This window comes from Pseudocitrobacter vendiensis (assembly GCF_943590815.1).
In the GTDB taxonomy this organism is placed as follows: domain Bacteria; phylum Pseudomonadota; class Gammaproteobacteria; order Enterobacterales; family Enterobacteriaceae; genus Pseudocitrobacter; species Pseudocitrobacter vendiensis.
In genome coordinates this window covers 1-48,612 of sequence record NZ_CALSBS010000031.1, presented here as the reverse complement: position 1 = coordinate 48,612, position 48,612 = coordinate 1, and the positions used below count along the sequence as shown (strand labels likewise).

Genomic DNA, 48,612 nt, shown 5'->3' with positions numbered 1-48,612 from the left:
GAAAAACACCATTAACATAACCAGTGATTATGATTTAATTATTACAAAAAGAATGTAATTAAATAAATTATTGCATAATTAACATCATGAAATATAATATTAAAAAGCTGCAATTAATATTTTTAAAGAAAAAGAACCATTATTAATGGAACGCGTTAGTTGAAATTAATGATTACTTTATAAAATTTACTGTATATTTATAGTGAGGTTTGTCGTTGCAACGGGCTAAGTATCCAGACGAAAAAAAGGCCCTTTCGGGCCTTTTCAGAAATATTACTTCACTACACGTAGCGCCGGGCGACCACCGCGCGGCGGCGGGGTATCGTCCGGATCGGTGTCGTCGTCGTGATCCGGCTTATCGCCATCGATGACCGACATCACCGTTTCGTTTTCAACGACTTCGAGATCGTCGTTGTAGCCTTCAGCATCTTCGTCGTAGGCTGTTTCCGGCTCAAACATGGTGCCTGCGCCGTTTTCACGCGCGTAGATAGCCAGTACGGCAGCCAGCGGTACGGAGACATTGCGCGGAACGCCGCCGAAACGGGCGTTAAAGCGAACTTCATCGTTCGCCAGCTCCAGGTTGCCCACCGCGCGCGGCGCGATGTTCAGAACGATCTGGCCGTCACGGGCATACTCCATTGGCACCTGAACGCCTGGCTGCATGACATCAACGACTAAATGCGGCGTAAGCTGGTTGTCCAGCAGCCACTCGTAAAATGCGCGAAGCAGATACGGGCGGCGCGGAGAAAGCTGTGACACATCCATTCAATTAACCCCGGCCAAGGCGCATTTCGCGCTCGGCTTCCGTTAAGGAGGCAAGGAAAGAATCACGTTCGAAGACGCGGGTCATATAGCCTTTCAGCTCTTTCGCACCCGCACCCACCATTTCGATGCCCATAACCGGCAGACGCCACAGCAGCGGCGCCAGGTAGCAGTCGACCAGGCTGAACTCATCGCTCAGGAAGTACGGCTTCTGGGTGAATACCGGCGCAATCGCCAGCAGCTCTTCGCGCAGCTGTTTACGTGCAGCATCAGCCTGAGACGCAGAACCCGTCATCACGACGTTCATCAGCGAGTACCAGTCTTTCTCGATACGTTGCATGTACAGACGGCTTTCACCACGTGCAACCGGATAAACCGGCATCAGCGGCGGATGCGGGAAACGCTCATCCAGGTATTCCATGATGATGCGGGATTCCCACAGAGTCAGTTCGCGATCTACCAGTGTCGGGACGCTTTGATTCGGGTTGAGGTCAATCAGATCCTGCGGTGGATTGTCCTTTTCCACGTGCTCTATCTCAAAGCTGACACCTTTTTCAGCCAGCACGATGCGGACCTGATGGCTATAAATGTCAGTAGGACCAGAAAACAGCGTCATTACCGAACGTTTGTTGGCAGCGACAGCCATGAAAACCTCCAGGTATATTCAGAATTTTTACTGCTACCAGCCACACGGTGGCTAGCCAGAAGTGTGTCCCCATCCTGCGTTGAGTGGCATTCCTGCTTGCAAACCAAACAAAAATTGAACAATCACCCGCATTTGGGCAGAAAATTGGAGAATAGTTTACCAGATTTTGCGCGGCTTGTGGTGAGTGGATTCTGGAAATCCGGAAAAAGAGCCGTGAGATTGGCGCTGGCGTTGAGATTATGGCAGGGGCACTTGGCTTGTTCGCCCTGCCAATACGCTCGTAACGTTACTGTTCAGACATAAAAAAACCCGCCGAAGCGGGTTTTTGCGCAAATTGTTGTCTGCCGAAGCAGAAACCAATTAACGTTTGGAGAACTGAGGACGACGACGTGCTTTACGCAGGCCGACTTTCTTACGTTCAACCTGACGAGCATCACGGGTAACGAAGCCAGCTTTACGCAGTTCGCCACGCAGGGACTCATCATACTCCATCAGAGCGCGGGTGATACCGTGACGGATCGCACCAGCCTGACCAGAGATACCACCACCTTTAACGGTGATGTACAGATCCAGTTTCTCAACCATGTCGACCAGTTCCAGCGGCTGACGAACTACCATGCGGGCAGTTTCACGACCGAAGTACTGTTCCAGAGAACGTTGGTTGATAACGATTTTGCCGTTGCCCGGTTTGATGAAAACGCGAGCTGCGGAACTTTTGCGGCGACCAGTGCCGTAGTATTGATTTTCAGCCATTGCCTATAATCCCGATTAGATGTCAAGAACTTGCGGTTGCTGTGCCGCGTGGTTGTGCTCGGTACCCGCGTAAACTTTCAGTTTACGGAACATAGCACGACCCAGCGGGCCTTTTGGCAGCATGCCTTTAACCGCGATTTCAATCACACGCTCAGGACGGCGGGCAATCATCTCTTCAAAGGTCGCTTCTTTGATACCACCGATGTGGCCGGTGTGGTGATAGTACATTTTGTCAGTACGCTTGTTGCCGGTTACAGCAACTTTGTCAGCGTTCAGAACGATGATGTAATCACCGGTATCTACGTGCGGAGTGTATTCCGCTTTGTGCTTACCGCGCAGGCGACGAGCCAGTTCAGTAGCCAGACGGCCCAGAGTTTTACCGGTCGCGTCAACAACATACCAGTCGCGTTGAACGGTTTCTGGTTTAGCTGTAAAAGTTTTCATTAAAAGCTTACCCAAATAAATAAGTTACACGTTGGTGAACACCCAAACGTTTTGTCAGTTGAGGTTCACACGACATTGTCCAGCAAACCTACCCCTTCGAATAGCCTATGCCGGCGCAGAGAAAGTTTTGGGAAAAAAACCTTCTTGTAACGTGGGGTCGCAAGATTATAGAGAAGTCGTGGTTAAAGGTCGACCCTTATTTGTGATTTTGATCGAGGGTTTTTGATAGGGGGGGTGCGGCCTGATGCCCTCACCCCGGCCCTCTCCCACAGGGAGAGGGAGAAAACCCCACTCACATAACCTCTGGCACAATCCGTACCCTCTCCCACGGGGAGAGGGGGAGGATTTATGGCATATGCGGCCGTTTCAAATACTCTTCGCTCTGCATCTCCTGCAAACGCGACAGGCAACGCTGGAACTCAAACTTCAACCGCTCGCCCTGATAAATGTCGTACAGCGGCACTTCCGCGCTCACCACCAGCTTCACATGACGCTCATAGAATTCATCCACCAGCGCAATAAAGCGACGAGCTTCACTCTCCATCAGCGGTGTCATAACAGGCACATCAAATAACATCACCGTGTGGAACAGGCGCGAGAGCGCGATGTAGTCGTGCTGGCTGCGCGCATCAACGCACAGTGTCGTAAAGGAAACCGCCAGCGTTTGATTCTCAACGCCCAGCGTTGGCAGAGGGCGATGGTTAATTTCAAGTTCCGGTGCGTGCTCACGCTTCGCCCCAGCCAGCGCCAGCCACAGTTTATCCATCGCAATGCGTGTTTCGTCGTTGAGCGGCGAGAGCCACAGATGCGCCTGCGTTAATGTACGTAAACGGTAATCGACGCCTGCATCAACATTCATGATGTCGCAGTGGGCTTTAATCGCGTCAATGGCCGGCAGGAAGCGCGCACGCTGTAAGCCATTGCGATAAAGCTCGTCCGGCGGAATGTTAGACGTAGCAACCAGCGTAATCCCACGCGAGAACAGCGCTTTCATCAAGCCGCCGAGCAGCATGGCGTCCGTGATATCCGAGACAAAAAACTCGTCAAAACACAGCACGTCGGTTTCCGCTTTAAAGCGTTCAGCAACGATTTCCAGCGGGTCGCTATGCCCCTGAAGCTGTGTTAGCTCTTCATGTACACGCAGCATAAAGCGGTGAAAGTGCAGGCGCTGTTTACGTTCGCCCGGCAGGCTGTGATAGAACATGTCCATCAGCCAGGTTTTCCCCCGGCCAACCCCACCCCACATATATAAGCCGCGAACCGGCGTGCTGGTGTCCGCCTCGCGTTTGCCAAGCAATTTTCCGAATTTTGCCATCAGGCCGCCGCCGCTTTGGGCCGGCTGTGCACGATTAGCGAGCAGTTCCTGGTAGATGGTATCGAGGCGGTTTACCGCCTCACGCTGAACATCATCAGGCTGATGGGTGCCCTCTTCGAGGGCCTGAAGATAACGCGATGTGGGGGACAGGCTTTGCATGATCTAATTGTTATTCCTTTGAAAACCGGTATGTCTTACTTCACGATTGGTGAAAAAAGTGCCGTTCTACACTACGCGATGATACGCCAGGATTCCACTTCTGCGGAATAAGCGGTTATAGTGGCAGTATCTGGTACAGGCATGGAGCGCCTGGTCACCAATACCCTACGGAACCACAAAACAATGGGAGATGTTCATGACCTGGGAATATGCGCTAATTGGGCTCGTTGTCGGCATTATTATCGGTGCTGTGGCCATGCGTTTCGGTAATCGCAAATTGCGTCAACAACAGGCCCTGCAGTACGAGCTGGAAAAAAATAAAGCCGAACTGGAAGAGTACCGTGAAGAGTTAGTCAGCCATTTTGCGCGCAGTGCGGAATTGCTGAACAACATGGCAGACGACTATCGTCAGCTCTATCAACACATGGCGAAAAGCTCAAGCAGCCTGCTGCCTGAAATGAGCGCAGAGTCTAATCCGTTCCGCAACCGTCTGGCTGAATCGGAAGCCGGTAACGACCAGGCGCCGGTACAGATGCCGCGTGACTACTCAGAAGGCGCATCCGGCCTGCTGCGTAGCGGTGCAAAACGCGACTAATCCTTTCTGCGAACAATTTATTTCACGGGCGCGCCTGTTGCGCCCGTCACTTCTCTCTGCCCCGACTATATTTAGTCAATATCCACATTGTTACCCCGAGAAAAATTCAATAACATCAGACTGTTTCGGGAAGCATGTCCTTACACCTCAGGTCAGGAGAGCCAGCATCAATGAATAAATCTACTTTGCTGTTGAGTGCGTTAGCGTTAAGTGTCGGCCTGTCCTTTGCCGTACCTCAGGTGGCCAGCGCGTCGATTCCCACTCAGGTTCCAGGCCAGGGCGCACTGCCAAGCCTCGCGCCGATGCTAGAAAAAGTCTTGCCCGCCGTGGTGAGCGTGCAGGTGGAAGGCACCGCCACGCCGAGTCAGCGCGTGCCGGAGGAGCTTAAAAAATTCTTTGGTGAAGAAGGCGGCAACGAACCGGCGCAACCGTTCGAAGGCCTGGGCTCTGGCGTCATAATTGATGCGGCGAAAGGCTACGTCTTAACCAACAACCACGTCATCAGCCAGGCGCAAAAAATCAGCATCCAGCTGAATGACGGCCGCGAGTTCGATGCCAAACTGATTGGCAGTGATGACCAAAGCGACATCGCCCTGCTGCAAATTCAGGGCGGCAGCAAACTCACGCAAATCGCCATTGCCGACTCCGATAAACTGCGCGTCGGTGATTTCGCCGTCGCCGTGGGTAACCCCTTCGGACTGGGGCAAACCGCCACCTCCGGGATCGTGTCGGCGTTAGGACGCAGCGGGCTGAACCTCGAAGGGCTGGAAAACTTTATTCAGACCGATGCCTCAATTAACCGTGGGAACTCCGGTGGCGCATTGCTGAACCTCAACGGCGAGCTGATCGGCATTAACACCGCGATTCTCGCCCCGGGCGGCGGTAGCGTGGGGATTGGCTTCGCCATCCCCAGCAATATGGCGCAAATCCTCGCGAAACAGCTGATTCAGTTCGGTGAAATCAAACGCGGGCTGCTCGGTATTCGCGGTATGGAAATGAGCGCCGATATCGCCAAAGCGTTTAACCTCAACGTGCAGCGCGGGGCGTTTGTCAGCGAAGTGTTGCCTAACTCCGGTTCAGCGAAAGCGGGCATAAAATCAGGCGACGTGATTGTTAGCCTGAACGGTAAAGCGCTGAGCAGCTTTGCCGAACTGCGTTCGCGCATTGCTACCACCGAACCCGGCTCAAAAGTGAAGCTGGGTCTGCTGCGCGATGGCAAACCGCTTGAGGTTGAAGTCACGCTGGATAAAAGCACCTCGGCGACCGCCAGCGCGGAAATGATTGCCCCACAGCTTCAGGGCGCGTCATTAAGCGACGGTCAGTTGAAAGATGGCACCAAAGGCATTGTCATCAGCGATGTAGAAAAAGGCAGCGCAGCGGCGCAGGTTGGCCTGCATAAAGATGATGTCATCATCGGCATTAACCGCCAGCGCACGCAGTCCATCGCGGATATGCGCAAAGTGCTGGAAACTAAACCGTCGGTGATTGCCCTGAACGTAATGCGCGGTGAAGAAAGTATTTACCTCCTGATGCGCTAACCGTTATGCGCTGGACATCGCGCAGCATGTGATGTCCAGCGTAGTCGTGGTATGCTGCGAACGTTTATTCATCAACGATACCTGATCATGCTTGCAAAGCTTTTACGTTCTGTCGCAATTGGTTTTATTGTCGGTGGCATTTTGCTGGCCGCGATGCCCTCTTTACGCAAGTGGACAACCGCGACCACCACGCTCACCAGCTCGGATGAATCCCCCGCCAGCTATAACCAGGCTGTGCGTCGTGCCGCGCCAGCGGTCGTTAACGTCTATAACCGTGGCCTGAACAGCACCGGGCAGAATCAACTGGAGATCCGCACGCTCGGCTCCGGGGTGATCATGGACGAACGCGGGTATATCGTGACCAACAAACATGTCATTAACGATGCCGATCAAATCATCGTCGCGTTGCAGGATGGCCGCGTCTTCGAAGCGCTGCTGGTCGGCTCCGATACGCTTACCGACCTTGCGGTGCTAAAAATTAACGCCACCGGCGGCCTGCCGGTTATCCCCATCAACCCGAAGCGCGTGCCGCACATTGGCGATGTGGTGCTGGCGATTGGTAACCCTTACAACCTGGGGCAGACCATTACGCAGGGCATTATCAGTGCTACCGGCCGTATCGGCCTGAACCCGACCGGGCGACAGAATTTCCTGCAAACGGATGCCTCCATCAACCACGGTAACTCTGGCGGCGCGCTGATTAACTCACTGGGCGAGCTAATGGGTATCAACACCCTCTCTTTCGATAAGAGTAACGACGGCGAAACGCCGGAAGGCTTAAGCTTCGCCATCCCGTTCCAGCTGGCGACTAAAATCATGGATAAACTGATCCGCGATGGTCGGGTGATCCGTGGTTATATCGGGATCGGCGGGCGCGAGATCGCCCCGCTGCATGCACAGGGCGGCGGCATGGATCAGATCCAGGGGATCGTGGTAAACGAAGTCACCACAGGCGGCCCAGCCGCGCTGGCGGGTATTCAGGTCAACGACGTTATTACTTCGGTGAATGGTAAACCGGCGCTTTCCGCGCTGGAGACCATGGACCAGGTGGCCGAAATTCGCCCGGGGTCGGATATCCCGGTTGAGGTCATGCGCGACGATAAGAAACTCACGCTGAAAGTGACGGTTCAGGAGTATCCTGCGTCGAACTAACAGACACAAAAAAGGGCCTGACGGCCCTTTTTTTCATGCATTACATCACTTATTCACAAACTCTTCGCCAAGCGTAATATCTTTTCTCAGCGTATCCAGCATACCTTCCAGCGCCTGTTGCTCAAACGCGCTCAGTTTGCCGATGGACTGACGCTCTTCCACACCGTTTTTGCCCAGCAGCAGCGGCTGAGAGAAGAAACGCGCGTACTGGCCGTCGCCTTCCACATAGGCACATTCAACGATGCCTTTCTCACCCTGCAGGGCGCGAACCAGAGAAAGACCTAAACGTGCAGCCGCCTGCCCCATCGACAGGGTTGCAGAGCCGCCACCAGCCTTGGCTTCAACCACTTCCGTACCCGCATTCTGGATACGTTTGGTGAGATCGGCCACTTCCTGATCGCTAAAGGAAACACCAGGGATCTGCGATAACAGCGGCAGAATGGTCACGCCAGAGTGGCCGCCAATAACCGGCACTTCCACTTCTGTCGCCTTTTTACCTTTCAGTTCCGCCACAAATGTATTTGAGCGGATGATATCCAGCGTAGTAACGCCGAACAGTTTGTTCTTATCGTATACGCCCGCTTTTTTCAGCACTTCTGCCGCGATGGCAACCGTGGTATTCACCGGATTTGTGATTATGCCGATGCAGGCTTTCGGGGCAGTTTTCGCCACCTGCTGCACCAGGTTCTTCACGATCCCGGCATTAACGTTAAACAGATCGGAGCGATCCATACCCGGTTTGCGCGCGACGCCCGCGGAAATTAACACCACATCCGCCCCTTCCAGCGCCGGAGAAGCATCTTCACCGGAGAAGCCTGTAATCTTCACATCGGTCGGGATATGACTGAGATCGACCGCCACGCCTGGCGTGACAGGGGCGATATCATAGAGAGTGAGTTCTGAGCCTGAAGGTAGTTGGGTCTTAAGTAGTAGGGCAAGCGCCTGACCGATACCGCCGGCGGCACCAAGGACTGCAACTTTCATCCGAAACTCCTTATTATGGTTAATGTCATTCAGGGTGACCTGTCATGTACCGCAAAACCGACGCAGGGCACTGCCTGTTATACTCCGTTGCGGCGACCTTAATTCACGGTGTAAATAATTACAATCTAATTACTTACAGAATGAGGGGTATTTAGCAGCCTTGCTACAAAATTGCTCATTCGTTTACCGGGAAAGGTCTTATTCACGTAACCAAATCCACATCAACTATCACTTAAACTATAACCAGTGATCTGGTTAAAACAACATCATTTTCATAACATTTAATTTACTTTTAACCTTATTTGCAGGCCGTGATATAGGCATGTTTATTAATAGTAAATTTTGCTAAGATCCGCCCCTTCTCGCGATTATTATCCGCCTTTTTTGCAGATTATTTGCATAAAAATGCATTTATATGCATAATCATGTTAATTTCATCACCATATACGGGTGACTTATGCGAAGTTCGACCAAACAAGAAGAATTAGTGAAAGCGTTTAAAGCGCTATTAAAGGAAGAAAAGTTTAGCTCTCAGGGTGAGATCGTCCAGGCGCTGCAGGAGGAAGGATTCGAAAATATTAATCAATCCAAAGTCTCCCGCATGCTAACCAAGTTTGGCGCGGTTCGTACCCGCAATGCCAAGATGGAGATGGTCTACTGCCTTCCGGCTGAACTCGGCGTACCGACGACCTCCAGCCCGCTGAAAAATCTGGTGCTGGATATCGACTACAACGATGCGGTTGTCGTTATCCACACAAGCCCTGGCGCCGCGCAGCTGATTGCCCGCCTGCTTGACTCGCTGGGTAAAGCGGAAGGTATTCTCGGCAGCATCGCCGGTGACGACACCATCTTTACCACTCCGGCCCGTGGCTTTACGGTGAAAGATCTCTACGAAGCCATTCTGGTTTTGTTCGAGCAAGAGCTGTAATCCCCTTCCTCTGGTCGCTGGCCAGAGGATCATCCCTTTCTGCCGCTTCGTTTCCCCGACATTCTCCCGCACACCATTTTGCAATACGTGCTTTAAATCGCCTAAACACATAGTTTCAGTGAATGCATCCGCACAAAATCGCACGAAAAATCAAATCAGTATATCCATATGATTTTCTTAGGATTAACCTCACGATATAGCACTAATACACCATTTTTTATTTCAATTGGTCATAAAAAACAGATTTTTTAAAACAGATTTACGCTTGAAACCATTAGTCTGGTATTAATTTTAAGTGTGATTAGTGTATACTTAATTTCGTGATGAGGGTCACAAAACAAAGACCTTCCAAATAATTCGACGAGGTGTAGATCATGAAAATCAAAACAACTGTTGCGGCTCTGAGCATCCTTTCCGTTATCTCTTTTGGCGCTTTCGCCGCTGACTCTATTAACAGCGATCAAGCGCAAAATCGTCAGGCTATCGGCACCGTATCCGTCGGTGCAGTCGGTTCTTCTCCGATGGATATGCATGAGATGCTGAACAAGAAAGCGGAAGAACAGGGCGCTTCTTCTTATCGCATCATCGAAGCGCGTACCGGCGCCCACTGGCACGCAACAGCTGAACTGTACAAATAAGTTTGGCTTATAGAGTGAGTAAGATTTAGGTAAACAATATTTTCTACAGCGGTCCAGGAAGCCATGTTTTCTCCTCTCACCGCTGTCGCACATGGTGGAGTAAAAATTATGAAAAACGCAATGATCATCGCTTCTCTGGGTCTGGCTTCTGTTCTCTCTTTTGGTGCCAGCGCGGCTGAGCAAATCAGTTCAGAACAAGCACAGAGCCTGCAATCTATGGGTACCGTTTCCGTATCACAGGTCGGCAGCTCGCCGATGGATATGAATAGCGCATTATCAGCAAAAGCAGCAAAAGAAGGCGCAAGCGGCTACCGCATTATTGAAGCGCGTTCCGGTAATACCTGGCACGCGACCGCAGAATTGTACAAATAAACCCTCGTCGTCTTGTCCGACGACTTGCCCCCGCCGTTACGCGGGGGCTTTTTTATGTCCGCGAAAGGTTAAAGCGCAGCATCCCTTCCAGCTCTTCCTCTGCCTCATCAAATAACAGTATCAGCGCACCGTAACGCCGCTTCTGCTTCTCATCCAGATGCAGGAACTCTATCTCCAGCGGCAGCGGAAGCTGGCTGCCGGTCACCGCATCCCACAATGAATCGAGATCGTGAACCTGCCCACTCTTGAGTGCGAAAAGGCGCGTGAACTCGCGGTAAAAATCACCCTGGTTTTCTATTTCATCAAAATCAAAAGAATAGAGTTCCATCACCCGCCCTCAATTTTCCCGCCGCTGTCATCCGCCTCTAAGTATAGCGATAAAAAAACCGACGCTGAGGGCGTCGGCTTTATAGGGGGATAAATGTGTGAAGGTCTGGACGATTGATGTATTGCCTGATGGCGCTTCGCTTATCAGGCCTACAGACGTAATATCCGACACGTGCTAGCTGTTCGTCAGTGCGCTCTGATACTTATGCAGCATCGCCACCAGCCGACCAACCGGTTCGGTAACCTGCGGCGAAGCATCCCAGATACGTAATTTGTCCTGATAGATATCTAACTCTTCCAGTAGACGCAGGAAGTAGCGACGACGTTTATCATCGTTGCCCGCAGAGATCACGCTGTCCGCCGTGCGTCTGAGCTGGCGGTGAAACTCAGAGAGATCCTGATTCACCGGCACTGGCGCATCGCGCAGACGCTGGTGCGCAATAATCAGCGACAGGGCCAGACGGAATTTGGCGATATCGTCAGGGAATTTATTCAACAACAGGAAGAGTTGCTGATAGAGCGCCGGCAGATGGTTCTCTTTACGTCGCGCGGAGTTGGTAGTCATCGCCGAAACCGCCGCCGATACAAACTGGTTCAGCAGTACGCGGCCCGTCCGTTCACGCGAGTTATCGCGAATCAGCATGATAACCATCAGCGCCAGGAAGCAGCCCACCAGTTGGCCCAGGGCGCTATCAAGAAACTGGCTAAATTCAAACTTCATCGGGTTATCGAGCACGATAATGTTGATGGTACTCGCCAGCGCACCCAGCGATCCCAGCCGCCGTTTCTGCACCTCGATACCAATAAAGAACGCCAGCACCGCCAGGCTAATACAGAGTAAAAGCATGCTTTGCTGCGTTGAGGGAATGATCACCAGGAAGAAGAGCGTCCCCAGCGGCAGCGCCAGCAGCGTGCCGTAAAGGAAGTCGACGGCAACCATCCGGGGGTTTGGCAGACGCATAGCCAGCGAGGTGACCACCGCAATCATTACCATCGCCCCACTGCCGGATGTCCAGCCGGTCCACAGCCAGAAGAGCGTGCCCAGCACGCAGGATACCGTCGTACGCCAGAAGTTAACCATCGCATGGTGGCGTTCGGCTGACTCGGCCTTCACCACTACTTCGTCCTGAAGAATTTCCTCTTCGCGGGCGCTGATTTTGGTATTACCAATCACGCCGCGTTTTAACAACAGGTAGCGCGTCGCCGTGCCCACCCAGCCGTAAATCGTTACCGGCGTGCCGTGTTCGCCCGTCCAGGCCATCACCCGACGCATGCGTTTAAGCTGACGATGCACGTCCTGTACGGTCTCTACCGGCTCGGCGAAGAGTTCGCGATAGTCATCGGTGACCGTTTCCGGGCGCGTGTTCTGAATGATGTAGGTTTCGCACGCCTGGGTGATCATGGTCAGGGAGACCGTGTTCAACGCCTTTAAGCGCCGATTAGCGCGCGACCAGCGGGAGGACTCCATACTCAGGTTGCTTCGCATTCCACCCAGGGCTGCGGTGCGGCGCACAAGTCCACTCCACGCGCGGTCAACTTCTTCACTGTCGCCATGCTTGATGCACAGCTGCATCAGGCGATATTGATCGATAAGCAGGTTATCCAGTTCAAGGTCGATCTCTTTTTTGATCGATCGCGGGGAGAAAAGCAGATCGGCCATGATCGCGCAGACGATACCAATAACGATCTCGCTACAGCGTTCGACCGCAAATTGCGGCGTCAGGAGCGGTTCGGCCTGAATAGTGATAACGATAATCAGCGCCGTGTAACCCGCCAGCCCCCACGCATAGGAGTTTTCGACGCGGACCAGCGAGGAGAGCCAGGTACAAAAACCGGCCCAGATACAGCACACCAGAACCATTAGCAACGGCGCGCGGATCATCATAATAATGATGGTTAACGCCGCGATACAGCCGATAAAGGTCCCGATGATACGTAGCATCCCGCGGTAGCGGATAGCGCCGGAATAGGGTTCACCACCGGCGGCAAATGCAGGGCCTGCCGCGACGATTGCTGCCGTCAAAACCGCCCAGCGCGGCGTTTCCAGCTCAAAGTGGAAACCGACAAACAGCGCCAGCACAATCGCGCAAGCCAGTTTAATGGCAAAGCGGATGTGCTGATTGGCAATGCTAAAAATGCCCATAACGATTAACCGAACTCACGCAGACGTAGCGCCAGTTTCTGGAAGAAGGTCATGTTCTGCGCGTCCCGGTCTTTTTCACCGGTAATCACCACCGTCGCGGTTGTCCCGGCAGGCCAGATATTATCCTGCTGTTCATCAAGATGAATACGAACCGGCACACGCTGCGCCAGACGTACCCATTCCAGGTTGGAATCAATGGTTGCCATACCTTTCGCATCATTGCTGCTGCTGGCGTTGGTTACGCCCGCCGCGATGCTATCTACGGTGCCTTTGATAACACGGTTGCTGCCAAGCGGGGTGACTTCCGCACGATAGCCTTTTCGCACACCTTCCAGTTTGGTCTCTTCCAGGTAGGCCAGTACGTAGAACGAATTCTTTTTCACCAGCGCCACCGCCGTGGAGCCACGGGTAATAAACTCACCGTTAAAGACGTTGAGGTTGGTTACCCAACCGGCGGCAGGCGCGCGGATAACGGTGCGGTCAAGGTCAAGACGTGCGAGGTCGCGGGTTGCCTGTGCCTTGGCTAACTGATGCTCGACGGTTTGCAGGACGTTATTGGCCTGGTCGATTTCCTCACGCGACATCGCCTGAATGCCTAACTGGTTACGACGTCCGGCTTCCCGACGCTTCTCGCTGGCGAGCGCTTTGTAATACGCCACATCGGCTTCAGCTTCTTCCAGTGCTTTCTGGTATCGTGGCTGGTCAATGGTAAACAATACCTGGTCTTTACTAACCAGTTGGTTATCCTTGATATTTACCTGAGTAATCAGCCCGGAGACATCGGGCGCGATGGCGACCACGTCTGCACTGAAACGCGCATCACGTGTCCACGGCGACTCGGTGTAGTACACCCATGCGCGGAAAATGGCGATAAAAGCCAGAATAACAAGTATCAGTGTGATGGCTGTACGGGAGATTTTTCTTATTAGCGTTTTCACATCTACCTCAAACGAACAAACGTGATATCAGATAAAAAAGACAGCAATACAATGCCGTATTGAACAGCGCAGGATGCCAGACAAAGTCATAGATACCGGTTGGAATAAGCAGTCGCCTCACCCCCCAGAAGATGGCGAGCGACAATAGCAACTCAAAGAAGATCGGCGGGAATGACAGGCCGAAAATCACAATGACAGGAAACAGACTCATGTTGACCTTGGTTTAGACTAGCGTGCAGGTGAGAGTGCGCTTTAATTATTCAGCTAACAGTATATTAACGTAACTGTTATGCCGTTATCTATATATTGTGATCTAAATCACTTTTAAGCCAGAGTGAATAATGGAACGACTAAAACGAATGTCGGTGTTTGCCAAAGTGGTCGAGCAAGGCTCGTTCACCGCCGCCGCGAAACAGCTTCAGATGAGCGTCTCTTCCATCAGTCAGACTGTATCAAAGCTGGAAGATGAGTTACAAGTTAAGCTGTTAAACCGCAGCACGCGTAGTATAGGTCTCACAGAAGCCGGCAAAATCTATTACCAGGGCTGCCGCCGTATGCTGTTTGAGGCTCAGGATGTCCACGAACAGCTCTACGCGTTTAACAACACACCTATCGGTACGCTGCGAATTGGCTGTTCTTCAACTATGGCACAAAATGTCCTCGCGCGGATCACCGCGGAGATGTTGAAGGAGTACACCGGCCTGACGGTAAATCTGGTCACGGGTATTCCGGCCCCGGATCTGATTGCCGATGGTCTGGATGTGGTCATTCGCGTTGGCGCATTGCAGGATTCCAGCCTCTTCTCGCGCCGGTTAGGCTCGATGCCGATGGTTATCTGCGCGGCTAAAAGTTATCTACAACATGCAGGCATTCCAGAGAAGCCCGCCGACCTCGCCAACCATTCATGGCTGGAATACAGCGTGCGTCCGGATAACGAATTTGAGCTGATCGCCCCCGAAGGCCTGACCACACGCCTCATTCCTGAAGGGCGATTTGTGACTAACGATCCGATGACGCTTAGCCGCTGGCTCTCTGCGGGTGCGGGGATCGCGTACGTGCCGCTCATGTGGGTGATCGAAGAGATTAACCGTGGCGAGGTGGAAATTTTGCTGCCGCGCTACCAGTCCGATCCGCGTCCGGTTTACGCACTTTATACCGAGAAAGATAAGCTGCCACTGAAAGTGCAGGTGTGTATTAATTACCTGACCGATTATTTTGTCGAGGTGGCCAGGCTGTATCAGAGGATGCGGGGTAAAGATGAGACGGGAGAACGGTGAGGCATTTCGCCTGATGGCGCTACGCTTATCAGGCCTACTCGATCGGTAGGCCGGATAAGGCAAAGCCGCCATCCGGCAACAACGCGCACAACACCGTAGGCCGGATAAGGCGAAGCCGCCATCCGGCAACAACGCGCACAACACCGTAGGCCGGATAAGGCGAAGCCGCCATCCGGCAACAACGCGCACAACACCGTAGGCCGGATAAGGCGAAGCCGCCATCCGGCAAGGCAAAATTACGCGGTGCCACCCACGGTCAGGTTATCAACCTTCAGCGTCGGCTGACCCACGCCAACCGGCAGGCTCTGGCCTTCTTTACCGCAAACGCCCACACCGTTATCCAGTTTCAGGTCATTACCGACCATGGAAATCTGCTGCATGGTTTCAATACCGGAACCAATCAGCGTTGCGCCTTTCACCGGTTTCGTGACTTTACCGTTTTCAATCAGATACGCTTCTGACGTCGAGAAGACGAATTTCCCGGAGGTGATATCCACCTGGCCGCCGCCAAAGTTCGGCGCGTAAATGCCGTACTCAACGGATTCGATAATCTCCTGCGGCGTCGATTTCCCGGCCAGCATGTAAGTGTTGGTCATACGCGGCATCGGCAGATGCGCATAGGATTCACGACGGCCGTTCCCGGTCGGTGCAACGCCCATCAGACGCGCGTTGAGTTTGTCCTGCATGTAGCCTTTCAGAATGCCATTTTCGATCAGCACGTTGTACTGACCCGGCGTACCTTCATCATCAATAGCCACAGAGCCACGGCGATCCTGCATGGTGCCGTCATCGACGACCGTACACAGTTCAGAGGCCACCAGCTCGCCCATCTGACCGCTGAAAACAGAAGTGCCGCGACGGTTGAAGTCGCCTTCCAGACCGTGACCTACCGCTTCATGCAGCAGCACACCCGGCCAGCCTGCGCCCAGCACCACCGGCAGCGTTCCCGCAGGCGCCGCGACGGCTGAAAGATTTACCAGCGCCATACGCACGGCTTCTTTTGCCCATGCATCCGCGCGCACTTCACCATCGAGGTCTGCCAGGAAATAGTCGTAGCCAAATCGACCGCCGCCGCCACTCGCGCCGCGTTCACGTTTGCCGTTATCGTCAACCTGAACACTGACAGACAAGCGCACCAGCGGGCGAACATCCGCCGCCAGCGTACCGTCCGTTGCGGCGACCAGGATCAGTTCATACACGCCCGTCAGGCTGGCAGACACTTCCTGTACGCGCTTATCAGCCGCACGCGCGACTTTATCGACGCGACGCAAAATATCGAGTTTCTCTTCACGGGTCATGCTTTGCAGCGGATCGAGCGAGGTATAGAGCGGAGAGTGGTCTACCGCGCCCAGCGTGTGCACCTTGCCATCACCCGCGTCACGAACGATGGTCCGCGCCGCCTGTGCGCTCTGCTCAAGTGCCAGCAGGCTAATCTGATCTGCGTAGGCAAACCCGGTTTTTTCACCGCTCACCGCACGCACGCCAACACCCTGGTCGATATTGTAAGAACCATCTTTAATGATGCTGTCTTCTAAAACCCAGGATTCGTGATAGCTCGACTGAAAATAGAGATCGCCATAATCGAGACGGCGCTCGGCGAGTTGACCAAGAATGTCAAACAGGCGCTGATGATTCAGGCCGTTCGCTGCCAGCAATTGTTCACTTACCAGGTTTAGACTCATTATTCGCTACTCGTTAGTTACCGCTAAAATGCTCGTGTTAAAAGAGTGAGGCAATTGTGCGATTGCGTCAAATCATTGCTTCGTATCGCTGCGCGCCTGGCGCAGAACTTCATTGATTTGCGGCGAATCGATTGGCCCGGTGATGCGATAACGCAGAATTGAGACTTTGCTCCACAGCGGCCCCAGCACTTTACTGGCCGCGAAGACGGCTGCACCGACAATCGGGTTAATGGCAAACGCCGCTGCCACACCGACAGTTGCAGAAATCTCAGGCGCAACAATGGCTTCCATCGCCAGTTGACGGCGGACTAAATCGACCGAACCTTTCATGGCGATATCCGCTTCGAGGCCATCGACCAGGGTGTCATCCGTGTTCAGCACGCCGTCTTTAATCCAGGCGGTGCTGCGGATAGAGTCAAAATAGAAGCCTTCCGTAAAGGTATCGCTAAAATCAAAGCGCAGTTTACGCAGCAGCGCATCGACGCTCAGCAGGCGCAGCAGCTGACCCGCATGGCCAGTGCTCAAATCGGTAAACTGGCCTTTGCCAATACGCGTTTTCAAAATACCGTTCAGCGACGGGACATCCGGTTGCCACGGACTGGCGCGCCAGTGTAAGTCGTAATCCAGGTTAATTGAGGAGTCGCGGATTGGCGTGGCGATACCAAAGAACGCCACCGCATCATCAATTTTCTTGCCGCGCAATTTTCCTTTCAGAGACGTCCGCTGACTATTCAGCCCATTAACCCATTCGCCGTCGCTGGTCAGCCGCGCGAAGCCGGTATCCACCAGGCCGTTACTGAGCGTCAGCGTGTCGCCTTTAATGGCAAAATCGCCGTCGATACGGCCATATTTCTGCCCCCACAGCCAGCATTCCGCACAACGAAGCTGAAGATCCGGCCAGCCACTGAAATCGATGCGATTACGGGTGAGCGGGCCTGTCGACGCCGCCGTGGCCTGCGTCAGCGGCGTCGCGGATGGGTTGTAATACAGATAGCGAATTGCCGCCTGCCACGGTGCATTATCGTGCATGGTCAGCGTGGCATTCACTTCGCGGCCCTGCGCATCAACTTTGGTGCCCTGCGCCGACGACTGCGAAACGATGCTCAGGTTATTCCACTGCTGCCCGCCTAAGGTCAGCGACGGCGTGCGCAGCGTGACCTGTTTCGGGAAAACGGCGGCGGAGCTTGCATCACTGGCCGCGCCCTGCTGGAACAGCGCCAGCCACTGTGCGCCATCCATGGGTGGGAGATTTAGCTCAACGCCCTGCTGCTGGGGCAACGGCGGATTAGTGCGGCTGTCGCTTGCCCAGATTGCGCGATCCAGCGTCAGTTTCTGGTTGAGCAACCAACGACTATTGAGATGATTATTACTTCCCACTTTGCCGGTTAAATCGAAGCTTTTCAGGTTGCCATCAACGTCAATTTTCACCGGAAGCGGCTCACCGGCGGCTTTATCGACCGGTGCAGGTAAGTGACTACTCACATTTTTCAGGTCAGCGGTGACGCCTACCTTGTACGTGGGGCTACCGCCATACGGCAGTTCGATAGCGACTTTCCCCTGCCACGGCACGGTGCCGCTGATTTCGTCGTTGACAGCTTTCGGCAGTACGCCCGTGCGTGAAGGTTGCCAGTTGGCGTCCATGTTGACACCAACCTGATACGATTTCTCGCCTTCACGGGTGTTGAAATCAACCTTCAGCGGCTGATTAAACCAGGTTGCGGTCATCGGCTGGCTCTGCAAATCGCCGTTAGAGAAGCTAAATTTGCCGCTCAGGTTCTGCAGCGTACTGTCGAGCGGTTTGATAAACAGGCTGTTGTTATTGAGCGATACATCGCCAGTTGCATGAACCAGCTCACCATTAAGCGGAATATCAAGCTGTAAGCGAGCACTCACATTCCCATCAAGCTGGAGTTCATCCAGCGTCGCACCTAAAGATTCTTTTAGCGGTGTTTCATTGAAATACGGCCCAACCGCCTTACCCGGCCCGTTGATGTCGGCATCAATCAGCAGCTTCTCTTTGGCGTAGTCCGGGATCATGGCGTTAAGGTTGGTCGCCGTGACGCCGCCCAATGCCACTTTGTCGGCCTTCATCCACAAGCCATCGTTGAGGAAGTCGAGATGAATGTCGAGGTCGGTCAGCGCGGGCCAGTCAGGCTGGAAGGCAAAGGTGGCATTGCGCAGCGGCACCGACACTTCAAACTGCCCTTCGTTGTGCTTGTACGGGAAGAGATGCGGATTGCCGCCATACACCAGCGTCGCGTTATCAGCCTGGCCGCCTTTAATCGCGCCGCTCAGGTAATCGACCAGCTCTTTGCCCATCAGATTTTCCGGGAAATAGCGCCAGGCCTGGCCGCCATCGTCGGTGCTGATGCCCGCCAGAATGCCCAGCCAGGGCTGGTCATCTTTCGGCTGCAGGTAACGGAAACCGCCTGCGGCGCGGACGGCTTTGGCTTCTACATCGATATGACGACCATCCAGCATGAAGCCTTTGTCGTTATTCAGCCAGTTAAGCGTGGCGGTGCCTTTGGCAATCTCCAGCGGCGCGCGGAACACCGTTTCATACGGCATCGTCGCCTGCTGCATATTCACTTTCAACGCGCCGTTTTCGACGCTGCCGGACAGATCGCCAGAGACATTCTCTGCGCCGGGCAACAGCTTCCACTGCTTCCAGGCCAGATCTTTCCACGCGGCCTGGAAACGGGTTTGTTCGGTCGCCTGGAGAGGGATATCGAGCCCTAGCGAATCAATCATGCCGTTTGGCTGTGTGGTGCGCCAGATTTCGCCAAGCTTGGGAGAGAGTTTGTCGGCAATCGGCAACAGGCCGTTAAGCCCGGCAAGAGAAAGATGGCTGGCGCGTATGCGCAGTTCATCGCTGCGCACGCTGTTTTTGCCGCCCACTTCCTGCTCGGGGATCCACGCCAGCGCCAGCGCGCCGCGCGGCCATGGCGTATCATCGATAGTGATTCGCGTATCAGGAATACGGAATTCCCAGCCATTTTTCTCACGCGAGAGATGCGCCGTCAGGTTATCCACGGCGAGCTGGTGATCGTCTTTATCGCCTTTCCAGCTCGCACCGCCTTTTTTCAACCAGACGTCACCGCTGGCAATTTCGCCTTTATCAAGCGAAGCCCAGGCTTCAAGGCTGAAGCGCGCACTGGTCAACGCGATGTTGTCCTGCATCCATTTGCCCAGCCAGGGTTTAACATCGATATCCTCCGCCTGTAACCACAGCCTGCCTTTGTTCAGCAGGCCGTTTTCATCACGCAGATCCATACGCACTTTCATCACCCCGTGCTGCCCGGTGAGACTGGTCAGGCTCAGTTCACCTTCCGCGCGGTGCCGGTTTTTACCGTTCAGCCAGGTGAGTTGCGGGATCGCCAGTTCAGCCCGCTGACCGGAGAGGGTCAGGAAGCTCAGGTGGCTATCGCGCAGGGTGAACTGGTCAAACTGGCGCAGGAAGAGGTCAGCAATACGATCGCCTTCCATGCTGTCGCTACTGTCATTGCTTTGCAGCGGCGAATTGGTGTGAATGTTGAGCTGCCAGAACGTGAGATCGCGGAACTGCCAGCGCATATGCAGCAGGCTCTGCCAGACATCCAGCGCCAGCGAGACGCGTTTAATCGACATCTCACCGCCGTCGTTATCCAGCCCGGCTTTAATATCACGCACTTCAAGGGTGGGGCCGAAGTTTTCCCAGCTGGCCTGAATTTTCGAGGCTTCTACCGGTTGCCCCGCCGCCGAGGAGATTTTCGCCAGGATTTGCGGGCGCCACTCGTCCAGATGCGGCAGCACGAGGCGCAGGCCGCTCACCAGCAGCGCAGCAATGACAATCAATGTTGCCACGGTGAGCAGTAATATCCCCGGCAATCGCCTCACGCTTCTCTCCTTGTGCCTGGCAGGCTGTTTTACATCATAACCACATCAAACTGCTCTGGATTGTAGAGCGGTTCGATTTGTACTTTTACCTGCTTGCCGACGAAAATTTCGACTTCCGCCAGTGCGTGTGATTCATCACCTTTCAGGGTTTCCGCCACCGACGGTGATGCATACACCAGGAAGCGATCGGAATCATACGCATGATGCACGCGCACAATTTCACGCATGATTTCATAACATACGGTCTCAACGGTTTTCACCGTTCCGCGTCCGTGGCACGTCGGGCACTGATTGCAAAGCACATGCTCCACGCTTTCACGGGTGCGCTTACGGGTCATCTCCACCAGCCCAAGCTGAGAGAAGCCATTAATGCTGGTTTTCACGCGATCTTTGCTCAGCGCCTGCTCCAGCGAGTGCAGCACGCGACGGCGGTGATCGTCATTATTCATATCGATAAAGTCGATGATGATAATGCCGCCCAGATTACGCAGGCGCAGCTGGCGCGCGATAGCCTGGGTCGCTTCGATATTGGTATTGAAGATAGTGTCGTCGAGATTACGGTGGCCGACAAACGCCCCGGTGTTAATATCCACCGTGGTCATCGCTTCGGTCTGATCGATAATCAGATAGCCGCCCGATTTCAGTTCTACTTTACGTTCCAGCGCGCGCTGAATTTCATTTTCGACATCAAAGAGATCGAAGATAGGCTGATGGCCGGTGTAGTGCTCCAGCTTGCTGGTCATCTCCGGGATATATTCGGCGGTAAATTCCAGCAGTGCTTCATAGGTCAGTCGCGAATCAACGCGAATACGGTCAAGCTGAGCATCGGCAAAATCACGCAGCACACGCTGCGCCAGCGCCAGTTCGCCGTACATCTGATAACGCGTTTGATGGCGTTTTTTACGCTCCATCACCTTGGTCCACACGCGTTTGAGGTACGCGGCGTCAGAGGCTAAATCCTCTTCACACACGCCTTCCGCCGCCGTGCGAATGATAAAACCACCCTGCTCGTCGCAGTATTCCGCCACCACCTTTTTCAGGCGTTCACGTTCGGCTTCGCTTTCAATACGTTGGGAGACACCGACGTGGGACGCGCCAGGCATAAAGACCAGATAACGGGAAGGGAGCGTGATATCGGTTGTCAGACGCGCGCCTTTGGTGCCGAGCGGATCCTTCACCACCTGGACCATGAGGTCCTGCCCCTGACGCACCAGCTCGGAGATGTCGCGCACGGTGAACTGTTTTTGTTCCTCGCCCGCCACGCACTCGGTGTGCGGCATGATATCGGAAGCGTGAAGGAATGCGGCCTTATCCAGACCAATATCTACAAATGCCGCCTGCATCCCTGGCAATACCCGACTGACACGACCCTTGTAGATATTGCCTACTATTCCGCGTCGCGCTTCACGCTCAATATGAATTTCCTGCAAAATGCCGCCATCGATATACGCCACACGCGTTTCGGATGGCGTCACATTTACTAATAATTCAGCCGTCATGTTTATCCCTTTCCTCACGTAGTGAGTTAAAGTTACTGAGCAACTCATACGTTTCCACCAGCGGTAAGCCGACTACGGCGTGATAGCTGCCATTTATCTTCCTGACAAAACAGCCACCCAACCCTTGAATACCGTATGCACCTGCTTTATCTAAAGGTTCACCGCAGGCAACGTAGCCTGCGATATCGTGTTCGGAAAGTACTCTGAACGTCACATCGGTGACCACCAGCGTGTCGAGCGTGTTCTGGCGGTCTGCCAGCGCGACGGCGGTCATCACCTGATGCGTTTCCCCTGAAAGCTTGCCCAGCATCTCTGCCGCATGGGCGGCATCACGTGGTTTCTCCAGCACTTCGCCATTGAGGATAACTATAGTATCCGCGCCCAGAACCGGGAGGTCTTGATTGACCATCGCCACCCCGGCCTGCGCTTTTTCGCGCGCCAGCCGCGTCACGTATTGCTGCGCACTTTCCTGCGGACGGCGCTGCTCTTCAATGCCTGGAACGATTTTTTCAAACGCCACACCTAATTGGGTAAGCAGTTCCTGGCGACGCGGGGATCCTGAAGCGAGATAAATTTTCATAACGACCTTATTGCACGGCGAATTGCTGACGAACTTTGCGCATCAGGAGGAAGATCCACGGCCAGAGTACGCCATTAACTACACTACTCCAGAACACTTCTGGACGGAAAGAGACGTTGATCACTAAAAACTCTGACCAGAAAACAATAATATCCGTGGCAAGCGACAACAGTATGACGACCAGCGCCTGTTGCCAGAGCGCCAGATTACGAAACAGCTGATACTTGAGCACCACCAGATACGCCACGATGCTCAACGACAGCGCGCGCACGCCGAGCGTTGAACCGCTAATGAGATCCAGAATTGCGCCCATCACAAAGCCTGTACCGACATTCACCCGATGCGGCAGCGCCAGTGACCAGTAAAGCAGAATGAGCAGAACCCAGTTGGGCCGGAAAACAATAATGTTGTCCGGCCAGGGCATCACTTGCAGCAGCAGTGCGATAAGAAACGAGAGCCAGATTACCCAGCGTCCCTGGCTACGGTAACTCGCCACTATGGCCCTCCCTGAGGGGAGAGCTCAGTCGGCTGGGTTTCCGTGGGCGAGGTTGCAATCCCTGTAGCAGGCGCAGGAACTGGCGTAGGCGGCCCCATGGAATCCGGGGATGGCAATACCTGCGGCATCATCTGCATCAGACGCTCGTTAGCTACGCGATGCACATCTTCCGGTGTCATCGGGTTCGCACCGTTACGATCGGCGCCCCACAACAGCAGCAGATAACGCAGACGCTGTAGGCCGGCAGTTGGACGCGCCTGGATCACGGTGTACGCACGCTGCGTATCGAGCTTCACAGAGGAGACCACCGCAACCGGGTACCCTTCCGGGAAACGACCGCCGAGACCAGACGTCACCAGCACGTCGCCGACGCGGATATCGGTGTTGGCAGGCAGGTGTTCGAGCTGGAGATCGTCGGTGCAGCCGTTACCGGCGGCAATCACGCGGATGTCGTTACGCAGCACCTGAATCGGCAGCGCATGCGTGGCATCGCAAATTAACAGCACACGGCTGGTCAGTTTGGCGACAGCCACCACCTGGCCGACCACGCCTTTGTCACTGATGACCGGCTGGCCTTCATAGACGCCATTGACGCTGCCTTTATCGATAACCACCTGATCGCTGTAAGGATCGTTAACGGTAGAAATCACCTGCGTCACCATTTTCTGCTCATCCTGACGCAGCGGCGAACCCAGCAGTTCACGTAAACGGGCGTTTTCTTGTTTGTACTGACCCAGCATCAGCAGGTCGCTGTTTTTCAGCAGCAGTTCCTGGCGAAGTGCCCGGTTTTCAAGTTCGAGTTGGTCACGCGAGGCCAGCGTTTGTGACACGCTGTCGAGCAATTCACGAGGACCATTAGAGACAAAATAGAAAGGACTGACGGCGGTATCCATGTACGTTCGGATCTGGCTGAACATACCAAGGCGGCTGTCGGCGATGATAACGCCAAGCGCGATCAGAACCGCCAGGATAAGGCGAATCTGTAGCGACGGGCCACGGCTAAAAATGGGCTTCATAGGCTATGCGTATTCTCGTGTCAGTAAAATCAAGGGTAGCCCGAAAGCTACCCCGGACTCAGGCTGACTACTCTTCGCTAAACAAGTCGCCGCCGTGCATATCGATCATTTCCAGCGCTTTGCCGCCACCGCGCGCCACACAGGTCAGCGGATCTTCAGCAACAACGACAGGAATGCCCGTTTCTTCCATTAACAGGCGGTCAAGGTTACGCAGCAGCGCACCACCACCGGTCAGAACCATACCGCGCTCGGAGATGTCGGACGCCAGTTCCGGCGGACACTGTTCCAGAGCAACCATGACGGCGCTTACGATACCGGTCAGCGGCTCTTGCAGCGCTTCGAGGATTTCGTTGGAGTTCAGGGTGAAACCGCGCGGTACGCCTTCTGCCAGGTTACGGCCACGTACTTCGATTTCACGCACTTCGTCGCCCGGGTAAGCGGAGCCGATTTCATGCTTGATGCGCTCTGCGGTGGCTTCACCGATCAGAGAGCCGTAGTTACGACGGACGTAGTTAATAATAGCTTCATCGAAACGGTCGCCGCCGATACGTACGGAAGAGGAGTAAACCACACCGTTCAGGGAGATAACCGCCACTTCAGTGGTACCACCACCGATATCAACCACCATAGAACCTGTCGCTTCGGAAACCGGCAGACCCGCACCAATTGCGGCAGCCATCGGTTCTTCAATCAGGAACACTTCACGGGCACCAGCGCCCTGCGCGGATTCACGAATCGCACGACGCTCAACCTGCGTTGCGCCAACCGGCACACACACCAGTACACGTGGGCTTGGACGCATGAAGCTGTTGCTGTGCACTTGTTTAATAAAGTGCTGCAACATTTTTTCGGTAACGAAGAAGTCAGCGATAACGCCGTCTTTCATCGGGCGGATGGCTGCGATGTTGCCAGGCGTACGACCCAGCATCTGTTTGGCGTCATGACCGACGGCAGCGACGCTTTTCGGAGAACCAGCACGATCCTGACGAATGGCCACCACGGAAGGCTCATTCAATACGATGCCTTGTCCTTTTACGTAAATCAGGGTATTCGCAGTACCCAGGTCAATGGACAGGTCATTGGAAAACATGCCACGAAATTTTTTCAACATACTAAGGGATAATCCTGAAAGCTGGGGCGGAAAACAAAATCCGCTTACTTTACCAACCACACGCAGCAGCGACAAGGCGCAAAAATCATCTGCAACGGTGAAAATTAGTGCAGTTCGTTTCCTCTGTTACAAATCCAACCTGGCTCCATCAGCGTCGGGAGTCATTAACCGTATCCCAATCTGGACTTGCAACCTGTTTCAAAGGTCGTCGACTTGCATGATGCGACATATACCCGGCGAGCAGACACGCACACCCCCGAATAAACCGCGCGCATTATTCTACGTGATAAACACGCTAAACAGCAGGTCAAACAGAGTATCTTTGCGAATATTTTTTCACATTCGTGTCAAGTGGTTGTGAGGCGGCAAAAAAATCACCTTGCCCGCCGGAAACGCCACACTCTGTCAGTACCTGCCATTCACTACGGCTCCGGATGCCCGGCGCAAAAACCTGCATGGTTGTGCCTTTCGTGGCTTCAACCAGACTTTGCACCAGCAACTTGTTTTGACTCCGCTTCTCAATATTTCGCACCAGGCTTGGGTCAAGCTTAATGAGTTCAACCTCAAGTTGCTTAATCCAACTGGTGCTCACCAGGGTTAAACCCGCCTGAATAACGGCGATCCTGGCCCCCAATGCGTTAATTAAACGCACGACGGGCTGCAAGCGGCTGATATGTTGACAAACATCCGCCTCTGCAAGTTCAAAAATAATCCGTTTACGTTGCGATTTTTCGCATTGCATTAACGTATCACGCAGCCAGCGCTGAAAACGCGGGCGAATGAGCGACTCGACCGACACCTGCAACGCCAGGTTTTCCTCTGGCCAGAAATTCAGGAACGGCAGCACGCGGTTTATCTGCAAACGGTCATACTCTTCCATCAGGCCGAACTCCAGCACCATCGGCAGATACTCAGCGGCAATCACCTCTTCAGTACCGTCATAGATGCGACAAATGAGTTCCCGGTGATGCACACGACCATTAAGCGTGACCGCCGGTTTCTGATACAGACGCGGGCCGCCGCGTCGTAACATTTGTTCGATGAGCGTACGCCAGCGTACATTCCCGCGCCCTTTCTCCGGCAGCGAATCATCGTAAATCGCCCAGCTATTACTGCCCTGCAACACCGCGTTGCGTACGGCGGCTTCCGCGTGCTCCATCACCTGTTGGCTGGTTTGTCCGCTACGCCAGGCACAAATGCCAATGTGCATCATGTCATCACGGTCGAGAATTTTGGTTATCGGCAGCGCATCCACCGCCTTGAGCAGTTGACCGGCGATACTGTCGGCTTCCTTCAGGGTGCGATGCGGCAACAGTACAGTAAAGTCGCTGCGGTGGTATCGCGCCAGTAATGCGCCGGGGTAACGCATCATAAAGGTGGAAAGCAGGTTGATGAGCATAAAGAGGTGCTCTTCTGCCGCTTCATTGCCCCAACTGTCGCGCAGTAAATCGAGGTCCGGCAGACGAATCATCATCACAATGCCGTGCGCACCGACGTTTTCCTGATCGTCCAGCAGCGTCGCCAGTTGATTATCAAAGAAAAGACGATTGCTGAGGCCGGTTTTATTATCCTGCGCGGCATAGGCGCGAATCAGCGTATCCATTCGACTGCGCTGTTCACCAGCAAACTGAATTTCTGACAACAGGAGGTCCATCGCACTACTCGTGCGGGCAGGCCATTCGTGAACGTTACCTTTCACTTTCGCGCCGCGCTCACCGTTCAGGATGCGAATGGCCCGCGATTCCAGCAACTCTTGTCCCGCCAGTTGGCGACGCAGCCAACGCACAGCGATGAACACCATCAATACCATAAAGGCAATGGTTAGCGTCAGCGGCAGTGTGGTCATCAGCGAACGGAAGTAGTTCGCCATCGGATCCTGATACTCCAGCTTAATTTGCATGCCGGGATGCTTAACAGAATCAATCACCACTTCGCGATAGCGATAATAGCTGCCGACCGGGCGGTAGCTGCTTTTGCGCGCGTGATGGTAGATGTTTTTTCCATCCTGGAGGAAATCGACACGCACCACATCCACGGGCGCCAGCATTTCATCAAGCTGCGGGCCCAGTTGCTCGAAGGGCGTGGTCAGCAGGCGATTATCCAGCACCGTGGCCACCGCCTCAACGCGGCTCTTCACTTTATATTGAATGCCGTTATAAAAACTCAGCGACGAGCCAATCAACGTCACCAGGATTGTCAACCCGGTCAGCAGCGTAAAAAAAGCGGAAAATTTCGTCGTTAATCGCATCCCTGATTTAACTCCGTTGGTTAATCGTCACCCGACAAATCGCCCGGCCCCGGCTGCCCGCTCCTTCAAAAGTGAGCACTAACATATCAAATGAACCCGGCATACTACCAAATCAGGGGTTTCTGGCAATTTATTGCGCCAAATCGACATAGAATTGTGTGTAGCGAGTATAGTTCTGAAGGAAATTTTACCCAACATCGAGCCATTGAGGACGGATTATGCAGGCATTAATCTTAGAACAGCAGGACGGGAAAACCCTTGCATCGGTACAGCGCATCGACGACAGCCTGTTGCCGCAAGGGGATGTCACCGTAGATATTCAGTGGTCCAGCCTGAACTATAAAGACGCGCTGGCGATCACCGGAAAAGGCAAAATTATCCGTAATTTCCCAATGGTTCCCGGTATTGATTTTGCAGGGACGGTACACGCCAGCGACGACGCGCGTTTTCAACCAGGACAGCCCGTGCTGCTGACCGGCTGGGGCGTGGGCGAAAACCACTGGGGCGGTTTGTCCGAGCGCGCACGCGTGAAGGGCGACTGGCTGGTGCCGATGCCAAAGGGGCTCGATGGCCGTAAAGCGATGATTATCGGCACAGCCGGTTTCACCGCCATGCTGTGCGTGATGGCACTGGAAGATGCGGGTGTGCGCCCACAAGACGGCGAAATTGTGGTAACTGGCGCCAGCGGCGGCGTAGGCAGCACCGCGGTTGCTTTGCTGCATAAACTGGGTTATCAGGTGGCTGCCGTTTCTGGTCGTGAAAGTACGCACGATTATCTGCGCCAGTTAGGGGCTAACCGTATTCTCGCCCGAGACGAGTTTGCAGAAACGCGTCCACTGGAAAAACAGGTCTGGGCGGGTGCTGTCGATACCGTTGGCGATAAAGTGCTGGCGAAGGTGCTGGCGCAAATGAACTACGGCGGTTGCGTGGCGGCCTGCGGCCTGGCGGGCGGCTTCGCCCTGCCGACCACCGTGATGCCGTTTATTCTGCGCAACGTCCGTTTGCAAGGCGTCGATTCAGTGATGACCCCAATTGCGCGCCGCACCGCCGCGTGGGAGCGTCTGGTGAAAGATCTGCCAGAATCGTTTTACGCCCAGAGTGCGACGGAAATCCCCCTTGATAAAGCACCGCAGTTTGCTGATGCGATTATCAACAATCAGGCACAGGGCCGTACCCTGGTAAAAATCGCCTAATCTTCAAATTTTCGTGACATATTCGCGCAAATAACGCCTCTCCGTCATGCTTAGTACAAATGACGGAGAGGTGAGATAACGTGAAAAAATTAACCGAAGCCGACGTGACTGCAGAGTCCGTCTTTATGATGCAGCGCCGCCAGGTGCTGAAGATGTTAGGAATCAGTACGGCTGCCATTGCGCTGCCTGCCCAGGCGGGCCTCAGCGACTGGTTTAAAGGTAACGATCGCCCGCCAGCGCCTTCCGGTAAACCGCTCGATTTCAGTAAACCCGCCGAATGGCAAAATAAACTCACCTTAACGCCGGAAGATAAAGTCACCGGTTACAACAACTTCTATGAATTCGGCCTCGATAAAGCCGACCCGGCTGCCAATGCCGGGAGTTTGCCGACCGATCCCTGGAAACTGACGATTGATGGCGAAGTGACGAAGCCGCTAACGCTTGATCACGATGACCTCACCCGTCGCTTTCCACTGGAAGAGCGCATTTACCGGATGCGCTGCGTAGAGGCCTGGTCGATGGTCGTGCCGTGGGTGGGCTTTCCTTTACATAAACTGTTATCGCTGGTTGAGCCCACCAGCAATGCAAAATATGTCGCCTTCCAGACTCTGTACGCCCCTGACGTGATGCCCGGACAAAAGGACCGATTTATTGGCGGCGGGCTGAAATATCCCTACGTTGAAGGGCTGCGTCTGGATGAAGCGATGCACCCGCTCACCATGCTGACCGTCGGCGTGTATGGCAAAGCGCTGCCGCCGCAAAATGGCGCTCCGATTCGTCTCACTGTGCCGTGGAAATATGGCTTTAAGGGCATCAAGTCGATTGTGTCTATAAAGCTCACCCGCGAACGTCCACCAACCACATGGAACCTCGCCGCAGCCAATGAATATGGCTTTTATGCCAACGTGAATCCTCACGTCGACCATCCGCGCTGGTCACAGGCGAGTGAACGCTTTATTGGTTCCGGTGGGATTCTGGATGTTAAACGTCAGCCGACGCTGCTGTTTAATGGCTATGCCGACCAGGTGGCCTCACTCTATCGTGGGCTGGATTTGCGGGAGAACTTTTAATGCGTTTAACCGTTACACACATTCGCTGGCTGAAACTTTGCCTGCATCTTGCGGCATTTTTGCCGTTTGTCTGGCTCTTTTGGGCCGCCTCTTCCGGGCAACTCAGCGCCGATCCGGCAAAAGATATCCAGCACTTCACCGGTAGGATGGCTCTGAAATTACTGTTGGCGACCTTGTTGATTTCCCCGCTGGCGCGCTACGCTAAACAGCCATTATTGATACGCACCCGCCGCCTGTTGGGGTTATGGTGTTTTGCATGGGCGACGTTGCACTTATGTAGCTATGCGCTGCTGGAACTCGGTATCAACAATTTGGCGCTACTGGGTCAGGAACTGGTTACGCGCCCTTATTTACTGCTGGGCTTCGCCAGTTGGCTGATTTTACTGGCGCTGGCGATAACATCGACCCAGTACATGCAGCGAAAACTGGGCCGCCGCTGGCAGTTATTGCACAACTTCGTCTATCTGGTGGCGATCCTCGCGCCGATTCATTATCTGTGGTCGGTAAAAATTTTATCGCCGCAGCCGCTGCTTTATGCCCTGTGCGCAGTCGCGCTTTTAGCATGGCGTTATAAGAAGTTCCGCCAGTGGTGGCGCTAGCTGTGAGATATGTGCGGTTTACCGCAAATTACTGAACTCCATCCTGACTTTACACGAATGCGGTTGATAATCTTCCCTGATAAGACCAGTATTTAGCTGCCAAATGCTACGAAATAGTTATAATGTGCGACTTCAGTTTTCCTGACAGGGGTTTTAAGCCCCTGAAAAGGTGACAATCGCGCATCGAAGGTATATTTTGTTTTTTACCGGAGAATTGCAGGAGATAGCAGCACAATGGCAGACAAGTTTCGCATTTTGCTTTTAAACGGCCCGAACCTTAACATGCTCGGCACCCGTGAACCCGAGAAGTACGGAACGCTGACGCTTGCGCAAATCGTTAACGGTTTACAGCGTGAAGCGGAAGCATTGAACGTTGAACTGGATCACCTGCAATCCAACGCGGAGTACGCACTCATCGACCGAATTCATCAGGCTAAAGACATTGTCGACTATATCCTGATTAATCCGGCCGCGTTTACGCACACAAGCGTTGCCCTTCGAGATGCACTGTTGGCGGTAAGTATCCCGTTTATCGAGATTCACCTCAGCAATGTGCATGCGCGCGAACCGTTTCGCCATCATTCGTATCTGTCTGATGTCTCCGCTGGCGTTATATGCGGATTAGGCGCAGATGGTTATTCATACGCGTTACAGACGGCGGTAAAACGCCTGTCACAATCACACTAAACAAAGAGTACGGAACCCACTCATGGATATTCGTAAGATTAAAAAACTGATCGAGCTGGTCGAAGAGTCTGGCATTTCTGAACTGGAAATTTCTGAAGGCGAAGAGTCAGTACGCATCAGCCGCGCAACCGCGCCAGCCAGCTTCCCGGTCATGCAGCAGGCTTATGCCGCACCGGTCGCTCAGGCTCAGCCAGCGCCTGTTGCCGCTCCGGCAGCAGCATCAGAAGCCGCTCCGGCGAAAGCTGAAATCAGTGGTCACATCGTACGTTCCCCGATGGTTGGTACTTTCTACCGTACACCAGGCCCGGAAGCGAAAGCTTTCGTGGAAGTGGGTCAGAAAGTTAACGTGGGCGACACCCTGTGCATCGTAGAAGCGATGAAAATGATGAACCAGATCGAAGCTGATAAAGCGGGCGTAGTGAAAGCCGTTCTGGTCGAAAGCGGGCAACCGGTTGAATTTGACGAGCCGCTGGTCATCATCGAGTAACGAGGCGAAGATGCTGGATAAAATTGTCATCGCTAACCGTGGCGAGATCGCACTGCGTATTCTTCGTGCCTGTAAAGAACTGGGCATCAAGACCGTCGCTGTGCACTCCACCGCGGACCGCGATTTAAAACACGTATTGCTGGCGGATGAGACGGTCTGTATTGGCCCGGCTCCGTCCGTAAAAAGCTACCTGAACATCCCGGCGATCATCAGCGCAGCTGAGATTACTGGCGCTGTAGCTATTCACCCTGGATATGGTTTCCTCTCCGAGAACGCCAACTTTGCTGAGCAGGTTGAACGTTCTGGCTTTATCTTCATCGGCCCGAAAGCCGACACTATCCGCCTGATGGGCGATAAAGTGTCTGCAATCACCGCGATGAAAAAAGCAGGCGTACCGACCGTACCAGGCTCTGATGGCCCGCTGGGCGAAGATATGGATGTTAACCGTGCCCATGCGAAACGCATTGGTTATCCGGTTATTATCAAAGCCTCCGGCGGCGGCGGCGGTCGTGGTATGCGCGTTGTGCGCAACGACGCTGACCTGGCGCAGTCTATTGCCATGACGAAAGCTGAAGCCAAATCAGCGTTCAACAATGACATGGTATATATGGAAAAATACCTGGAAAATCCACGTCACGTGGAGATCCAGGTACTGGCTGATGGTCAGGGTAATGCCATCTATCTGGCTGAACGTGACTGCTCCATGCAGCGTCGTCACCAGAAAGTGGTTGAAGAAGCACCAGCACCGGGCATCACGCCGGAACTGCGTCGCTACATCGGCGAACGTTGCGCCAAAGCGTGTGTGGATATCGGCTATCGCGGAGCGGGTACTTTCGAGTTCCTGTTCGAAAACGGCGAGTTCTATTTCATTGAAATGAACACCCGTATTCAGGTTGAACACCCGGTTACCGAAATGATCACTGGCGTTGACCTGATCAAAGAGCAGCTGCGCATCGCCGCAGGTCAACCGCTCTCTATCAAGCAGGACGAAGTGCAGGTTCGCGGCCATGCGGTGGAATGCCGTATCAACGCCGAAGATCCGGACACCTTCCTGCCGAGCCCGGGTAAAATCACGCGCTTCCACGCGCCGGGCGGTTTTGGCGTTCGTTGGGAATCTCATATCTACGCGGGCTACACAGTACCGCCGTACTATGACTCAATGATCGGCAAACTGATTTGCTACGGTGAAACCCGCGACGTTGCCATTTCCCGTATGAAAAACGCATTGCAGGAACTGATCATCGACGGTATCAAAACCAACGTTGATTTGCAGATCCGCATCATGAATGACGAGAACTTCCAGCACGGTGGCACTAACATCCACTACCTGGAGAAAAAACTCGGTCTTCAGGAAAAATAAGCCTGCATTGATTGAAAAAGGCCGGATATTCCGGCCTTTTGTTTTTTCCCCTCCCGCTCACCCTCATGTACAATCCCCGCTTTCTTCATCCACAAGGGACAAAAAATGGACACACGTTTTGTTCAGGCCCATAAAGAGGCGCGCTGGGCGCTGTGGCTGACCCTTCTTTATCTTGCTGCGTGGTTAGTGGCTGCTTACTTACCTGATTCGGCGATCGGTGTGACAGGCCTGCCGCACTGGTTTGAGATGGCCTGCCTGCTGGTCCCGCTGATTTTTATTGTGCTGTGCTGGGCAATGGTGAAACTGATTTACCGCGATATTCCGCTGGAGGAAGACGATGCAGCTTGAGGTAATTCTTCCGCTTGTCGCTTATCTGGTGGTGGTGTTTGGCCTGTCGGTTTATGCGATGCGCAAACGGACTACAGGTACATTCCTCAACGAGTACTTCCTTGGTAGCCGCTCGATGGGCGGAATTGTGCTGGCGATGACACTCACGGCTACCTATATCAGCGCCAGTTCGTTCATCGGCGGGCCTGGGGCCGCATATAAGTATGGTCTCGGCTGGGTGCTGCTGGCGATGATTCAGCTACCTGCTGTCTGGCTGTCGCTGGGGATTCTGGGCAAGAAATTCGCCATTCTGGCGCGACGTTATAATGCCGTCACGCTGAACGATATGCTGTTTGCGCGTTATCAGAGCCGCCTGCTGGTGTGGCTGGCAAGCCTGAGCCTGCTTATCGCATTCGTCGGCGCAATGACTGTACAGTTTATCGGCGGTGCGCGTCTGCTGGAAACGGCAGCGGGAATTCCTTACGAAACCGGCCTGCTGATTTTCGGTATCAGTATTGCGCTCTACACCGCGTTTGGCGGCTTCCGCGCCAGCGTACTCAACGATACGATGCAGGGGCTGGTGATGCTGGTTGGCACCATCGTGCTGTTGGTCGGTATCGTTCACGCGGCAGGCGGCTTGACCCATGCGGTTGAGACGCTGCAAACCATTGACCCGAAACTGGTCAGCCCGGAAGGCGCGGAAGATATCCTGTCGCCAACCTTTATGACTTCATTCTGGGTGCTGGTGTGCTTCGGGGTGATTGGCCTGCCGCACACGGCGGTGCGCTGCATCTCCTACAAAGACAGTAAAGCCGTGCACCGCGGGATCATCATCGGCACCATCGTTGTCGCCATCCTGATGTTCGGTATGCACCTGGCCGGCGCGTTGGGGCGTGCGGTGATCCCGGACTTAACCGTGCCGGATCTGGTTATCCCCACGCTGATGGTTAAAGTGCTGCCGCCGTTCGCCGCCGGGATCTTCCTTGCCGCACCGATGGCCGCCATAATGTCGACAATCAACGCCCAGTTACTGCAAAGTTCCGCTACGATCATTAAAGATCTCTACCTGAACCTGCGCCCGGAGCAGTTGCAAAACGAGCGACGCCTGAAGCGGATGTCGGCGGCGATTACCCTGATTCTGGGCGCACTGCTGCTGCTGGCGGCATGGCGTCCGCCAGAGATGATCATCTGGCTGAATCTGCTGGCCTTTGGCGGCCTGGAAGCCGTGTTCCTGTGGCCACTGGTGCTGGGGCTTTACTGGGAACGCGCCAACGCCGCAGGCGCGCTGAGCGCGATGATCGCAGGCGGCGTGCTGTATGCCGTACTCGCGACGTTTAATATTCAGTACCTGGGCTTCCATCCGATTGTGCCTTCGTTAATGCTGAGTTTGCTGGCGTTTCTGGTCGGGAATCGTTTCGGTTCATCCGCACCACAAACTGTCGTACTGTCTACTGATAAATAAAGAGTTTTTGCCATGCCATGGATCCAACTGAAACTGAACACCAGCGGCGCGAACGCTGAGGACTTAAGCGATGCGCTGATGGAAACGGGCGCCGTCTCCATCACCTTCCAGGATACCCACGATACACCAGTGTTTGAGCCACTCCCGGGTGAAACCCGCCTGTGGGGCGATACGGACGTTATCGGCCTGTTCGACGCAGAAACCGACATGAAAGAGGTGGTTGCCGCCCTGGAACTTCATCCGCTACTGGGCGCCGGTTTTGCGCATAAAATCGAACAACTGGAAGATAAAGACTGGGAACGTGAGTGGATGGATAACTTCCACCCGATGCGTTTCGGCGAGCGTCTGTGGATTTGCCCAAGCTGGCGCGATGTGCCGGATGCCAACGCGGTGAACGTGATGCTTGACCCAGGTCTGGCGTTTGGTACCGGGACGCACCCGACAACCTCTCTGTGCTTGCAGTGGCTCGACGGGCTCGATCTGGCGGGCAAAACCGTTATCGATTTCGGCTGCGGCTCCGGCATTCTGGCTATCGCGGCGTTGAAGCTCGGCGCGGCAAAAGCCATCGGTATTGATATCGACCCGCAGGCGATTCAGGCCAGCCGCGATAACGCTGAACGTAACGGCGTCTCTGAGCGTCTGGAACTTTATCTGCCGCAGGACCAGCCAGACGCCATGAAAGCGGATGTGGTGGTCGCTAACATCCTTGCGGGCCCGTTACGTGAGCTGGCCCCGTTAATCAGCGTGCTGCCCGTTACAGGTGGTTTGCTGGGCCTTTCCGGTATTCTGGCGAGCCAGGCAGAAAGCGTATGCGAAGCTTATGCTGACCTCTTCGACCTCGACGCAGTGGTCGAGAAAGAAGAGTGGTGTCGGATCACCGGCCGCAAGAAGTAAGCCTTCAGGCGGCCTGTCCGGGCCGCCTGTTCCCCCTTGTTTCTGCTGGCAATGGCCATAAATGGGATCCAGATCGCACTATAGCCCCCTATTTTTGCTCATAAAAACAGCGTTTTGTGCCGTGATTACCCGATGAGAAGTAAGAAAAAACGAGAAGTTTTACCTTTTTATCGTTGCGCACAAAACATCCATCTCGAATTAATCTCATGATTCTTAAAGACATTTATTTTTTGACTATCCTTTGAGCTGCGATTCATTGATCTACAACATCTGATTGCTCAAAGTTTGGCCTTTCATCTCGTCCAAAAAATGCGTAATATACGCCGCCTTGCAGTCACAGTATGGTCATTTCTTAACTCATGCGCATCGGACACTATCAGCTCAGAAATCGCCTGATCGCAGCACCTATGGCTGGCATCACTGACAGACCATTCAGGACGCTGTGCTATGAGATGGGAGCAGGTTTAACCGTTTCCGAGATGATGTCATCTAACCCGCAGGTTTGGGAGAGTGATAAGTCTCGCTTACGGATGGTGCACGTTGATGAACCAGGCATCCGAACCGTGCAAATCGCCGGTAGCGATCCTGAAGAGATGGCATGGGCCGCACGCATTAATGTGGAAAGCGGCGCCCAAATTATTGATATCAATATGGGCTGTCCAGCAAAGAAAGTGAATCGCAAGCTCGCGGGCTCAGCCCTACTGCAGTATCCGGACCAGGTGCAGTCTATCCTGACCGCGGTCGTGAAGGCAGTGGACGTACCCGTAACACTCAAAATTCGCACTGGCTGGGCTCCTGAGCACCGTAACTGTGAAGAAATTGCCCAACTGGCTGAAGATTGTGGCATTCAGGCCCTGACGATTCACGGACGCACACGCGCCTGTTTGTTTAATGGTGAAGCTGAGTACGACAGTATTCGGGCAGTTAAGCAGAAAGTTTCCATTCCGGTTATCGCGAATGGCGACATTACTGACCCGCTTAAAGCCAGAGCTGTACTGGACTATACGGGGGCTGATGCCCTGATGATAGGCCGCGCAGCTCAGGGAAGACCCTGGATCTTTCGGGAAATCCAGCATTATCTGGACACTGGGGAGCTGCTGCCCCCTCTGCCTCTGGTAGAGGTTAAGCGCTTACTTTGCGCGCATGTTCGGGAGTTGCACGACTTTTATGGTCAGGCAAAAGGGTACCGAATTGCACGTAAACACGTCTCCTGGTATCTCCAGGAGCACGCTCCAGATGACCAGTTTCGGCGCACATTCAACGCCATTGAGGATGCCAGCGAACAGCTGGAGGCGTTGGAGGCATACTTCGAAAATTTTGCGTAATAGAAATAAAGAGCTGACAGAACTATGTTCGAACAACGCGTAAATTCTGACGTACTGACCGTTTCTACCGTTAACTCTCAGGATCAGGTAACTCAAAAGCCCCTGCGTGACTCGGTTAAACAGGCACTGAAGAACTATTTTGCTCAACTGAATGGTCAGGATGTTAATGATCTGTATGAGCTGGTACTGGCTGAAGTAGAACAGCCCCTGTTGGACATGGTGATGCAATACACCCGCGGTAACCAAACCCGTGCTGCTCTCATGATGGGGATCAACCGCGGTACGCTGCGTAAAAAACTGAAAAAATACGGCATGAACTAAGTTTCGTTTATGACGGATAAAAAGGCGCTACTCGGCATGGGGACGCGCCTTTTTTATTGTCTGTAAAACCCTTCTTCCTCGGCTTTCCTGAACCTCATTTTCGTGTATATTGCTGCCATTCACGTTACCAATACCAGGGTTGGCTCATGATTCGCAAATACGGTTGGCTTGTCGTTTTCGCGCTGTTTATGTTCTTCTTCGATGCGGTAGTGATGCAGTGGATAGAGCTGCTGGCAACGGAAACGGACAAGTGCAGAAACATGAACTCGGTCAATCCGTTAAAGCTGGTGAACTGCAGCGAACTGGAGTAAATCTGGCTGTGCGTAACATGCAGGATAATCGCTTACGCGGATATTATCCTGCAATGCCCTCCGCCATAATGCATTCATCAAAATTATAATTACTTGCCAACATTCGTAGCGTATTATCCACCAGCGCGGGAGCTTGCGTGAATAAATCGTAATGCGACTGATTCATCAACCAGTTTTTAACAATCCCACTAAAGCAACCATGCAGAATAATTAATATCACGTCTAAATCCAGACTGGGTGAGAGCTGCCCTTGCGCGATGGCCTGAATCAATAAGCTGCGCATCTGCGGATGGCTGAATCCAATCTTTTCACGAATATATTGCTCCGAAAGCATTTCTTCGTGAAATTCACATTTATGATACAAAATTTGCATTAATGCCCGCTGACGGGGATTAGTTGCAATATATTGCAATCCCAGTATCAGTTTTTCACGCATCAACCTTAATGGGTTATTCTGCCACTCTGCGGTAAGGTCAAAGGTGATCAGTTCTCCCAGTGCCGGCTGTTGTAGCCAGATTTCATTGAACAACTGTACTTTGTTCTCAAAGTGCCAGTAGATAGCGCCACGTGTGACCTGGGCGGCATCGGCGATATCGTTCAGCGTGGTATTGGTCACGCCACGCGCAGCAAACTGCGCGATCGCCGTTTCGAGCAGAAGCTGACGAGTTTTAAGCGCCTCTGCTTTTGTTTTTTTCGCCATGGCGTAACCCTGCATAGAAGAAAAGATGAATATGGCAATAATGACACTATTTTATCTTTAATTCATCCTGAAGCATTAAAAACCGTCGAGATAACAAATATAATCACAGCAAATAAATAATATAATTATATTCACCATAAATATATAATTTCAGCCATCGGCATTACGTTATATTTAGAAACACGACGCCAATAAAAGATACACTTATCTTATCTCTACTTTATGTTTGCGTGCCTTTCGAAGGGTGAATAAATAACTATTACTTACATAGCCACCTTATTATTTGTAGGATAGCAAACTATTTATTTTCTCGATCTCTGTTTTCTCTATTACCCCGCAACGGTAAATAGCGAGCTTCAGTTTATAAGGAACTGCAATGACGAAATACGCCAGGTTTTCACTCCTGCCCACCTTCATCATCCTTTCGGCTACGTTACTTGCCGGTTGTAACGATCAGGGTGATACGCAAGCCCATCCGCAGCAACCGCAGGTTACCGTGCACATTGTGAAAACGGCGCCGTTGGCGGTGACCACTGAACTGCCGGGCCGTACATCTGCCTTCCGCATCGCCCAGGTCCGCCCACAGGTCAGCGGTATCATCCTGCAACGGCACTTCACGGAAGGCAGCGACGTTGAAGCGGGGCAATCGCTGTACCAGATTGACCCGGCAACCTATCAGGCCGATTACGACAGTGCGAAGGCCGAACTGGGGAAAAGTGAAGCTGCCGCGCAGATTGCCCACCTGACGGTGAAACGCTATGTGCCGCTGGTGGGGACCAAATACATCAGCCAGCAAGAATATGACCAGGCCATTGCCGACGCGCGTCAGGCGGATGCGGTAGTCGTTGCCGCCAAAGCGTCGGTTGAGAGCGCGCGTATCAATCTGGCTTATACCAAAGTCACGTCACCCATCAGCGGACGTATTGGTAAATCCAATGTGACGGAAGGCGCACTGGTGACAAACGGGCAATCCACCGAACTGGCAACCGTACAACAGTTAGACCCTATCTATGTCGACGTAACACAGTCCAGCAGCGACTTTATGCGCCTGAAACAGTCCGTCGAGCAGGGTAATCTGCAAAAAGAGAATACTGCCAGCAACGTGGAACTGCTGATGGAGAATGGCCAGCCTTATCCCCTAAAAGGCACCCTGCAGTTCTCTGACGTCACCGTCGATGAAAGCACCGATTCTATTACTCTGCGCGCCGTCTTCCCGAATCCGCAGCATACATTGCTGCCCGGAATGTTTGTGCGCGCCCGCATCGATGAAGGTGTGCAGCCAGATGCCATGCTGGTGCCGCAACAGGGCGTCACACGCACGCCACGCGGTGATGCCACCGTGATGGTGGTCAACAATGACAGCACCGTCGAGACCCGTAACGTAACCGCCACTCAGGCCATTGGCGACCAATGGTTGATTAGCGACGGGCTGAAGACGGGCGACAAGGTGATTGTCAGCGGTTTACAGAAAGTGCATCCCGGCGCGAAGGTTACCGCCGTTAGCGATGAATCAACCCCGCCTGCGGCGCAGTAAGGTATCCCTACGAAATGGCTAACTTTTTTATTAAGCGTCCAATTTTCGCCTGGGTATTGGCTATCATTCTGATGATGGCTGGCGTGCTGGCGATTTTACAACTGCCGGTTGCGCAGTATCCCACTATCGCGCCACCAGCAGTCTCTGTTTCCGCTAACTACCCGGGCGCAGATGCGCAGACGGTACAGGATACGGTGACGCAGGTTATCGAGCAGAACATGAACGGTATCGATAACCTGATGTACATGTCGTCCACCAGCGACTCCGCCGGGAGCGTGACGATAACCCTCACCTTCCAGTCAGGTACCGATCCGGATATCGCACAGGTGCAGGTGCAGAATAAACTTCAGCTCGCCACGCCGCTGCTGCCGCAGGAAGTGCAGCAGCAAGGTATCAGCGTCGAAAAATCGAGCAGCAGCTTCCTCATGGTGGCCGGTTTTGTCTCCGATAACCCCGCCACCACGCAGGATGATATTTCTGACTATGTGGCCTCTAATATTAAAGACTCCATTAGTCGCCTTAACGGCGTGGGCGATGTACAGCTGTTCGGCGCACAATACGCCATGCGTATCTGGCTGGATGCCAACCTTCTGAATAAATATCGCCTTACCCCGGTTGATGTCATCAACCAGCTAAAGGTGCAGAACGACCAAATTGCCGCCGGTCAGCTTGGCGGCACGCCAGCGCTTACGGGGCAACAACTTAACGCCTCCATCATTGCGCAAACGCGTCTGAAAGATCCGGTTGAGTTCGGGAACGTTACACTGCGCGTGAATACTGACGGCTCCGTGGTGCACCTGAAAGATGTCGCACGCATTGAGCTGGGTGGTGAGAACTACAACGTGGTGGCACGGATTAACGGCAATCCGGCTTCGGGCCTGGGTATCAAGCTGGCGACGGGCGCCAACGCCCTTGATACCGCAAAAGCCATTAAAGAGAAGCTGGCAGAACTGCAACCTTTCTTCCCGCAAGGGATGAAAGTGGTTTATCCATACGACACAACACCGTTTGTGAAAATTTCCATCAATGAGGTAGTGAAAACCCTTTTCGAAGCGATCGTGTTGGTCTTCCTTGTAATGTATCTGTTTTTACAGAATTTACGCGCGACGCTTATCCCGACGATCGCGGTCCCGGTCGTACTTCTGGGAACGTTCGCCATTCTGTCCGCCTTCGGTTACTCCATTAATACCCTGACGATGTTTGGGATGGTGCTCGCCATAGGCCTGCTGGTCGATGATGCCATCGTGGTGGTGGAGAACGTCGAGCGCGTAATGGCTGAAGAACATCTGCCGCCAAGGGAAGCGACAGAAAAATCGATGTCGCAAATTCAGGGTGCGCTGGTCGGGATTGCGATGGTGCTGTCGGCAGTGTTTATTCCGATGGCCTTCTTTGGCGGATCTACCGGGGCGATTTATCGACAATTCTCTATCACCATCGTGTCGGCGATGGCGCTATCGGTATTGGTTGCGTTAATCCTCACGCCGGCACTGTGCGCTACCCTTTTAAAACCGATGTCGCCAGAGCAGCATGCTCCTAAAGGTGGTTTCTTTGGCTGGTTTAACAATCTGTTCGAACAAAGCGTAGGGCATTACACCGACAGCGTGAGCCGGATTCTGGGTTCAACCGGGCGTTATCTGCTGATCTTTGTTCTGATTGTTGCCGGGATGGTGATCCTGGCATTGCGTCTTCCGTCCTCGTTCCTTCCTGACGAGGATCAAGGCGTATTTATGACCATCGTTCAGCTTCCCGCGGGGGCGACGCAGGAACGCACGCAAAAAGTGCTCGACCAGGTGACGCATTATTACCTGAATAATGAAAAAGCGGATGTCGAAAGCGTGTTTACCGTTAACGGATTCAGCTTTAGCGGTCAGGCGCAAAACGCAGGGATGGCGTTTGTCAGCCTGAAACCGTGGGAGCAGCGTGAAGGAAAAGAGTCGAAGGTTACCGCCATTTTGAGCCGCGCCAATGCGGCATTTGAAAAGATTACCGATGGCTCTGTACGGGGCTTTAACATGCCGCCCATTCTGGAGCTGGGTACGGCCACCGGTTTTGACTTCGAACTCATCGACCAGGGCGGGCTGGGCCATCAGGCGTTAACCGCGGCACGTAACGAACTGCTGGGCAAAGCCATGCAGCATCCTGATGTTCTGGAAGGCGTCCGACCCAACGGGCTGGAAGATACGGTACAGTTTAAGCTCGATGTCGATCAGGAAAAGGCGCAGGCACTGGGTGTATCGCTCTCTGATATCAACGAGACTATTTCGGCCTCGCTGGGCGGCGCTTACGTTAACGACTTTATCGACCGTGGTCGCGTGAAAAAGGTTTACGTGCAGGCGGATGCGAAGTTCCGCATGCTACCGGAAGATATTAATAATCTTTACGTGCGCAGTGCGAGTGGCGAAATGGTGCCGTTCTCCACCTTCAGCTCAGCACGCTGGACTCACGGCTCACCGCGTCTGGAACGCTATAACAGGCTACCTTCAATGGAAATTCAGGGCGAATCCGCTCCGGGTAAAAGTACCGGTGAAGCGATGGCGCTGATGGAGCATTTGGCGTCGACGCTGCCAGTGGGCATTGGTTACGACTGGACCGGGATGTCCTATCAGGAGCGACTGTCAGGCAACCAGGCACCTGCCCTGATCGGCATCTCTTTCGTTATCGTCTTCCTCTGCCTGGCCGCGCTCTACGAGAGCTGGTCGATTCCATTCTCCGTGATGCTGGTTGTACCGCTGGGGATCGTTGGCGTGTTGTTAGCTGCTACGCTCTTTGGCCAGAAAAATGACGTCTACTTTATGGTTGGCCTACTCACCACCATTGGTCTATCGGCCAAGAACGCCATTCTGATCGTGGAGTTTGCCAAAGATTTGATGGAGAAAGAGGGCAAAGGCATCATCGAAGCAACGTTGATGTCAGTACGAATGCGTCTGCGTCCCATCCTGATGACATCGCTGGCGTTTATCCTCGGCGTATTACCGCTGGCAATCAGCAACGGCGCCGGGAGCGGCGCGCAGAATGCGGTGGGTATTGGCGTGATGGGCGGGATGGTTTCCGCGACATTGTTAGCCATCTTCTTCGTCCCCGTCTTCTTTGTGGTGATTCGTCGTCGCTTCAAAGGTAAAGGCGAGTAAGACTGAAACATAAAGGCGTCTTCGGACGCCTTTTTTTATGGAGTCTGAAGGCTATAATAATTAATAAGATAGTGATTCGTTCTTTCTTAAAACCAATCTATAAAATTCTTCTCTCTTCATTATTTTTACAATTCACATGAATTGACATTATTCCGCACGATGGTCTTTATATCGCCAGTGATAAAATAGCCTTGAGCTCGTTAATAAGGAATTCAACTTATTAAGCGAAGGCGTGATTATTGAGGTAACACCATGAAAAGATTAATTTCTGTCGCACTGCTTACCGCGCTGCTGGCAGGTTGTGCTCACGATTCTCCCTGCGTACCGGTCTATGATGACCAGGGCCGCCTGGTTCATACCAATACCTGCATGAAAGGCACCACTCAGGATAACTGGGAGACTGCCGGTGCCGTCGCGGTGGGGACTGCCGCCGTGGCGGGTCTGACGATGGGGATCATCGCCCTGTCCAAATAATGCTTTCCGCGCGCGGCCCTGACCGCGCGCTTGCCTTTCTGTGGTGCAATTTTTTAAACGCCATACGCTGTATAAATAAATACATATAGAAGTTAATCACATCCTGTTGTCTTAAATATTGCTGCGTTGCAATTATTCGTGTTGCTTTTCACATATTCAATTCATCCTACAGTTTGCTTATATTCACGGCCAAAACTGTTAGCGAACTGTTGCCGTTAAAAAGAGAATATTTTGCGCCAAAATGTGGCTTACGTTGTAATTTCGCACTGTTTCGGGGCGCTGATTTTATTTTTTCCTGTCTACACTCAGACATATTGCGCTGTCACTCGCTCGCGCAAACCTGGCACTACGTTTGCTTAGTAAAAAAGTAGAGCCATCACGACAGACAGGTTCAGGCGTTTCCCAAACGTCACTTATAACGATAATTTCTCGCCACACAGGATGCATTATGAAAAAGATAATGATAGCCAGCCTCGCCGCTGCCGGCGCGCTGTTTGCAGTTGTGAATCAGGCACATGCAGGTACCACATTTGATGCAGTTAAGAAAAAGGGGTTCGTCCAGTGTGGGATAAGTGACGGCTTGCCCGGTTTCTCTTACGCCGATGCTGATGGCAAATTTAGCGGTATCGACGTAGATGTCTGTCGCGGCGTCGCCGCTGCCGTCTTTGGTGATGCCAGCAAAGTAAAATATACCCCTCTCACTGCCAAAGAGCGCTTCACTGCACTGCAATCGGGTGAAGTCGATCTACTCTCCCGTAATACCACCTGGACCTCCTCGCGCGATGCTGGCATGGGGATGTCGTTCACCGGCGTCACCTATTACGACGGTATTGGCTTCCTGACCCATAACAAGGCCGACCTGAAAAGTGCGAAGGAGCTGGATGGCGCGACGGTTTGTATTCAGGCAGGCACAGATACGGAACTGAACGTGGCGGACTACTTCAAAGCAAATAACATGAAGTATACGCCGGTGACCTTCGACCGCTCTGACGAATCGGCCAAAGCGCTGGAGTCAGGCCGCTGCGATACGCTGGCCTCTGACCAGTCTCAACTGTATGCCCTGCGTATCAAGTTGGGTAACCCGGCGGAGTGGATTGTACTGCCTGAGGTTATCTCAAAAGAGCCGCTCGGGCCGGTAGTACGCCGTGGCGATGACGAATGGTTCTCCGTCGTTCGCTGGACGCTTTTCGCCATGCTGAACGCCGAAGAGATGGGTATCAACTCGAAGAATGTGGACGAGAAAGCCGCCAGCCCTGCCACGCCGGATATGGCGCACCTGTTAGGCAAAGAGGGTGATTACGGGAAAGATCTTAAGCTCGATAACAAATGGGCTTACAACATTGTGAAACAGGTCGGCAACTACGGCGAGATCTTCGAGCGCAATGTCGGATCGGAAAGCCCGCTGAAGATCAAACGCGGGCAAAACAACCTCTGGAACAACGGCGGGATTCAATACGCTCCCCCAGTACGCTAAGCACGGCAGTAACGGGCGCTGCGCTGCGGCGCCCACATTTTTGTTCTGGTTCTGAGGTTTTTTATGCGCCATCGTCACCCAACCGTAAAGGGAGCCCTCTCCTTTTCTAATCCCACGGTTCGTGCCTGGCTGTTTCAAATTATCGCCGTAGTGACGCTTGTCGCTATCGCCATCTATTTGATACACAACACGATTACCAACCTGAATAACCGCGGTATCACCTCAGGCTTCGCTTTTCTCGATCGCAGCGCCGGGTTTGGTATCGTCCAGCACCTGATTGATTATCAGCAGGGAGATACCTATGGCCGGGTGTTTCTGGTCGGACTGCTGAACACACTGCTGGTTTCCGCCCTCTGTATTGTTTTCGCCTCGATACTCGGCTTTTTCCTTGGCCTGGCCCGCTTATCAGATAACTGGCTGCTGCGTAAACTCTCTACGATTTACATCGAGACGTTCCGTAATATTCCCCCGCTGCTGCAAATTTTTTTCTGGTACTTTGCCGTACTGCGCAACCTGCCGGGGCCGCGTCAGGCGGTTAACGCCTTTGACCTGCTGTTTCTCAGCAATCGTGGGCTGTATATTCCTGCACCGCAGTTAGGGGAAGGGCTGCTGGCATTTCTGGCAGCCATGATTGTCGCTATTGCCATCTCTATCGGGCTGTATCGCTATAACACATTACGACAGATCAAAACGGGCCAGCTCCGCCGTACCTGGCCTGCTGCGCTGGCGCTCATTATTGGCTTACCGTTTCTGGCTCACGTGCTTTTTGGCGCGGCATTACACTGGGATGTGCCGGAACTGCGGGGGTTTAACTTCCGCGGTGGCATGGCGCTTATCCCTGAATTGGCGGCGCTCACCCTGGCGCTCTCTGTGTATACGTCGGCGTTTATCGCGGAAATTATTCGTGCGGGTATTCAGGCGGTGCCTTATGGTCAGCATGAAGCGGCGCGTTCACTGGGGCTGCCGAATCCGATCACGCTGCGCCAGGTGATCATCCCACAGGCGCTGCGGGTTATCATTCCGCCGCTCACCAGCCAATATCTGAACATTGTGAAGAACTCCTCTTTAGCGGCAGCGATTGGTTATCCGGATATGGTGTCACTGTTTGCCGGAACGGTACTCAACCAGACTGGACAGGCGATTGAAACCATCGCCATTACCATGTCGGTTTACCTGATTATCAGCCTGACGATCTCCCTGCTGATGAACCTCTATAACCGCCGCATCGCCCTGGTCGAGCGTTAAGGAGCCATGATGACAAAAGCACTGTTATCGCATCCGGTCCCGCCCACGCCAGCTTCATCCTGGCGACCGCTGGTCTGGATACGTAAAAACCTGTTCTCCAGTTGGCTGAATAGCTTGCTCACCCTGTTCTGCCTGTGGCTGATGTGGCAGTTAATTCCGCCACTGCTGAACTGGGCATTTTTGCAGGCCAACTGGATTGGCACGACACGCGCCGATTGTACGAAAGCCGGGGCGTGCTGGGTCTTTATCCACCAACGTTTTGGCCAGTTTATGTATGGCCTCTATCCGCACGATCAGCGCTGGCGAATTAATCTGGCACTGCTGATTGGCCTGTTCTCCATAGCGCTGATGTTCTGGCGCAACATGCCACAGCGCGGGCGCTACATTGCTGGTTGGGCGGTTATCTATCCGCTAATTGTTTGGGGCCTGCTGTACGGTGGAATTTTTGGGCTGGATCGCGTCGAGACGCGCCAGTGGGGCGGGCTGACACTGACGCTGATTATCGCCTCTGTTGGCATCGCGGGGGCACTCCCACTCGGGATCCTCCTTGCGTTAGGCCGGCGCTCGACGATGCCAGTGGTGCGTATTCTGTCGGTAATTTTTATCGAGTTCTGGCGCGGCGTGCCGCTTATTACGGTTCTGTTTATGTCTTCGGTCATGCTACCGCTCTTTATGGCGGAAGGCACCAGTATCGATAAGCTGATTCGCGCGTTGGTCGGTGTGATCCTGTTCCAGTCAGCCTACGTCGCGGAAGTGGTACGCGGCGGACTTCAGGCGCTGCCAAAGGGTCAATATGAAGCCGCGGAGTCGCTGGCGCTGGGCTACTGGAGGATGCAGGGACTGGTTATTCTTCCACAGGCGCTGAAACTGGTGATTCCAGGTCTGGTGAACACCATCATTGCGTTGTTTAAGGATACCAGCCTGGTGATCATCATCGGCCTGTTTGATCTCTTCAGCAGCGTACAACAAGCAACCGTCGATCCCACCTGGCTGGGAATGTCGACCGAAGGATATGTCTTCGCTGCACTGATCTACTGGATCTTCTGTTTTAGCATGTCGCGCTATAGCCAGTACCTGGAAAAGCGCTTCCACACCGGGCGTACACCGCACTGAGGAATCTATGAGCCAAATTTTGATGCAACCCGCCGACGCGATGATTACGCTGGAAAATGTGAATAAATGGTACGGGCAATTCCATGTTTTAAAAGACATTAATCTGAAAGTGAGGCCGGGTGAGCGTATTGTATTATGCGGGCCTTCGGGCTCTGGAAAATCAACGACCATTCGCTGCATCAACCACCTGGAGGAGCATCAGCAGGGACGGATTATTGTCGATGGGATCGAGCTAAACGACGATCTGCGTAATATCGAGAAAGTACGTCAGGAAGTAGGCATGGTGTTCCAGCACTTTAATTTATTCCCGCATCTGACCGTTCTGCAAAACTGTACGCTGGCGCCCATTTGGGTGCATAAAATGCCAAAGAAAGAGGCAGAAGCGCTGGCGATGCATTACCTTGAACGCGTGAGAATTGCCGAGCATGCACATAAGTTTCCCGGGCAAATTTCCGGCGGGCAGCAGCAGCGTGTCGCGATTGCCCGTTCTCTGTGCATGAAACCCAAGATTATGCTGTTTGATGAACCAACATCGGCGCTCGATCCAGAGATGGTTAAAGAGGTGCTGGATACGATGATTGGACTGGCGCAGTCGGGTATGACGATGCTGTGTGTTACGCATGAGATGGGTTTTGCACGTACCGTTGCTGATCGCGTGATATTTATGGATCGCGGAGAAATTGTTGAGCAGGCCGCGCCAGAGGAGTTTTTTGCACATCCGAAATCCGAGCGTACACGCGCATTTTTATCGCAGGTAATCCATTAATTGCTATCCCGTTTTTTCGCACCAATGCAAAAAGGCCATCCTTTCGGATGGCCTTCTGCTTTATTAATTATTGAGCCAACAAATTCCCTGGTGGCGCTACACTTACCAGGTCTACACAGTTCAGGTTCGCACCGTACCCGTAGGCCGGATAAGGCGAAGCCGCCATCCGGCATTTTTTTCGCTCCAATGCAAAAAGGCCATCCTTCCGGATGGCCTTCTGCTTTATTTGATGTCTGGCAGTTCCCTACTCTCGCATGGGGAGACCCCACACTACCATCGGCGCTACGGCGTTTCACTTCTGAGTTCGGCATGGGGTCAGGTGGGACCACCGCGCTACTGCCGCCAGACAAATTCTTTTCTAATCTGCCGAACTTTAACCTAAAAAGTGGTGCTGATACCCAGAGTCGAACTGGGGACCTCACCCTTACCAAGGGTGCGCTCTACCAACTGAGCCATATCAGCACGCTTAATCTGATGCCTGGCAGTTTATGAATCACTTCGTGATTCACCCTCTGGGCCGTTGCTTTGCAACGTTCAAAAGCTTTCGCTTTTGTCCTACTCTCTTATCGAGTAGTGAACTGCCTCAAAGGTCAGTGCCATACTTCTTAATTTGATGCCTGGCAGTTCCCTACTCTCGCATGGGGAGACCCCACACTACCATCG

45 protein-coding genes, 1 tRNA gene and 1 rRNA gene are annotated in these 48,612 nt (G+C 53.4%); 26 read left to right on the top strand and 21 right to left on the bottom strand.

Features of this window, described 5'->3' with window-relative positions; translation table 11 throughout:
* Positions 1–273: 273 nt before the first annotated feature.
* The 5 genes from sspB to zapE all read right to left on the bottom strand — a co-directional run bounded on the left by sspB (position 274) and on the right by zapE (position 4,079).
* On the bottom strand, positions 274–765 hold the full coding sequence (sspB, locus tag NMC31_RS22220) for a ClpXP protease specificity-enhancing factor (protein ID WP_015962806.1): 492 nt from the start codon (positions 763–765) through the stop codon (positions 274–276).
* 4 nt (positions 766–769) lie between these two features.
* Positions 770–1,408, bottom strand: a complete 639-nt coding sequence (sspA, locus tag NMC31_RS22215; RefSeq protein ID WP_149464021.1) for a stringent starvation protein SspA — start codon at positions 1,406–1,408, stop codon at positions 770–772.
* A 360-nt stretch (positions 1,409–1,768) separates the two neighbouring features.
* Positions 1,769–2,161, bottom strand: coding sequence for a 30S ribosomal protein S9 (gene rpsI / locus NMC31_RS22210; protein ID WP_000829815.1), 393 nt, complete (start codon positions 2,159–2,161; stop codon positions 1,769–1,771).
* Between the two features lie 15 nt (positions 2,162–2,176).
* Positions 2,177–2,605, bottom strand: coding sequence for a 50S ribosomal protein L13 (gene rplM, locus NMC31_RS22205; protein WP_015962804.1), 429 nt, complete (start codon positions 2,603–2,605; stop codon positions 2,177–2,179).
* Positions 2,606–2,951: 346 nt separating this feature from the next.
* The gene (gene zapE / locus NMC31_RS22200) at positions 2,952–4,079 is read right to left on the bottom strand and encodes a cell division protein ZapE (RefSeq protein WP_253899098.1); all 1,128 of its coding nucleotides are present in this window, start codon (positions 4,077–4,079) and stop codon (positions 2,952–2,954) included.
* Between the two features lie 196 nt (positions 4,080–4,275).
* On the opposite strand from zapE, the gene zapG reads away from it, so the two are divergent.
* The 3 genes from zapG (at position 4,276) to degS (ending at position 7,364) form a co-directional block, all read left to right on the top strand.
* On the top strand, positions 4,276–4,674 hold the full coding sequence (gene zapG, locus NMC31_RS22195) for a Z-ring associated protein ZapG (RefSeq protein ID WP_015962802.1): 399 nt from the start codon (positions 4,276–4,278) through the stop codon (positions 4,672–4,674).
* Positions 4,675–4,844: 170 nt separating this feature from the next.
* Positions 4,845–6,212 (top strand): serine endoprotease DegQ, encoded by a 1,368-nt coding sequence (gene degQ / locus NMC31_RS22190; RefSeq protein ID WP_149464023.1) that lies wholly within the window; start codon positions 4,845–4,847, stop codon positions 6,210–6,212.
* An 87-nt stretch (positions 6,213–6,299) separates the two neighbouring features.
* A complete protein-coding gene (gene degS, locus NMC31_RS22185) occupies positions 6,300–7,364 on the top strand; it encodes an outer membrane-stress sensor serine endopeptidase DegS (RefSeq protein ID WP_149464024.1) in 1,065 nt (354 codons plus the stop codon).
* A gap of 45 nt (positions 7,365–7,409) precedes the next feature.
* On the opposite strand, the gene mdh is transcribed toward degS, so the two are convergent.
* Positions 7,410–8,348, bottom strand: coding sequence for a malate dehydrogenase (gene mdh / locus NMC31_RS22180; RefSeq protein WP_108474934.1), 939 nt, complete (start codon positions 8,346–8,348; stop codon positions 7,410–7,412).
* A gap of 457 nt (positions 8,349–8,805) precedes the next feature.
* Here mdh and argR point away from each other — a divergent pair, with 457 nt between their 5' ends.
* The 3 genes from argR (at position 8,806) to yhcN (NMC31_RS22165) (ending at position 10,286) form a co-directional block, all read left to right on the top strand.
* Complete coding sequence (gene argR / locus NMC31_RS22175; RefSeq protein ID WP_015962796.1) at positions 8,806–9,276, top strand: transcriptional regulator ArgR; 471 nt, start codon at positions 8,806–8,808, stop codon at positions 9,274–9,276.
* Positions 9,277–9,650: 374 nt separating this feature from the next.
* Positions 9,651–9,914, top strand: a complete 264-nt coding sequence (gene yhcN, locus NMC31_RS22170; RefSeq protein WP_149464025.1) for a peroxide/acid stress response protein YhcN — start codon at positions 9,651–9,653, stop codon at positions 9,912–9,914.
* 108 nt (positions 9,915–10,022) lie between these two features.
* Positions 10,023–10,286 carry a peroxide/acid stress response protein YhcN gene (gene yhcN / locus NMC31_RS22165; protein ID WP_253899097.1) on the top strand — a complete coding sequence of 88 codons (264 nt, stop codon included), beginning with the start codon at positions 10,023–10,025 and terminating at the stop codon, positions 10,284–10,286.
* 52 nt (positions 10,287–10,338) lie between these two features.
* Here the strand turns inward: yhcN (NMC31_RS22165) and NMC31_RS22160 are convergent, their stop codons facing one another.
* From NMC31_RS22160 to aaeX, 4 genes are all read right to left on the bottom strand, one after another.
* Positions 10,339–10,614 carry a barstar family protein gene (locus NMC31_RS22160; protein WP_253899096.1) on the bottom strand — a complete coding sequence of 92 codons (276 nt, stop codon included), beginning with the start codon at positions 10,612–10,614 and terminating at the stop codon, positions 10,339–10,341.
* A 174-nt stretch (positions 10,615–10,788) separates the two neighbouring features.
* Positions 10,789–12,756: a p-hydroxybenzoic acid efflux pump subunit AaeB gene (gene aaeB / locus NMC31_RS22155; protein ID WP_253899095.1), complete on the bottom strand. Its 1,968-nt coding sequence runs from the start codon at positions 12,754–12,756 to the stop codon at positions 10,789–10,791.
* A gap of 5 nt (positions 12,757–12,761) precedes the next feature.
* Positions 12,762–13,694, bottom strand: a complete 933-nt coding sequence (gene aaeA, locus NMC31_RS22150) for a p-hydroxybenzoic acid efflux pump subunit AaeA (RefSeq protein ID WP_149464029.1) — start codon at positions 13,692–13,694, stop codon at positions 12,762–12,764.
* Between the two features lie 7 nt (positions 13,695–13,701).
* The gene (aaeX, locus tag NMC31_RS22145) at positions 13,702–13,905 is read right to left on the bottom strand and encodes a p-hydroxybenzoic acid efflux pump operon protein AaeX (RefSeq protein WP_015962790.1); all 204 of its coding nucleotides are present in this window, start codon (positions 13,903–13,905) and stop codon (positions 13,702–13,704) included.
* Positions 13,906–14,035: 130 nt separating this feature from the next.
* Between aaeX and aaeR the strand changes: the two genes are divergently transcribed.
* Positions 14,036–14,971 (top strand): HTH-type transcriptional activator AaeR, encoded by a 936-nt coding sequence (gene aaeR, locus NMC31_RS22140; protein WP_253899094.1) that lies wholly within the window; start codon positions 14,036–14,038, stop codon positions 14,969–14,971.
* 236 nt (positions 14,972–15,207) lie between these two features.
* Here aaeR and tldD read toward each other — a convergent pair whose 3' ends face one another.
* The 8 genes from tldD to csrD form a co-directional block, all read right to left on the bottom strand.
* On the bottom strand, positions 15,208–16,653 hold the full coding sequence (gene tldD, locus NMC31_RS22135) for a metalloprotease TldD (protein WP_149464031.1): 1,446 nt from the start codon (positions 16,651–16,653) through the stop codon (positions 15,208–15,210).
* A 72-nt stretch (positions 16,654–16,725) separates the two neighbouring features.
* Entirely contained in the window at positions 16,726–20,529 is a 3,804-nt protein-coding gene (gene yhdP, locus NMC31_RS22130) for an AsmA2 domain-containing protein YhdP (protein WP_253899093.1), read from the bottom strand.
* A 29-nt stretch (positions 20,530–20,558) separates the two neighbouring features.
* Complete coding sequence (rng, locus tag NMC31_RS22125; RefSeq protein ID WP_149464033.1) at positions 20,559–22,028, bottom strand: ribonuclease G; 1,470 nt, start codon at positions 22,026–22,028, stop codon at positions 20,559–20,561.
* Positions 22,018–22,608: a Maf family protein gene (locus tag NMC31_RS22120; RefSeq protein WP_253899092.1), complete on the bottom strand. Its 591-nt coding sequence runs from the start codon at positions 22,606–22,608 to the stop codon at positions 22,018–22,020. Before NMC31_RS22120 ends, rng begins: the two co-directional genes overlap by 11 nt.
* 7 nt (positions 22,609–22,615) lie before the next feature.
* Positions 22,616–23,104, bottom strand: a complete 489-nt coding sequence (gene mreD / locus NMC31_RS22115) for a rod shape-determining protein MreD (protein ID WP_015962784.1) — start codon at positions 23,102–23,104, stop codon at positions 22,616–22,618.
* Complete coding sequence (gene mreC / locus NMC31_RS22110) at positions 23,104–24,120, bottom strand: rod shape-determining protein MreC (protein WP_253899091.1); 1,017 nt, start codon at positions 24,118–24,120, stop codon at positions 23,104–23,106. The genes mreD and mreC overlap by 1 nt, the downstream gene beginning before the upstream one ends.
* Before the next feature lie 67 nt (positions 24,121–24,187).
* Positions 24,188–25,231: a rod shape-determining protein MreB gene (gene mreB / locus NMC31_RS22105; protein ID WP_000913396.1), complete on the bottom strand. Its 1,044-nt coding sequence runs from the start codon at positions 25,229–25,231 to the stop codon at positions 24,188–24,190.
* Positions 25,232–25,538: 307 nt separating this feature from the next.
* The gene (gene csrD / locus NMC31_RS22100; protein WP_253899090.1) at positions 25,539–27,479 is read right to left on the bottom strand and encodes an RNase E specificity factor CsrD; all 1,941 of its coding nucleotides are present in this window, start codon (positions 27,477–27,479) and stop codon (positions 25,539–25,541) included.
* Positions 27,480–27,697: 218 nt separating this feature from the next.
* On the opposite strand from csrD, the gene acuI reads away from it, so the two are divergent.
* From acuI to NMC31_RS22040, 12 genes are all read left to right on the top strand, one after another.
* On the top strand, positions 27,698–28,672 hold the full coding sequence (gene acuI / locus NMC31_RS22095) for an acrylyl-CoA reductase (NADPH) (RefSeq protein WP_253899089.1): 975 nt from the start codon (positions 27,698–27,700) through the stop codon (positions 28,670–28,672).
* An 80-nt stretch (positions 28,673–28,752) separates the two neighbouring features.
* Positions 28,753–29,742 (top strand): protein-methionine-sulfoxide reductase catalytic subunit MsrP, encoded by a 990-nt coding sequence (msrP, locus tag NMC31_RS22090; RefSeq protein ID WP_436650978.1) that lies wholly within the window; start codon positions 28,753–28,755, stop codon positions 29,740–29,742.
* The gene (gene msrQ / locus NMC31_RS22085) at positions 29,742–30,341 is read left to right on the top strand and encodes a protein-methionine-sulfoxide reductase heme-binding subunit MsrQ (protein ID WP_253899088.1); all 600 of its coding nucleotides are present in this window, start codon (positions 29,742–29,744) and stop codon (positions 30,339–30,341) included. Before msrP ends, msrQ begins: the two co-directional genes overlap by 1 nt.
* Positions 30,342–30,575: 234 nt before the next feature.
* Positions 30,576–31,028: a type II 3-dehydroquinate dehydratase gene (gene aroQ, locus NMC31_RS22080; RefSeq protein ID WP_149464040.1), complete on the top strand. Its 453-nt coding sequence runs from the start codon at positions 30,576–30,578 to the stop codon at positions 31,026–31,028.
* Between the two features lie 22 nt (positions 31,029–31,050).
* Positions 31,051–31,515, top strand: coding sequence for an acetyl-CoA carboxylase biotin carboxyl carrier protein (gene accB, locus NMC31_RS22075; protein WP_149464041.1), 465 nt, complete (start codon positions 31,051–31,053; stop codon positions 31,513–31,515).
* Positions 31,516–31,525: 10 nt separating this feature from the next.
* Complete coding sequence (accC, locus tag NMC31_RS22070) at positions 31,526–32,875, top strand: acetyl-CoA carboxylase biotin carboxylase subunit (protein WP_149464042.1); 1,350 nt, start codon at positions 31,526–31,528, stop codon at positions 32,873–32,875.
* 105 nt (positions 32,876–32,980) lie between these two features.
* Entirely contained in the window at positions 32,981–33,223 is a 243-nt protein-coding gene (locus tag NMC31_RS22065) for a YhdT family protein (protein WP_253899087.1), read from the top strand.
* Positions 33,213–34,664: a sodium/pantothenate symporter gene (gene panF / locus NMC31_RS22060; protein ID WP_253899086.1), complete on the top strand. Its 1,452-nt coding sequence runs from the start codon at positions 33,213–33,215 to the stop codon at positions 34,662–34,664. Before NMC31_RS22065 ends, panF begins: the two co-directional genes overlap by 11 nt.
* A 12-nt stretch (positions 34,665–34,676) precedes the next feature.
* Positions 34,677–35,558 (top strand): 50S ribosomal protein L11 methyltransferase, encoded by an 882-nt coding sequence (prmA, locus tag NMC31_RS22055; protein ID WP_015962773.1) that lies wholly within the window; start codon positions 34,677–34,679, stop codon positions 35,556–35,558.
* Positions 35,559–35,917: 359 nt separating this feature from the next.
* Entirely contained in the window at positions 35,918–36,883 is a 966-nt protein-coding gene (dusB, locus tag NMC31_RS22050) for a tRNA dihydrouridine synthase DusB (RefSeq protein ID WP_149464045.1), read from the top strand.
* A gap of 24 nt (positions 36,884–36,907) precedes the next feature.
* On the top strand, positions 36,908–37,204 hold the full coding sequence (fis, locus tag NMC31_RS22045; protein WP_000462905.1) for a DNA-binding transcriptional regulator Fis: 297 nt from the start codon (positions 36,908–36,910) through the stop codon (positions 37,202–37,204).
* A gap of 146 nt (positions 37,205–37,350) precedes the next feature.
* The gene (locus NMC31_RS22040; RefSeq protein WP_149464046.1) at positions 37,351–37,515 is read left to right on the top strand and encodes a DUF2556 family protein; all 165 of its coding nucleotides are present in this window, start codon (positions 37,351–37,353) and stop codon (positions 37,513–37,515) included.
* Positions 37,516–37,558: 43 nt separating this feature from the next.
* Here the strand turns inward: NMC31_RS22040 and envR are convergent, their stop codons facing one another.
* Entirely contained in the window at positions 37,559–38,215 is a 657-nt protein-coding gene (gene envR / locus NMC31_RS22035; RefSeq protein WP_253899085.1) for an acrEF/envCD operon transcriptional regulator, read from the bottom strand.
* 376 nt (positions 38,216–38,591) lie between these two features.
* Between envR and NMC31_RS22030 the strand changes: the two genes are divergently transcribed.
* The 7 genes from NMC31_RS22030 to NMC31_RS22000 all read left to right on the top strand — a co-directional run bounded on the left by NMC31_RS22030 (position 38,592) and on the right by NMC31_RS22000 (position 47,949).
* The gene (locus NMC31_RS22030; RefSeq protein ID WP_253899084.1) at positions 38,592–39,749 is read left to right on the top strand and encodes an efflux RND transporter periplasmic adaptor subunit; all 1,158 of its coding nucleotides are present in this window, start codon (positions 38,592–38,594) and stop codon (positions 39,747–39,749) included.
* A 14-nt stretch (positions 39,750–39,763) separates the two neighbouring features.
* The gene (locus tag NMC31_RS22025) at positions 39,764–42,877 is read left to right on the top strand and encodes an efflux RND transporter permease subunit (protein WP_253899083.1); all 3,114 of its coding nucleotides are present in this window, start codon (positions 39,764–39,766) and stop codon (positions 42,875–42,877) included.
* A gap of 252 nt (positions 42,878–43,129) precedes the next feature.
* Positions 43,130–43,351, top strand: a complete 222-nt coding sequence (locus NMC31_RS22020) for a lipoprotein (RefSeq protein ID WP_015962767.1) — start codon at positions 43,130–43,132, stop codon at positions 43,349–43,351.
* A 448-nt stretch (positions 43,352–43,799) separates the two neighbouring features.
* Positions 43,800–44,825 (top strand): amino acid ABC transporter substrate-binding protein, encoded by a 1,026-nt coding sequence (locus NMC31_RS22015; RefSeq protein ID WP_015962766.1) that lies wholly within the window; start codon positions 43,800–43,802, stop codon positions 44,823–44,825.
* Positions 44,826–44,888: 63 nt separating this feature from the next.
* On the top strand, positions 44,889–46,070 hold the full coding sequence (locus tag NMC31_RS22010; RefSeq protein WP_149464050.1) for an amino acid ABC transporter permease: 1,182 nt from the start codon (positions 44,889–44,891) through the stop codon (positions 46,068–46,070).
* Between the two features lie 9 nt (positions 46,071–46,079).
* Positions 46,080–47,183, top strand: coding sequence for an amino acid ABC transporter permease (locus tag NMC31_RS22005; RefSeq protein ID WP_253899099.1), 1,104 nt, complete (start codon positions 46,080–46,082; stop codon positions 47,181–47,183).
* A 7-nt stretch (positions 47,184–47,190) separates the two neighbouring features.
* Positions 47,191–47,949, top strand: a complete 759-nt coding sequence (locus NMC31_RS22000) for an amino acid ABC transporter ATP-binding protein (protein WP_149464052.1) — start codon at positions 47,191–47,193, stop codon at positions 47,947–47,949.
* 231 nt (positions 47,950–48,180) lie between these two features.
* Here NMC31_RS22000 and rrf read toward each other — a convergent pair.
* Together rrf and NMC31_RS21990 are read right to left on the bottom strand one after the other, a co-directional pair.
* Positions 48,181–48,296, bottom strand: a 5S ribosomal RNA gene (gene rrf / locus NMC31_RS21995).
* A 39-nt stretch (positions 48,297–48,335) separates the two neighbouring features.
* Positions 48,336–48,411, bottom strand: a tRNA-Thr gene (locus tag NMC31_RS21990).
* Between the last annotated feature and the right edge of the window lie 201 nt (positions 48,412–48,612).

Bases quoted from the DNA above. Each gene is read 5' to 3' on its own strand.
- sspB (WP_015962806.1), bottom strand. From the start codon at position 765: ATGGATGTGTCACAGCTTTCTCCGCGCCGCCCGTATCTGCTTCGCGCA.
- sspA (WP_149464021.1), bottom strand. From the start codon at position 1,408: ATGGCTGTCGCTGCCAACAAACGTTCGGTAATGACGCTGTTTTCTGGT.
- rpsI (WP_000829815.1), bottom strand. From the start codon at position 2,161: ATGGCTGAAAATCAATACTACGGCACTGGTCGCCGCAAAAGTTCCGCA.
- rplM (WP_015962804.1), bottom strand. From the start codon at position 2,605: ATGAAAACTTTTACAGCTAAACCAGAAACCGTTCAACGCGACTGGTAT.
- zapE (WP_253899098.1), bottom strand. From the start codon at position 4,079: ATGCAAAGCCTGTCCCCCACATCGCGTTATCTTCAGGCCCTCGAAGAG.
- zapG (WP_015962802.1), top strand. From the start codon at position 4,276: ATGACCTGGGAATATGCGCTAATTGGGCTCGTTGTCGGCATTATTATC.
- degQ (WP_149464023.1), top strand. From the start codon at position 4,845: ATGAATAAATCTACTTTGCTGTTGAGTGCGTTAGCGTTAAGTGTCGGC.
- degS (WP_149464024.1), top strand. From the start codon at position 6,300: ATGCTTGCAAAGCTTTTACGTTCTGTCGCAATTGGTTTTATTGTCGGT.
- mdh (WP_108474934.1), bottom strand. From the start codon at position 8,348: ATGAAAGTTGCAGTCCTTGGTGCCGCCGGCGGTATCGGTCAGGCGCTT.
- argR (WP_015962796.1), top strand. From the start codon at position 8,806: ATGCGAAGTTCGACCAAACAAGAAGAATTAGTGAAAGCGTTTAAAGCG.
- yhcN (WP_149464025.1), top strand. From the start codon at position 9,651: ATGAAAATCAAAACAACTGTTGCGGCTCTGAGCATCCTTTCCGTTATC.
- yhcN (WP_253899097.1), top strand. From the start codon at position 10,023: ATGAAAAACGCAATGATCATCGCTTCTCTGGGTCTGGCTTCTGTTCTC.
- NMC31_RS22160 (WP_253899096.1), bottom strand. From the start codon at position 10,614: ATGGAACTCTATTCTTTTGATTTTGATGAAATAGAAAACCAGGGTGAT.
- aaeB (WP_253899095.1), bottom strand. From the start codon at position 12,756: ATGGGCATTTTTAGCATTGCCAATCAGCACATCCGCTTTGCCATTAAA.
- aaeX (WP_015962790.1), bottom strand. From the start codon at position 13,905: ATGAGTCTGTTTCCTGTCATTGTGATTTTCGGCCTGTCATTCCCGCCG.
- aaeR (WP_253899094.1), top strand. From the start codon at position 14,036: ATGGAACGACTAAAACGAATGTCGGTGTTTGCCAAAGTGGTCGAGCAA.
- tldD (WP_149464031.1), bottom strand. From the start codon at position 16,653: ATGAGTCTAAACCTGGTAAGTGAACAATTGCTGGCAGCGAACGGCCTG.
- rng (WP_149464033.1), bottom strand. From the start codon at position 22,028: ATGACGGCTGAATTATTAGTAAATGTGACGCCATCCGAAACGCGTGTG.
- NMC31_RS22120 (WP_253899092.1), bottom strand. From the start codon at position 22,608: ATGAAAATTTATCTCGCTTCAGGATCCCCGCGTCGCCAGGAACTGCTT.
- mreC (WP_253899091.1), bottom strand. From the start codon at position 24,120: ATGAAGCCCATTTTTAGCCGTGGCCCGTCGCTACAGATTCGCCTTATC.
- mreB (WP_000913396.1), bottom strand. From the start codon at position 25,231: ATGTTGAAAAAATTTCGTGGCATGTTTTCCAATGACCTGTCCATTGAC.
- csrD (WP_253899090.1), bottom strand. From the start codon at position 27,479: ATGCGATTAACGACGAAATTTTCCGCTTTTTTTACGCTGCTGACCGGG.
- acuI (WP_253899089.1), top strand. From the start codon at position 27,698: ATGCAGGCATTAATCTTAGAACAGCAGGACGGGAAAACCCTTGCATCG.
- msrQ (WP_253899088.1), top strand. From the start codon at position 29,742: ATGCGTTTAACCGTTACACACATTCGCTGGCTGAAACTTTGCCTGCAT.
- aroQ (WP_149464040.1), top strand. From the start codon at position 30,576: ATGGCAGACAAGTTTCGCATTTTGCTTTTAAACGGCCCGAACCTTAAC.
- accB (WP_149464041.1), top strand. From the start codon at position 31,051: ATGGATATTCGTAAGATTAAAAAACTGATCGAGCTGGTCGAAGAGTCT.
- accC (WP_149464042.1), top strand. From the start codon at position 31,526: ATGCTGGATAAAATTGTCATCGCTAACCGTGGCGAGATCGCACTGCGT.
- NMC31_RS22065 (WP_253899087.1), top strand. From the start codon at position 32,981: ATGGACACACGTTTTGTTCAGGCCCATAAAGAGGCGCGCTGGGCGCTG.
- panF (WP_253899086.1), top strand. From the start codon at position 33,213: ATGCAGCTTGAGGTAATTCTTCCGCTTGTCGCTTATCTGGTGGTGGTG.
- prmA (WP_015962773.1), top strand. From the start codon at position 34,677: ATGCCATGGATCCAACTGAAACTGAACACCAGCGGCGCGAACGCTGAG.
- dusB (WP_149464045.1), top strand. From the start codon at position 35,918: ATGCGCATCGGACACTATCAGCTCAGAAATCGCCTGATCGCAGCACCT.
- fis (WP_000462905.1), top strand. From the start codon at position 36,908: ATGTTCGAACAACGCGTAAATTCTGACGTACTGACCGTTTCTACCGTT.
- NMC31_RS22040 (WP_149464046.1), top strand. From the start codon at position 37,351: ATGATTCGCAAATACGGTTGGCTTGTCGTTTTCGCGCTGTTTATGTTC.
- envR (WP_253899085.1), bottom strand. From the start codon at position 38,215: ATGGCGAAAAAAACAAAAGCAGAGGCGCTTAAAACTCGTCAGCTTCTG.
- NMC31_RS22030 (WP_253899084.1), top strand. From the start codon at position 38,592: ATGACGAAATACGCCAGGTTTTCACTCCTGCCCACCTTCATCATCCTT.
- NMC31_RS22025 (WP_253899083.1), top strand. From the start codon at position 39,764: ATGGCTAACTTTTTTATTAAGCGTCCAATTTTCGCCTGGGTATTGGCT.
- NMC31_RS22020 (WP_015962767.1), top strand. From the start codon at position 43,130: ATGAAAAGATTAATTTCTGTCGCACTGCTTACCGCGCTGCTGGCAGGT.
- NMC31_RS22015 (WP_015962766.1), top strand. From the start codon at position 43,800: ATGAAAAAGATAATGATAGCCAGCCTCGCCGCTGCCGGCGCGCTGTTT.
- NMC31_RS22010 (WP_149464050.1), top strand. From the start codon at position 44,889: ATGCGCCATCGTCACCCAACCGTAAAGGGAGCCCTCTCCTTTTCTAAT.
- NMC31_RS22005 (WP_253899099.1), top strand. From the start codon at position 46,080: ATGACAAAAGCACTGTTATCGCATCCGGTCCCGCCCACGCCAGCTTCA.
- NMC31_RS22000 (WP_149464052.1), top strand. From the start codon at position 47,191: ATGAGCCAAATTTTGATGCAACCCGCCGACGCGATGATTACGCTGGAA.